General features: G+C 72.1%; 50 protein-coding genes, 1 tRNA gene and 1 pseudogene (2 of these 52 only partly in view). 12 read left to right on the top strand and 40 right to left on the bottom strand.

Annotated features, from left to right (window positions below; all coding sequences use genetic code 11):
• Together ACZ3YL_RS19190 and ACZ3YL_RS19185 are read right to left on the bottom strand one after the other, a co-directional pair.
• On the bottom strand, window positions 1-621 hold the 5' portion of the coding sequence (locus tag ACZ3YL_RS19190; protein ID WP_465658626.1) for a hypothetical protein. It extends 201 nt beyond the left edge of the window; only the first 621 of its 822 coding nucleotides appear in the window; its start codon is at window positions 619-621; the stop codon falls past the left edge of the window.
• Between the two features lie 132 nt (window positions 622-753).
• A pseudogene (locus ACZ3YL_RS19185) lies at window positions 754-1,176 on the bottom strand (NUDIX hydrolase).
• A gap of 198 nt (window positions 1,177-1,374) precedes the next feature.
• Here ACZ3YL_RS19185 and ACZ3YL_RS19180 point away from each other — a divergent pair.
• The 3 genes from ACZ3YL_RS19180 (at window position 1,375) to ACZ3YL_RS19170 (ending at window position 3,764) form a co-directional block, all read left to right on the top strand.
• Complete coding sequence (locus ACZ3YL_RS19180) at window positions 1,375-2,604, top strand: helix-turn-helix domain-containing protein (protein ID WP_465658624.1); 1,230 nt, start codon at window positions 1,375-1,377, stop codon at window positions 2,602-2,604.
• A gap of 150 nt (window positions 2,605-2,754) precedes the next feature.
• Window positions 2,755-3,180 carry an ATP-binding protein gene (locus ACZ3YL_RS19175; RefSeq protein WP_465658622.1) on the top strand — a complete coding sequence of 142 codons (426 nt, stop codon included), beginning with the start codon at window positions 2,755-2,757 and terminating at the stop codon, window positions 3,178-3,180.
• A 14-nt stretch (window positions 3,181-3,194) separates the two neighbouring features.
• On the top strand, window positions 3,195-3,764 hold the full coding sequence (locus tag ACZ3YL_RS19170; protein ID WP_465658620.1) for a hypothetical protein: 570 nt from the start codon (window positions 3,195-3,197) through the stop codon (window positions 3,762-3,764).
• Window positions 3,765-3,905: 141 nt separating this feature from the next.
• Here the strand turns inward: ACZ3YL_RS19170 and meaB are convergent, their stop codons facing one another.
• Both meaB and ACZ3YL_RS19160 read right to left on the bottom strand, forming a co-directional pair.
• On the bottom strand, window positions 3,906-4,862 hold the full coding sequence (gene meaB, locus ACZ3YL_RS19165) for a methylmalonyl Co-A mutase-associated GTPase MeaB (RefSeq protein WP_465658619.1): 957 nt from the start codon (window positions 4,860-4,862) through the stop codon (window positions 3,906-3,908).
• Between the two features lie 97 nt (window positions 4,863-4,959).
• The gene (locus ACZ3YL_RS19160) at window positions 4,960-6,168 is read right to left on the bottom strand and encodes an acetyl-CoA C-acetyltransferase (protein ID WP_465658617.1); all 1,209 of its coding nucleotides are present in this window, start codon (window positions 6,166-6,168) and stop codon (window positions 4,960-4,962) included.
• Between the two features lie 254 nt (window positions 6,169-6,422).
• On the opposite strand from ACZ3YL_RS19160, the gene mce reads away from it, so the two are divergent.
• The 3 genes from mce to ACZ3YL_RS19145 all read left to right on the top strand — a co-directional run bounded on the left by mce (window position 6,423) and on the right by ACZ3YL_RS19145 (window position 13,315).
• Window positions 6,423-6,866, top strand: coding sequence for a methylmalonyl-CoA epimerase (mce, locus tag ACZ3YL_RS19155; RefSeq protein ID WP_188303893.1), 444 nt, complete (start codon window positions 6,423-6,425; stop codon window positions 6,864-6,866).
• A gap of 575 nt (window positions 6,867-7,441) precedes the next feature.
• Window positions 7,442-12,268 carry a hypothetical protein gene (locus tag ACZ3YL_RS19150; protein ID WP_465658615.1) on the top strand — a complete coding sequence of 1,609 codons (4,827 nt, stop codon included), beginning with the start codon at window positions 7,442-7,444 and terminating at the stop codon, window positions 12,266-12,268.
• Between the two features lie 117 nt (window positions 12,269-12,385).
• On the top strand, window positions 12,386-13,315 hold the full coding sequence (locus ACZ3YL_RS19145; RefSeq protein WP_188306039.1) for a coiled-coil domain-containing protein: 930 nt from the start codon (window positions 12,386-12,388) through the stop codon (window positions 13,313-13,315).
• A 90-nt stretch (window positions 13,316-13,405) separates the two neighbouring features.
• On the opposite strand, the gene ACZ3YL_RS19140 is transcribed toward ACZ3YL_RS19145, so the two are convergent.
• Together ACZ3YL_RS19140 and ACZ3YL_RS19135 are read right to left on the bottom strand one after the other, a co-directional pair.
• Window positions 13,406-13,717, bottom strand: coding sequence for a hypothetical protein (locus ACZ3YL_RS19140; protein WP_188306038.1), 312 nt, complete (start codon window positions 13,715-13,717; stop codon window positions 13,406-13,408).
• A complete protein-coding gene (locus ACZ3YL_RS19135) occupies window positions 13,714-14,511 on the bottom strand; it encodes an alpha/beta fold hydrolase (protein WP_188306037.1) in 798 nt (265 codons plus the stop codon). The genes ACZ3YL_RS19140 and ACZ3YL_RS19135 overlap by 4 nt, the downstream gene beginning before the upstream one ends.
• A 183-nt stretch (window positions 14,512-14,694) precedes the next feature.
• On the opposite strand from ACZ3YL_RS19135, the gene ACZ3YL_RS19130 reads away from it, so the two are divergent.
• Window positions 14,695-15,699: an ABC transporter ATP-binding protein gene (locus tag ACZ3YL_RS19130; RefSeq protein ID WP_188306036.1), complete on the top strand. Its 1,005-nt coding sequence runs from the start codon at window positions 14,695-14,697 to the stop codon at window positions 15,697-15,699.
• 1 nt (window position 15,700) lies between these two features.
• Complete coding sequence (locus ACZ3YL_RS19125) at window positions 15,701-16,468, top strand: ABC transporter permease (RefSeq protein ID WP_188306035.1); 768 nt, start codon at window positions 15,701-15,703, stop codon at window positions 16,466-16,468.
• Window positions 16,469-16,481: 13 nt separating this feature from the next.
• Here the strand turns inward: ACZ3YL_RS19125 and ACZ3YL_RS19120 are convergent, their stop codons facing one another.
• Window positions 16,482-16,805 carry an ATP/GTP-binding protein gene (locus tag ACZ3YL_RS19120; protein WP_188306034.1) on the bottom strand — a complete coding sequence of 108 codons (324 nt, stop codon included), beginning with the start codon at window positions 16,803-16,805 and terminating at the stop codon, window positions 16,482-16,484.
• A 262-nt stretch (window positions 16,806-17,067) separates the two neighbouring features.
• On the opposite strand from ACZ3YL_RS19120, the gene ACZ3YL_RS19115 reads away from it, so the two are divergent.
• The gene (locus tag ACZ3YL_RS19115) at window positions 17,068-18,378 is read left to right on the top strand and encodes an LLM class flavin-dependent oxidoreductase (RefSeq protein WP_465658612.1); all 1,311 of its coding nucleotides are present in this window, start codon (window positions 17,068-17,070) and stop codon (window positions 18,376-18,378) included.
• Window positions 18,379-18,454: 76 nt separating this feature from the next.
• Here the strand turns inward: ACZ3YL_RS19115 and ACZ3YL_RS19110 are convergent, their stop codons facing one another.
• The gene (locus ACZ3YL_RS19110) at window positions 18,455-18,847 is read right to left on the bottom strand and encodes an SCO5389 family protein (RefSeq protein WP_188306032.1); all 393 of its coding nucleotides are present in this window, start codon (window positions 18,845-18,847) and stop codon (window positions 18,455-18,457) included.
• A 482-nt stretch (window positions 18,848-19,329) separates the two neighbouring features.
• Here ACZ3YL_RS19110 and nucS point away from each other — a divergent pair, with 482 nt between their 5' ends.
• Window positions 19,330-19,989: an endonuclease NucS gene (gene nucS, locus ACZ3YL_RS19105; RefSeq protein ID WP_188306031.1), complete on the top strand. Its 660-nt coding sequence runs from the start codon at window positions 19,330-19,332 to the stop codon at window positions 19,987-19,989.
• A 10-nt stretch (window positions 19,990-19,999) separates the two neighbouring features.
• Here nucS and ACZ3YL_RS19100 read toward each other — a convergent pair whose 3' ends face one another.
• The 5 genes from ACZ3YL_RS19100 to ACZ3YL_RS19080 all read right to left on the bottom strand — a co-directional run bounded on the left by ACZ3YL_RS19100 (window position 20,000) and on the right by ACZ3YL_RS19080 (window position 26,255).
• Window positions 20,000-22,273, bottom strand: a complete 2,274-nt coding sequence (locus ACZ3YL_RS19100) for an ATP-binding protein (protein WP_465658609.1) — start codon at window positions 22,271-22,273, stop codon at window positions 20,000-20,002.
• Window positions 22,274-22,554: 281 nt separating this feature from the next.
• Window positions 22,555-22,872: an STAS domain-containing protein gene (locus tag ACZ3YL_RS19095; RefSeq protein ID WP_188302965.1), complete on the bottom strand. Its 318-nt coding sequence runs from the start codon at window positions 22,870-22,872 to the stop codon at window positions 22,555-22,557.
• A gap of 408 nt (window positions 22,873-23,280) precedes the next feature.
• Window positions 23,281-24,150 (bottom strand): 3-hydroxyacyl-CoA dehydrogenase family protein, encoded by an 870-nt coding sequence (locus tag ACZ3YL_RS19090; RefSeq protein ID WP_465658607.1) that lies wholly within the window; start codon window positions 24,148-24,150, stop codon window positions 23,281-23,283.
• Between the two features lie 255 nt (window positions 24,151-24,405).
• On the bottom strand, window positions 24,406-25,056 hold the full coding sequence (locus ACZ3YL_RS19085) for a response regulator (protein ID WP_188302967.1): 651 nt from the start codon (window positions 25,054-25,056) through the stop codon (window positions 24,406-24,408).
• Window positions 25,053-26,255, bottom strand: coding sequence for a sensor histidine kinase (locus tag ACZ3YL_RS19080; RefSeq protein ID WP_188302968.1), 1,203 nt, complete (start codon window positions 26,253-26,255; stop codon window positions 25,053-25,055). The genes ACZ3YL_RS19085 and ACZ3YL_RS19080 overlap by 4 nt, the downstream gene beginning before the upstream one ends.
• A gap of 211 nt (window positions 26,256-26,466) precedes the next feature.
• Between ACZ3YL_RS19080 and ACZ3YL_RS19075 the strand changes: the two genes are divergently transcribed.
• A complete protein-coding gene (locus tag ACZ3YL_RS19075; protein ID WP_465658605.1) occupies window positions 26,467-27,069 on the top strand; it encodes a hypothetical protein in 603 nt (200 codons plus the stop codon).
• On the opposite strand, the gene ACZ3YL_RS19070 is transcribed toward ACZ3YL_RS19075, so the two are convergent.
• The 26 genes from ACZ3YL_RS19070 to ACZ3YL_RS18945 all read right to left on the bottom strand — a co-directional run bounded on the left by ACZ3YL_RS19070 (window position 27,066) and on the right by ACZ3YL_RS18945 (window position 55,181).
• Entirely contained in the window at window positions 27,066-27,638 is a 573-nt protein-coding gene (locus ACZ3YL_RS19070) for a cob(I)yrinic acid a,c-diamide adenosyltransferase (RefSeq protein ID WP_465658603.1), read from the bottom strand. The genes ACZ3YL_RS19075 and ACZ3YL_RS19070 overlap by 4 nt on opposite strands.
• Window positions 27,639-27,803: 165 nt before the next feature.
• Window positions 27,804-28,304, bottom strand: a complete 501-nt coding sequence (locus ACZ3YL_RS19065) for a DUF2550 domain-containing protein (RefSeq protein WP_188302971.1) — start codon at window positions 28,302-28,304, stop codon at window positions 27,804-27,806.
• A 149-nt stretch (window positions 28,305-28,453) separates the two neighbouring features.
• Entirely contained in the window at window positions 28,454-28,837 is a 384-nt protein-coding gene (locus ACZ3YL_RS19060) for a F0F1 ATP synthase subunit epsilon (RefSeq protein WP_030282045.1), read from the bottom strand.
• 184 nt (window positions 28,838-29,021) lie between these two features.
• Window positions 29,022-30,467 (bottom strand): F0F1 ATP synthase subunit beta, encoded by a 1,446-nt coding sequence (gene atpD / locus ACZ3YL_RS19055; RefSeq protein ID WP_188302972.1) that lies wholly within the window; start codon window positions 30,465-30,467, stop codon window positions 29,022-29,024.
• A gap of 2 nt (window positions 30,468-30,469) precedes the next feature.
• Window positions 30,470-31,384, bottom strand: a complete 915-nt coding sequence (locus ACZ3YL_RS19050; RefSeq protein WP_465658600.1) for a F0F1 ATP synthase subunit gamma — start codon at window positions 31,382-31,384, stop codon at window positions 30,470-30,472.
• 32 nt (window positions 31,385-31,416) lie between these two features.
• Window positions 31,417-32,991 (bottom strand): F0F1 ATP synthase subunit alpha, encoded by a 1,575-nt coding sequence (gene atpA, locus ACZ3YL_RS19045; protein WP_188302974.1) that lies wholly within the window; start codon window positions 32,989-32,991, stop codon window positions 31,417-31,419.
• A 155-nt stretch (window positions 32,992-33,146) separates the two neighbouring features.
• Entirely contained in the window at window positions 33,147-33,962 is an 816-nt protein-coding gene (locus tag ACZ3YL_RS19040) for a F0F1 ATP synthase subunit delta (protein ID WP_188302975.1), read from the bottom strand.
• Entirely contained in the window at window positions 33,959-34,516 is a 558-nt protein-coding gene (locus ACZ3YL_RS19035) for a F0F1 ATP synthase subunit B (RefSeq protein ID WP_188302976.1), read from the bottom strand. The genes ACZ3YL_RS19040 and ACZ3YL_RS19035 overlap by 4 nt, the downstream gene beginning before the upstream one ends.
• 40 nt (window positions 34,517-34,556) lie before the next feature.
• On the bottom strand, window positions 34,557-34,793 hold the full coding sequence (gene atpE, locus ACZ3YL_RS19030; RefSeq protein ID WP_097236234.1) for an ATP synthase F0 subunit C: 237 nt from the start codon (window positions 34,791-34,793) through the stop codon (window positions 34,557-34,559).
• A 93-nt stretch (window positions 34,794-34,886) separates the two neighbouring features.
• Window positions 34,887-35,699 (bottom strand): F0F1 ATP synthase subunit A, encoded by an 813-nt coding sequence (gene atpB / locus ACZ3YL_RS19025; protein ID WP_317620911.1) that lies wholly within the window; start codon window positions 35,697-35,699, stop codon window positions 34,887-34,889.
• A gap of 285 nt (window positions 35,700-35,984) precedes the next feature.
• Complete coding sequence (locus ACZ3YL_RS19020; protein WP_188302978.1) at window positions 35,985-36,428, bottom strand: hypothetical protein; 444 nt, start codon at window positions 36,426-36,428, stop codon at window positions 35,985-35,987.
• 296 nt (window positions 36,429-36,724) lie between these two features.
• Window positions 36,725-38,005, bottom strand: a complete 1,281-nt coding sequence (locus tag ACZ3YL_RS19015; protein WP_188302979.1) for an MraY family glycosyltransferase — start codon at window positions 38,003-38,005, stop codon at window positions 36,725-36,727.
• Window positions 38,006-38,186: 181 nt separating this feature from the next.
• On the bottom strand, window positions 38,187-39,461 hold the full coding sequence (locus ACZ3YL_RS19010; RefSeq protein WP_465658595.1) for a serine hydroxymethyltransferase: 1,275 nt from the start codon (window positions 39,459-39,461) through the stop codon (window positions 38,187-38,189).
• 86 nt (window positions 39,462-39,547) lie between these two features.
• A complete protein-coding gene (locus ACZ3YL_RS19005) occupies window positions 39,548-40,225 on the bottom strand; it encodes an arsenate reductase/protein-tyrosine-phosphatase family protein (protein ID WP_411292880.1) in 678 nt (225 codons plus the stop codon).
• On the bottom strand, window positions 40,222-40,869 hold the full coding sequence (locus ACZ3YL_RS19000; RefSeq protein WP_188302981.1) for an L-threonylcarbamoyladenylate synthase: 648 nt from the start codon (window positions 40,867-40,869) through the stop codon (window positions 40,222-40,224). The genes ACZ3YL_RS19005 and ACZ3YL_RS19000 overlap by 4 nt, the downstream gene beginning before the upstream one ends.
• A gap of 239 nt (window positions 40,870-41,108) precedes the next feature.
• Window positions 41,109-41,975, bottom strand: coding sequence for a peptide chain release factor N(5)-glutamine methyltransferase (gene prmC, locus ACZ3YL_RS18995; protein WP_188302982.1), 867 nt, complete (start codon window positions 41,973-41,975; stop codon window positions 41,109-41,111).
• 63 nt (window positions 41,976-42,038) lie between these two features.
• The gene (gene prfA / locus ACZ3YL_RS18990) at window positions 42,039-43,115 is read right to left on the bottom strand and encodes a peptide chain release factor 1 (RefSeq protein WP_188302983.1); all 1,077 of its coding nucleotides are present in this window, start codon (window positions 43,113-43,115) and stop codon (window positions 42,039-42,041) included.
• A gap of 149 nt (window positions 43,116-43,264) precedes the next feature.
• Entirely contained in the window at window positions 43,265-43,486 is a 222-nt protein-coding gene (gene rpmE / locus ACZ3YL_RS18985) for a 50S ribosomal protein L31 (protein WP_030235761.1), read from the bottom strand.
• Window positions 43,487-43,693: 207 nt separating this feature from the next.
• Complete coding sequence (locus ACZ3YL_RS18980; RefSeq protein WP_465658592.1) at window positions 43,694-44,818, bottom strand: LCP family protein; 1,125 nt, start codon at window positions 44,816-44,818, stop codon at window positions 43,694-43,696.
• A 140-nt stretch (window positions 44,819-44,958) separates the two neighbouring features.
• Window positions 44,959-47,097 (bottom strand): transcription termination factor Rho, encoded by a 2,139-nt coding sequence (rho, locus tag ACZ3YL_RS18975; RefSeq protein WP_465658590.1) that lies wholly within the window; start codon window positions 47,095-47,097, stop codon window positions 44,959-44,961.
• A gap of 591 nt (window positions 47,098-47,688) precedes the next feature.
• Window positions 47,689-48,627 carry a homoserine kinase gene (thrB, locus tag ACZ3YL_RS18970; RefSeq protein ID WP_188307932.1) on the bottom strand — a complete coding sequence of 313 codons (939 nt, stop codon included), beginning with the start codon at window positions 48,625-48,627 and terminating at the stop codon, window positions 47,689-47,691.
• A gap of 368 nt (window positions 48,628-48,995) precedes the next feature.
• On the bottom strand, window positions 48,996-50,093 hold the full coding sequence (gene thrC / locus ACZ3YL_RS18965) for a threonine synthase (protein ID WP_465658588.1): 1,098 nt from the start codon (window positions 50,091-50,093) through the stop codon (window positions 48,996-48,998).
• A 10-nt stretch (window positions 50,094-50,103) separates the two neighbouring features.
• Window positions 50,104-51,396, bottom strand: coding sequence for a homoserine dehydrogenase (locus tag ACZ3YL_RS18960; protein WP_188307934.1), 1,293 nt, complete (start codon window positions 51,394-51,396; stop codon window positions 50,104-50,106).
• Window positions 51,397-51,533: 137 nt separating this feature from the next.
• Window positions 51,534-52,925: a diaminopimelate decarboxylase gene (lysA, locus tag ACZ3YL_RS18955; protein WP_188307935.1), complete on the bottom strand. Its 1,392-nt coding sequence runs from the start codon at window positions 52,923-52,925 to the stop codon at window positions 51,534-51,536.
• A gap of 89 nt (window positions 52,926-53,014) precedes the next feature.
• On the bottom strand, window positions 53,015-54,676 hold the full coding sequence (argS, locus tag ACZ3YL_RS18950) for an arginine--tRNA ligase (RefSeq protein WP_188307936.1): 1,662 nt from the start codon (window positions 54,674-54,676) through the stop codon (window positions 53,015-53,017).
• Between the two features lie 85 nt (window positions 54,677-54,761).
• The gene (locus ACZ3YL_RS18945; protein WP_317621339.1) at window positions 54,762-55,181 is read right to left on the bottom strand and encodes a response regulator; all 420 of its coding nucleotides are present in this window, start codon (window positions 55,179-55,181) and stop codon (window positions 54,762-54,764) included.
• A gap of 189 nt (window positions 55,182-55,370) precedes the next feature.
• Here ACZ3YL_RS18945 and ACZ3YL_RS18940 point away from each other — a divergent pair.
• Window positions 55,371-55,442 (top strand) — tRNA-Arg (locus ACZ3YL_RS18940).
• A 104-nt stretch (window positions 55,443-55,546) separates the two neighbouring features.
• On the opposite strand, the gene ACZ3YL_RS18935 is transcribed toward ACZ3YL_RS18940, so the two are convergent.
• Window positions 55,547-56,228, bottom strand: partial view of a trypsin-like serine peptidase gene (locus ACZ3YL_RS18935; RefSeq protein WP_465658581.1) — the 3' portion only. The gene runs 329 nt beyond the window's last position; 682 of the gene's 1,011 nt are visible here — the last part of the coding sequence; its start codon lies beyond the right edge, outside the window; it ends in the stop codon at window positions 55,547-55,549.

Below are 56,228 nucleotides of genomic sequence, written 5' to 3'. Positions count from 1 at the left end.
TGGCGGGAGCTTGCGTTGCAGGCGGTCGCGGAGGATCGCCACCGGGGAGTGCATCGGCTGCGGCAGTCCGGGAAGCAGTGCGTGGGCCAACTCGGCTTCGCCGCTGCCCTGTTCCAGCCATCGGGCGACGAGGGGAGCCAGCGTCCGCGCCTCGGCCTCGCCGAGGCGCAGCCGCGGCTCGGGCCGGATCACCCGGAACAGCGTGGCCACCGCGGTACGGGTCCGTTCATCCGGGAGGGTGGGTTCTTCCCCCGGGTCCTTTACGGGAGGGGTGACAGCGCGGCCGGTGCCCCGCCCACCGGCCGCCGGGCGGGGGACAGCCGGTGTCAGTTGCGGGGTGTCGAAGACATGGGCCTCGGAACGGACGGTGCCGTCGGCCATCCGGACGGTGTCGACCCGGTAGTACCCGGCGTCCTTCAGCTCCTTGAGCGCCCGCCGGACGGCCCCGCGCCCCTGCGGGCTGCTGTCCGCCATCTGCCGACCGTCCTCGCGCCACCCGTTCGGGCGGGAGAGCAGATCGGCGAGCAGGCCTCGGGCGGTGTAGCTGAGCCGACGGTCCTGCAACAGGCCGTTGGGAAGGACGGTGAACGAGCGCGCACGGGCGCTACGATGAATCTGCATGGGGAGTGTGAGCTCCTGTGCCGGACCCCGGAGCGTTGGCGCGCTGCCGGGGTCAACTATGTTCTGTTGACCATGCGGAAAGTAGCACACCAACTACGCGCAGTGCCAAGCTTTCCCGAAATCCGCAGCTGGTCACAGCAGCTGTCGGCCGTCGTGGGTCCGGATGCTCGGTGCCATGTCGTCCCGAAGCGCGTCCAGGACGCGTACCGCATAGACCTCGGCCATGCGGTCCGAGACCTCGGCCGGTGTGAGCCAGTCGACTTCGACCGACTCGTCCGAGAGTCACACTGCCCCGCTCTCCGGTCGACAGCGGAAGACGAGAGCGACGATCCCTCGGCTCACGTTCTTGTACACGCCGGTCAGCCGATCCACACCGACCTTGATCCCGGTCTCCTCGTAGACCTCGCAACGCACGCCGTCCTCGACAGCCTCGCCAACCTCCAGCACGCCACCCGGAGGTTCCCAAGTCCCGTTGTCAGCTCGGCGAATCGCCAGCACCCGGCCGTCCTCGCGTACCACCACCCCCGCGACGGACACCGAGTGGAGCGGCAGCATCTTTCCTCCTCCGGCATCCTCGGCTCCATCCAGTACTTCACGGATGCCCCCGAGCTTATGGTCGACTCCACATCCAAGCACTGGTTGCGAGCCCCGGCGGCAGTCGGCCTGTGACGCGACCGACCCCAACGCGGTAGCTTCCTAGTGGCACCGCAGCCCATGGAGCGGGCGGGCGGGCGTGACCGCAGGAGGACTGCCGTGCTGGAGGAGCGCGAGTCGATCGGCAAGCGAGTGCGGCGAGCTCGGCTTCGACTGGGCATGCCCCAGGCCGACTTGGCCGTTGCCATCGGCAGGACCCAGGGCTGGGTGTCGAAGGTCGAGAAGGGGGCGATCGAACTCGACCGGGCCAACATCATCAACCAGCTTGCGGCAGCACTCCACTGCCACCCCAACGACCTCATAGAGCGTCCGTTCGTCGCAGGCAAGGCCTCGGAGAACCAATGGCAGGTGTCAGCGGCGGCCATCGTGCGAGAGCTTCGCCGATATGACCTCACTCCGGTCTTCGACGGCACGCCCCGGCCGTCGGTCGAGCTGTGGCACGAAACCGAGCGCCTGCACCGGCTCCGAGACGCGGCAGCCAACGTGGCCATCCTGACGGCGCTTCCGGACATGCTCCGCGAGTCGCGGGCCTTGGCCGAGGTATCCACCGGCCACGAACGCGAAGAAGCGTTCGCGATCTATGCGATCGAGTGCAAGTTCGCTCACACGGCTGCCCATGTACTCGGGCATCCCGAGCTGGTCGCCATGGCCTGTGAGCGGGCCGCCTGGTCCGCCCGACTGTCCGGCGACCCGGTGATGGAGGCCGTCGCGGACTGGATGCGCGTGTGGGACATGTGGGCCACCGCCGACTGGGACGACGCACTGGCCTTGTCCGACAAAGCACTTCGGCTTGTCGAGGACCAGTACCGAGTCAGCGACCCACTGGCTGTGCGGGCTTGGGGAACATTCCACTTGCGCGCAGCCGTGTCGGCTGCGCGCGCCGGCTACCGACTTGAGGCCGAGGACCGCATCCAGCAGGCGCACACCGCAGCTGAGTTGATGGTCAGACGGACCGGGCCGATCTTCGACCGGCACTCGCTGACCTTCTCCAAGGGCAACGTTCAGATCCACGCCGTGTCCGTCCAGCTGGAGATGGGCGATCACGCCCGGGCGCTAATTCTCAACGAGCGTGCCGACCCGGCGAAGGTTGCCGCACTTCCAGGCTCCAGGCAGGGCCACCACCACATGGATCTGGCCCGCGCCTGGCTGTGGGACGGCAATCGAAGCAAGGCACTCCAGGCTCTGGAAACGGCGGAGAGGATCGCCCCACAGCTCGTCCGCAACCATCCGATCGCCCGCGCCACACTGCGGAAGATCGTCTATGCCGAGCGCTCAGCCACTCGGGAGAAGCTTCGTCGCATGTCGGACCGCTTCCACCTGGACGGATAGGGCAGTATTCCGCCGATTCATATTCAGCTGTAGTCAAGCACTTACTGTCTGTATTTGCGAACGGACGGCCCACCGCCATCAAGGGCGCACAGGGCCCTGAGCCTCCGTGGACACCTCGCCTACGACACTGCTGCCTTGGGGTACTTCGCCATGCCCGAAACCTGCCGCCGCCCCCGTATGTTCGCCGCCCGGCTCGACTCCTGCGTCGAATCCACGCCTCTGGCCCGGCACTTGCTCCGCGCCTACCTCGCCGCCCTCCCCTCCGGCGAGCGCTACCGCGACATCGCCGAACTCCTCCTCGGCGAGCTCTTCGCCAACGCCGTCCAGCACACCGATGCCCCCACCGACCGCCTCGTCGAAGTCCGCTTCGCCCTCGTCTCCCACCACCTCCGCATCGAAGTCCACGACACCGGCACCGGGCGCCCCACCCTCCGCACCCCCACCCCCGCTGACGAACACGGGCGCGGCCTCTTCCTCGTCAACGAGCTCGCCGCGCGCTGGGGCTGCTGCCCCCGGGCCGGCGGCATCGGCAAGTTCGTCTGGGCGCTGGTCGCCCCCGCCCTCGCCACCGCCTGAAAGCACCCACGCCGATGCTCCCTCCCCTCCCGACCCTCGCCCGCCACGCCCTCGACCGGGGACTGACCCCCGCCGAGGCGTATGCCGTCCTCGCCCACCGCTCCGGCCAGCCCCTGCCCGCCGCGCGCGCCGTCTGCCTCGCCCTCTCCATCCCGCTCGCCGAGGCCACCATCCGCCTCGACGACTGCCACGACACCCTCCTTGCCGACCCCCGCCCGGGTTCCGAAGCCGACGTCGGCGAACTCCTCGAAGCCCTGGGCGTCTTCGACGTCCCGAAGGCCCTCACCGCCACGGACCTCGCCGTCGTCGACCTCTTCCTCACCGCCATCGACGCCATGGGCGGCATCCGCCCCGGCCACCACCACGGCCTCACCCGCTGGTTCACCACCGGCAACCTCACCACCGCCTACCTCTCCCTCGCCGCCGCCCGCCCCCTCCCCACCACCGGCAACCCCGCCCAGTACTGGACCACTCTCGTGACCGCCGGCGAACTCCTCACCACCCAACCCAGCCTCGACCCCCGCATCAAACCCGCCCTCACCCACTGCCGCACCCAGGCCACCCGAACCACCGCCACCCCCTGAACACAGGAGATCGGCCCAGCCGACTTCCTACGCAGCGGGGCCGGACAATCCCGTCGCCGCTTCGGCATTTGCCGAAGCGGCGACGGGGGCGGCAGAGCTCTGGGTGGGGTGGGGCTGTGGCGACCGCCCCTTCGTGCGGGTTCAGGCCGTGGTCAGGCCGGCGACGAGTTCGTCGGCCGCGCCGTACGGGTCCAGGTCCCCGGTGGCCACCCGCTCGGCCAGGCCGGCCAGGTGGCGGTCGCCGGAGAGGTCGCCGATCCGGGCGCGGAGTTCGGCCAGGGCGATGGCCTCGATCTCCTGGGCGGCCCGGCGGCGGCGGCGGGCCGCCAGTTCGCCGGTCTCCTCCAGCCAGGCGCGGTGCTTCTCCAGCGCCTCGACCACCTCGTCGACGCCCTCGCCGCGCGCCGCGACGGTCTTGACGATCGGCGGGCGCCAGTCCCCCGGCTCGCGGGCCTCGCCGAGGCCCAGCATGTGGTTGAGCTCCCGGGCGGTGGCGTCGGCGCCGTCCCGGTCGGCCTTGTTGACCACGAAGACGTCGCCGATCTCCAGGATGCCCGCCTTGGCGGCCTGGATGCCGTCGCCCATCCCGGGGGCCAGCAGCACCACGGCGGTGTCGGCCTGGGCGGCGACCTCGACCTCGGACTGGCCCACGCCGACGGTCTCGACCAGGATCACCTCGCAGCCGGCCGCGTCCAGCACCCGCAGCGCCTGCGGGGCCGCCCAGGAGAGCCCGCCGAGGTGCCCGCGGGTGGCCATCGAGCGGATGAACACCTCGGGGTCGGTCGCGTGGTCCTGCATCCGGACCCGGTCGCCCAGCAGCGCCCCGCCGGAGAACGGCGAGGACGGGTCGACGGCGAGCACCCCGACCCGCTTGCCGAGCCGCCGGTAGGCGGAGACCAGCGCCGAGGTGGAGGTCGACTTGCCGACCCCGGGCGAGCCGGTCAGGCCCACCGTGTACGCCTGCCCGGTGTACGGCGCGAGCGCGGCCATCGCCTCCCGCAGCTGCGGGGCGGCGTTCTCGACCAGCGTGATCAGCCGGGCGACCGCCCGCGGCCGGCCCTCCCGCGCCTGCTCGACCAGCGTGGCGACATCGATCATCAGGATCTCCTTGCACAGATGCCGGCGGTTGTCGGCAGATGCCGAAGGGGCCGCGGACCACTTGTGGCGGTCCGCAGCCCCGAGGGTTCAGAGCAGATCAGGCCTTGGGGCCCTGCTCACCGGGAACGCGCACGATCAGCGCGTCGCCCTGGCCGCCGCCACCGCACAGCGCGGCCGCGCCGACCCCGCCGCCGCGGCGCTGCAGCTCCAGCGCCAGGGTCAGCACCACGCGGGCGCCGGACATGCCGATCGGGTGGCCGAGCGCGATCGCGCCGCCGTTGACGTTGACGATGTCGGCGGAGACCCCGAGGTCCTTCATCGACTGGTGGGCGACGGCCGCGAAGGCCTCGTTGATCTCGATCAGGTCGAGGTCGGCGACCTCCAGGCCCTCCTTGCCCAGCGCGTGCTTGATCGCGTTGGACGGCTGCGACTGCAGCGAGTTGTCCGGGCCGGCCACGTTGCCGTGGGCGCCGATCTCGGCGATCCAGGTCAGGCCCAGCTCCTCGGCCTTGGCCTTGCTCATCACGACGACCGCGGCGGCGCCGTCGGAGATCTGCGAGGAGGTGCCGGCGGTGATCGTGCCGTCCTTGGTGAAGGCCGGGCGCAGCCTGGCCAGGCCCTCGACGGTGGTGTCGGCGCGGATGCCCTCGTCCTGGCTGAACAGCACCGGCTCGCCCTTGCGCTGCGGGATGGCGACCGGGACGATCTCGGCCTCGAAGACGCCGTCGGCCTGCGCCTTGGCGGCCCGCTGGTGGGAGGCGGCGGCGATCTCGTCCTGCACCTCGCGGGAGATGCCCAGGCGGGTGTTGTGCTTCTCGGTGGACTCGCCCATCGGGATGTTCTCGTAGGCGTCGGTCAGGCCGTCGTACGCCATCGCGTCGAGCACCTCGACCGCGCCGTACTTGTAGCCCTCGCGGGACTTCGGCAGCAGGTGCGGGGCGTTGGTCATGGACTCCTGGCCGCCGGCCACCACGATGTCGAACTCGCCGGCCCGGATCAGCTGGTCGGCCAGGGCGATGGCGTCCAGGCCGGAGAGGCAGACCTTGTTGATGGTCAGCGCCGGGACGTTCATCGGGATGCCGGCCTTGATGGCCGCCTGGCGGGCCGGGATCTGGCCGGCGCCGGCCTGCAGCACCTGGCCCATGATCACGTACTGGACCTGCTCACCCGTGATGCCGGCCCGCTCCAGCGCGCCCTTGATCGCGAATCCGCCGAGGTCGGCACCGGAGAAGCCCTTGAGAGAGCCGAGCAGGCGACCCATCGGGGTCCGCGCACCGGCAACGATCACAGAGGTGGTGTTGGTCATGGGACGGGCCCCTTCGCACGTCGTGGCCAGGTGAGGATGCGCTCAGGGTACTGACCCGTTTTCCGCCCGTCACCGGAGCGACGGTGTGATCGAGCGCACTGGCACCATCCAGTCAACACCGTGTCAACACGGTCCGGGTGAACGTCCGGGTGAAGGCCGGGGTGTGAGCAGGCTCGCACCTCCGGCACTGGCGCCGGCTCCGGACCGTACGCTGCACTGGGTGCCACTTTCCGTCCACCGCCCTGGAGGTCGCCATGCTGACCCGAATCGACCACATCGGCATCGCCTGCCGGGACCTCGACAAGACCGTCGAGTTCTACCGCGCCACCTACGGCTTCGAGGTGTTCCACAGCGAGGTCAACGAGGAGCAGGGCGTCCGCGAGGCGATGCTCCGGATCAACGGGACGGACGACGGCGGCGCCTCGTACCTCCAGCTGCTGGAGCCCACCCGCCCGGACTCCACCGTCGCCAAGTGGCTGGAGAAGAACGGCGAGGGCGTGCACCACATCGCCTTCGGCACCGCCGACGTGGACGGCGACGCCGAGGCGATCCGCGGCAAGGGCGTACGGGTCCTGTACGACGAGCCCCGGATCGGCTCGATGGGCTCCCGGATCACCTTCCTGCACCCGAAGGACTGCGGCGGCGTGCTGACCGAGCTGGTCACCTCGGCCCAGCCGGGCGGGCCCGAAGAACACTGAAACCGGCCCCGGTGCCGCCCGCCCCCCGGGCGGCCCACCGTGCCGCACCCGCCCCGCTGGCGCTCGGCAGCCGCCTCACGGAGCCGGGCACCTCCTGAATTCGCCTCGCTACGCGCGGCCGTCACCCCTAGCGACCCGTCAGTAACGTGGTCCGGCGGCCGGAAAACCCCGACGTGGCCATTCCCCCGTGGTGCGCTCCCACTACAATGCCCAGGTGCGCGAAGACTCCGGGGGACGGAGACGACGGGCACGGCCGATGACAGGCCTGTCCGCCCTCCGGTGGTCGGCCCGTCGCAGGGGAGTCCAGTACGCGGGCACGGCTGAACAGTCGCAAGACGGATCTGTCACCATTCTCCACAGGCAAGAGTTCGCCCAGGAGTCCACCCGGACGGGGGAACGCGGCACGCCCGCGCTCCCACGACCAGGGCTCCGACGACCGCAGTGGACGGCCCCGGCTTGGTCTGGGGATGTCCGGTGGCTGCGGATGCAAGGACCAGTCGGACCGGCACCCGGAACACGGGGGCCACGGACCGGCCGGGTCGAGGACGCGACCAGGAGATGGATGGGACCGCGGAGTGCGGGGCAACGACCGCTACGAGGTTGACGATCACCTCTCCCAGTTCGAGGCCGAGATGGGTCGGACTCGGAAGGAGCGGGACAAGGCAGTCGAGCATGCCGAGGACCTCGCCTACCAGGTGGAGGTGCTCCGGGCCAAGCTGCACGAGTCCCGGCGCATGCTTGCCCAGCCGCGCGCCTTCGACGCCGTCTCCGGCCAGGCCGAGCAGCTGCTCCGCACCGCCGAGATGCAGGCTCAGCAGCTGCGCGCCGACGCCGAACGCCAGCTGCGCGACTCCCAGGCCGCCACCCAGCGGATCATGGCCGAGGCCGCCGAGCGCACCGCCCGGCTGGAGGCCGAGCTCGCCGCCCGCCGCCGTCAGCTGGAGGACGAGCTCGCCGAGCTGCGCCGCGCCGCCGAGCAGCACGTCAACGGCTGGGCCGAGCAGACCCGGGCCGGCTCCGAGCAGGAGGCCCAGCGCCTGCTGCAGGACGCCCGCGCCGAGTCCGAGCGGATGGTCGCCGCGGCCCGCGCCGAGGCCGCCGCCCTGTCCGACCACGCCCGCGCCCAGACCGCCGCCGACGTGGACGCCGCCCGCGGCGAGGCCCACGCCGCCGCCGAGGCCGCCCTGCAGAAGGCCCAGAGCGACGCCGAGCGACTGCTGCGCGCCGCCTCCGAGCACGCCCAGCAGGCCGGTGCCCAGGCCGCCGCCGACGTGGACGCCGCCCGCGGCCAGGCCCAGCTGGAACTGGCCGCCGCCCATGCCGCCGCCGAGCAGCAGCTGGCCGCCGCGCAGGCCGAGATCGGCCGGCTCAAGGAGCAGGCCGCCGCCGAGCAGGCCCGCGCCGAGCAGCAGCTCGGCGCCGCGAAGACCGAGATAGAGCGGCTGCGCGCCGAGGCGATCGGCGAGGCCGAGCGCACCCGCCGGGAGGCCTCCGAGCTGCGCGCCCAGGCCGAGCAGGCCGCCGAGCAGCTCCAGGCCGACGCCGAGGCCGCCGCCGAGCGCAAGGTCGCCGACGGCGAGGCCGCCACCGAGCAGCGTTCGCAGACCGCCCGGGCCGAGATCGCCCGCCTGGTCGCCCAGGCCACCAAGGAGTCCGAGGCGATCCGCGCCGAGGCCGAGGCCGTCCGGGCCGAGGCGGCCACCAGGCAGGCCGAGGCGGACGCCGCCAAGGCCGCCGCCGCCGAGGAGGGCGAGCGGCTGCGGGCCACCGCCGAGTCGGTCGCCGCCCAGCTGAAGGCCGAGGCCGCGGCCGCGATCGCCGAGCTGCGCGCCCAGGCCGACCGGGACGTGGCGGAGCTGCGGGCCCAGGCCGCGGCCGACGCCCAGCGGCTGCGCGGCGAGGCCGAGGAGGCGGGCCGGGCGGCCGGCGCCAAGGACGCCACCGTCCACCTCGCCAAGGCCGCCAAGACCGCCGAGGAGGTGCTCGGCCGGGCCAACCAGGACGCCGAGGCCGCCCGCGGCGAGGCCTCCGCCGAGGCCGAGCGGATCCGGGCCGAGGCGCACGCGGAGGCCCAGCGGCTGCGCGAGCAGGCCCAGGCCGCCGTGGAGCAGGCCCAGAACGCCGCCCTGGACGACGCCGCCGCGATCCGCGAGCGGATCGAGCAGATGCAGGACGAGGCGGCCCGGCTGCGCGCCGAGGCCGAGGAGCTGCGCGCCCAGGCCGCCGCCGAGGCCGACCGGGCCCGGAGCGACGCCCGCCGCCAGGCCGTCCTGCAGATCGAGGAGTCGGCGAAGAACGCCGAGGAGCTGCTCACCAGGGCCAAGGCCGACGCGGACGAGCTGCGCGCGGGTGCCGCCGGGGAGATCGAGCGGCTGCGCGAGCAGGCCCAGGAGCAGGCCGCCGAAACCCAGGGCCGGGCCGAGCAGACCCTGGCCCGGGCCCGCGCCGAGGCCGGGAAGATCACCTCCGCGGCCGAGCAGCAGGGCCAGGACGCCCTGGCCGCCGCCAAGGCCGCGGCCGCCGAGAACCGCACCGCCGCCGAGCGGGAGACCGCCGAACTCCGGCGCACCGCCGCCGAGTTCGATCAGCGGGTGCGCTCCGAGGCGAACGCCGCCGCGGAGGCCGTGACGGCCGAGGCCCAGGCCGAGGCGAACGCCGTCCGGGACGCCGCGGTCGCCGACGCCGAGCGGGTGCGCACCGAGGCCGACACCGAGGCCGCCCGGACCAGGGCCGAGGCCGAGGCCGCCGCGAACGCGCTCGGCGAGGAGAGCCGGCGCGCGCACGAGGAGGCCGCCGCCGAGCTGCACCGCGAGCGCGAGGAGACCGCCGAGCAGCTGGCCGGCGCCCGGACCGCCCGCGAGCAGGCCGAGCAGGGCGCCGCCGAGCTGACCGAGCGCACCGCGCGGGAGACCGCCGAGGTCCGCGAGGCCGCCGAGGCCTACGCCGAGCGTGTCCGGACCGAGGCCGAGCGGACGGCCGCCGACCTCACCGAGCGCACCGCCGCCGAGACCACCGAGCTGCGCACCGACGCCGAGGCCTACGCCGACCGCGTCCGGACCGAGGCCGAGCGGACGGCCGCCGACCTCACCGAGCGCACCGCCGCGGAGACCACCGAGCTGCGCGAGAGCGCCGACCGGTACGCCGCCGAGCAGCGCGCCGAGGCCGAGCAGGCCGCCGCCGAACTGCGCGCCCTCACCCAGCAGGAGACCGCCCAGCACCGCGAGAGCGCCGAGGCGTACGCCGACCGCGTCCGCACCGAGGCCGAGCAGCACAGCACGGAGCTGCGCGCCGAGGCCGAGCAGTACGCCGTCGACCGCCGCACGGAGGCCGACGAGCTGCTGGAGCAGGCCGGCACCGCCGCCGAGCAGCGCCGGGCGGAGGCCGCCCAGGACGCCAAGGCCACCCGGGAGAAGGCCGCCGCCGAGCTGGCGCTGGCCAACGAGCAGGCCGAGACGGTCCGGGCCGAGGCCGGCCGGGAGCTGTCCGAGGCCCGGGCCACCGCCGAGGACATCCGCGCCGAGGCCGCCGCCGAGCTGGCACAGGCGCGCGCCGACGGCGAGGACCTGGTGGCCGCCGCCCGCGCCGAGGGCGCCGCGCTGGTCGCCACCGCCGAGGAGGAGGCCGCCGAGGTCCGCCAGTCGGTGGCCGGCCTGCACGAGGCCGCCGCCGATCAGATCGCCGCGCTGCGGGCCACCGCCGAGCAGGAGGCCGCGGACACCCGTGCCCTGGCCGAGCAGGACGCCGCCGAGGCGCGCGCCCTGGCCGAGCGGGAGACCACCGAGCAGCGCGAGCTCACCGACCGGGAGACCGCCGAGCAGCGCGAGGCCGCCGACCGGTACGCCGCCGAGGTGCGCGAGCTCGCCGACCGGGAGACCGCTGAGCAGCGCGCCCTGGCCGAGTACGAGACCGCCGAGCAGCGCGAACTCGCCGACCGCGAGACCGCCGACCTGCGGGCCCGCACCGAGGCCGAGACCGCCGCCCTGCGCGAGCACACCGAGCTGGAGCTCACCGCCGAGCGCGAGGCCGCCGAGGCCGACCTCGGCCGCCGCCGGGCCGAGGCCCAGGCCTACGACGAGCAGCTGCGGGCCGACGCCGAGGCCGAGCTGCGGGCCGCCCAGGAGGCCGCCGAGCAGCTGCGCGCGGACGCCGCGGCGCAGGCCGCCCGTACGGTGGCCGAGGCCGACGCCCAGGGCCTGCGGACGGTCGCCGACGCCGAGGAGCTGGCCGCCAACCTGCGCGCCGAGGCCGAGGAGTACGCCCTCGCCACCCGCTCCCTGGCCGACGAGTACGACGCCGCCGCCCACGCCCGCGCGGACGCCTACGACGCGGAGACCCGGGAGGCCGCCGAGCAGTTCGACAAGGCCACCCGCGAGCGGGCCACGGCCGTCCTGGAGAAGGCCTTCGCGGACGCCGAGTCGCTCGGCGAGGACGCCCAGACCACCGCGCTGGCCACCACCGCCGCCGCCGAGGAGCAGGCGGACGCGATGGTCGCGGCCGCCCGCAAGGAGGCCGACCGGCTGGTCGCGGCCGGCGAGGCGGCCGGTCAGGCCGAGGTCGAGAAGGGCCGCGCCGACGCCGACGCGCTGCTCGCCGAGGCCCGCCGGGACGCCACCGCGATCCGCGAGCGCGCCGAGGAGCTGCGCGAGCGCACCGACGCCGAGGTGGAGGCGCTGCACGAGCGGGCCCGCAAGGAGAACGCGGCGGCCATGAAGTCGGCCGGCGAGCGGGTGGACGCGCTGGTGACGGCCGCCCAGGAGCAGCTGACCGAGGCCGAGGAGCAGGCGGTGGCCACCGTGGCCGAGGCCGAGGAGCGCGCCGCCGCCCTGGTCGCGGCCGCCGAGGAGCGGGCCGCCGAGCTCACCTCGGAGGCCTCCGCGGAGGCCAGCAAGGTCCGGCTGTCCGCCGTCCGCAAGGCCGAGGGCCTGCTCAAGGAGGCGGAGACCAAGCTCGCCAACTCCACCGACCGGGCCGAGTCGCTGATCGAGAAGTCCGAGGCCAAGCTGCGTTCGGCCGAGGCGGAGGCCGAGGAGCGGCTCGACAGCGCGGCCACCGAGGCGGAGAAGCGGCTGCGCGACGCCGACCGCACCGCGGACGAGCAGGTCGAGCTGGCGAAGGCGGAGGCCGAGCGGCTGGTCGCCGAGGCGAAGGCCGAGGCCAAGCGGGTCACCGACGAGGGCCGGCGGGAGCTGGACGAGCTGGTGCGCCGCCGCAAGGACATCAACACCGAGATCTCCAGGGTCCAGGACGTGCTCTCGGCGCTGGAGGCGTTCGAGGCACCGTCACCGGTCGCCCAGGCCAACGGGGGAAGCAACACCAAGAAGGACGGGGGCGCCAAGGCCGGTGCCGGAGTGGGCTCCCCCCGGTCGGGTGGCAATCGCTCCAAGAACGCACCACCCGATTGAGCGGACATTGGCGGTCATTGTCCGTGAGACAACGGCATTTCGCCGTCGACACTCCGGTACCGTGTCAGGATTCCCTCAACCACCCCAGCGGTTTGACGACAGGAAGCCCAGAGTCCCATGAGCGACAGTCACTCCCCTCACGGCTTCGACCTGGTGCGCCGTGGGTACGAGCGCGCCCAGGTCGACGAGCGGATCACCAAGCTGGTGGCCGACCGTGACAGCGCATTGACCCGGATCAGTGCGCTGGAGAAGCGCATCGAGGAACTCCACCTGGAGACCCAGACCGCCCAGGCGGCGGTCGCCGAGCAGGAGCCCTCCTACGCCGGTCTCGGCGCCCGGGTCGAGAAGATCCTGCGGCTCGCCGAGGAGGAGGCCAAGGACCTGCGCGACGAGGCGCACCGCGCCTCCGAGCAGCACCGCGAGCTGGCCGAGGCCGCCGCCCAGCAGGTCCGCACCGAGGCGGAGAACTACGCCAAGGACCGCAAGGCCAAGGCGGAGGACGAGGGGCTGCGGATCGTCGACAAGGCGAAGAGCGACTCCGCCCAGCTGCGCGCCGAGGCCAACAAGGACGCCCAGAACAAGCGCGAGGAGGCGGACGCCCTCTTCGAGGAGACCCGCACCAAGGCCGCCCAGGCCGCGCTGGAGTTCGAGACGAACCTGGCCAAGCGCCGCGAGCAGTCCGAGCGCGACCTGGCCGCCCGTCAGGCCAAGGCCGAGAAGCGCCTCGCCGAGATCGAGCACCGGGCGGAGCAGCTGCGTCTGGAGGCCGAGAAGCTGCGCACCGACGCCGAGCGCCGGGCCCGCCAGACCGTCGAGACGGCCCAGCGCCAGTCCGAGGACATCGTGGCGGACGCCAACGCCAAGGCGGACCGCATCCGCAGCGAATCCGAGCGCGAGCTGGCGGCGCTGACCAACCGCCGCGACAGCATCAACGCCCAGCTGACCAACGTCCGCGAGATGCTGGCGACGCTGACCGGCGCGGCCGTGGCCGCCGCCTCGCTGCCGAACGACGACACCATGGGCGTGCCCGCCCAGCAGTCGCGCTGACGCAGCCGCCGACGTAGTCGCCGCACAGGCCCTCACCCGTCAGGGTGAGGGCCTGTCGCGCGTCACGGTGTCACTGTCTCGGGCACTCTTTCATCGGGGGTAGGCCCCGTCGGGCCGCTGGTGCCCGCTGCTGAGCTGGTTCCCCTCGTCGTCCGAGACGGTGCCGAACCAGGAGGTGCACCAGACCGACACCGAGTCGGGCCAGTACTGCACCTCGAACGGGTGCCCGGATCCGTAGTCGCCGTACGAGGTGACGATGAAGGTCTCGCCGGGGCGCATCCAGTAGTCCTCGCCGAGCGGCTCCAGGGTCAGCTCCACCAGTCCCTCGCCGCGGTTGGTCACCGGCATCCGGCCGGTGACCTCCAGTGCGGAGAAGTCCCAGCCCACCTCGTCCGGGCTCATCCGGCGGCCACCCGGAGGAGCAGTCGGCGGGCCGCGGCGTCGAACGCCCCCGGGGACTCCATGGCGCTGAGGTGGCCCACGCCGGGGACGACGGTCAGCTCGGCGTCCGGGCGGGTCCGGGCCATCAGCTCGGCCTCCTCCGGCGCCACCAGGGCGTCCAGGGCGCTCGCCAGGACCGAGACCGGCACCCGGAGCCCGGCCAGGACGTCCAGGGAGTCCGGGCGGGCCGCCATGGCCCGCTGGGCCCAGGCGACGGCGGCCGGCGACGCGGCGGCCACCATCGTCCGCACCCGCTCCACCAGGTGCTGCGAGTCGGGCCCGAGCTGCCTGGCCGCCACCCGCTCGTCCTCCAGCAGCCGGACGCTGTTGCGGGCGGTGACGGCGGCGGCGATCCGCTCCCGGTCGGCCCGGACGGCGTCGGTGTCGGCGGTGGCGCGGGTGTTGGCCAGCAGCAGGCCGGACAGCCGGTCCGGGTGCCGGCGGGCGAAGGCGAGCGCCACGTAGCCGCCCATGGAGAGCCCGCCGACCACCGCGCGGTCGATCCCGGCCGCGTCCAGCAGCAGCGCCAGGTCGTCGGCGACGAGGTCCAGCGAGGGTTCGTCGGTGCCCAGCGCGGTGCCGCCGAATCCCCGCTGGTCGGGAGCGAGCACCCGGACCTCGTCCCCGGTGAGTCCGGGCAGCGCGTCCAGCTGGGCGGACCACATCGAGGAGTTCAACGGGAAGGCGTGCAGCAGCACGAGGGGTGTTCCGGTACCGCTCTCCCGAACCGAAACCGCCGAGGGGAGCCCACTCATGCGCCCACCTCGCTACGCTCGGCAGGGGCCTTCGCCAACGCGCACCTCACCATGATTCGCTCGCTCTGCTCGCTCATGCCGCCCACCGTATTCCGGTGCGCCCGGTGAGCCCACTCAGCGGGCCCACTCGACGGGCCACGCCATCCGCTTTGTCCTAGCCTGACAGAGAGTAAGGGAGCGCGAATGATCGAGTTGCACGACCTGACAAAACGTTACGGCAAGACGCTCGCGGTGGACCGGCTGAGCTTCTCGGTCCCCCAGGGGGTGGTCACCGGCTTCCTCGGGCCCAACGGCGCCGGCAAGTCCACCACCATGCGCATGATCCTCGACCTGGACCGGCCCACCAGCGGCCGGGTCACCATCGACGGCAGACGCTACGGGCAGCTCAGCGAGCCGCTCAAGTACATCGGCGCCCTGCTGGAGGCCAAGGCCGTCCACCCCGGCCGCACCGCCCGCGACCACCTGCTCTGGCTCGCCCAGTGCAACCGGATCCCCGAGCGCCGGGTCGACGAGGTGCTCGCCCTGGTCGGCCTCACCCCGGTCGCCCGCAAGCGCGCCCGGGGCTTCTCGCTCGGCATGGGCCAGCGCCTGGGCATCGCCTCCGCACTGCTCGGCGACCCGGAGATCGTCATGTTCGACGAGCCGGTCAACGGTCTGGACCCGGAGGGCATCCTCTGGATCCGCAACCTGATGAAGCGGCTCGCCGGCGAGGGCCGGACGGTCTTCGTCTCCTCCCACCTGATGAGCGAGATGGCCGTCACCGCCGACCACCTGGTGGTCATCGGCAAGGGCCGGCTGCTCGCCGACCTGTCGATGCCGGAGTTCATCCGGCGCAACTCCCGCTCCGCCGTACGGATGCGCAGCCCCCACCCCGAGCGTCTGCTCGACGTCCTGGCCGGGGCCGGACTGCGGCACGAACCGGGCCCGGACGGCTCCTACGAGGTGGTCGACGGCGACATCGCCCAGCTCGGCGAACTGGTCGCCGAGCACGGCCTGGTGCTGCACGAACTCAGCCCGCAGCAGGCCTCGTTGGAGGAGGCGTTCATGCAGATGACGGCGGACTCGGTGGAGTACCACGCGGGCGACGGCCCGGGCCGGGACGCGGCCGGCGCACCCGGCGACTGGGGCGCGGGCTGGAAGGCGGACGCCGCCCGGCCGACCGCGGCGGCACGGCAGGAGGAGAACTGAGATGACGTCCTTCCCGGCGATCCTTCGCTCCGAGTGGACGAAGATCCGCAGCGTCCGCTCCACCGTCTGGACGCTCGCGCTCGCCTTCGTGGTCACCGTCGGCATCGGCGCGCTGCTGTCCCTGCTCACCAACAACAACTTCACCGAGTTCAGACGCCATGAGCAGGCCCCGTTCGACGCCACCGGCACGGCCTTCTCCGGCATCATGCTCGGCGAGCTGGCCATCATCGTCTTCGGCGTGCTGGCGATCGGCAACGAGTACAGCAGCGGCATGATCCGGGTCACCCTGGCCGCCGTCCCCCAGCGCGGCACCCTGCTGGCCGGCAAGGCGCTGGTGCTCGGCGGGCTGGCCCTCGCGGTCTCGCTGGTGACCGCCTTCATCACCTTCTTCGTCGGCCAGGCGCTGCTCGGCTCGCACTCCACCACCCTGAGCGAACCGAACGTGCTGCGCGCGGTGCTCGGCGCCGCGCTGTACCTGACGATGCTCTGCCTGTTCTCGGCGGGCGTCACCACGATGCTGCACAACCAGACGCTCGCGCTCGGCGTGCTGGTGCCGTTCTTCTTCCTGCTCTCGCCGATCCTCTCGGCGGTGCCGAAGGTCAAGACGCTGGCCCACTACTTCCCCGACTACGCGGGCTCCCGGATGCTCCTGGTGTACGAGCAGAACGGCCAGCCGTACGGGCCGTGGGCGGGTTTCACGATCTGCCTGGCCTGGACCCTGGCAGCGCTGCTCGGCGGCGCGCTGGTGCTCAAGAACCGCGACGCGTAACGGAGTTCAGGATTCAGTAGCGCGGAGCGCCGCGGCCTCGCAGGACGTTGGAGGCCCGGCGCTCCCGCGCTCCCCAGCACGCGCGGTGCCAGTGCCGCCGGTCGTCCACACCGCCGCCGTGCATCGGCCAGGCCACCACATGGCCCATCCTGGGCGGGATCTCCTGGTCGCAGCCCGGGCAGCGGTAGAACCGTCCCGAGGTGCCGGCGACCGTCTGCACCACCCAGTCGTCGCCCTGGTAGTTCTCGGTGCGGCGCAGCGAGCCGCCGAGCGGGGCGGCCGCCGGTTCGGCGCTCTCGCGGGGGGCGTCGGTCTTGATCCGGTTGCGGCGGGGCACGGCGGACTGCCTCTCTTCCGGGGCTCGAAGTCGTTCCAGCCTAGGGCCTGTCCTCGGGCCTTGGCCGGATCGGGCCCCGCCGCCCGCCGGGCCTCCCGTGGCCTCTATCACGGTCCCGGCCGACCCTCCGGGGTTTTTGCCGAGATCCACCCGATCATCGGGGAAATTCGGGGTTCCGCGTGCCATTGGCACATGACATCGGATACCCACGAGTGGACAGGCGGGGCCCGCAGACCCTGCGTGCACCCGAGGAGGCCCCAGGATGACCAAGACCAGCCCCCGCGCCGAGACCCGCCGGCCCGTCGGCGTGCGCCCGCCCGCCCCCGGCCCGACGCTGACCTCCGTACCGCCGCCGACCGCCGTCGCGGGTGAACCGCTGACCGCCGCGCAGCGCACCGGCGCACTGCCGCCGGACACCGCACCGGTCCGGGTCGGCGCCTTCCTGCTGTCCGCCCAGTTCCCCGGGCAGAGCCACGGCGAGGCACTGGAGCGCACCGTCCGGGCCACCGTCGAGGCCGAACGCGCGGGCCTGGACAGCGTCTGGCTGGCCGAGCACCACTTCGTCCCGTACGGGGTCTGCCCCGACGCCGCGACCCTCGCCGCACTGCTGCTCGGGCGCACCCGCCGGATCGACATCGGCACCGCGGTCAGCGTGCTCTCCACCGGCCACCCGGTGGCGCTCGGCGAGCAGGCCGCGCTGCTGCACCTCACCTCCGGCGGGCGCTTCACGCTCGGGGTGGGCCGCGGCGGGCCGTGGATCGACCTGGAGGTGTTCGGCGCCGGCCTGGACGCCTTCGAGAACGGCTTCCCCGAGCGGCTGGACCTGCTGCTGCGCTGGCTGCGCGGCTCCCGGGTGGGCGCGGACGGGCCCCAGTTCGCCTTCCCCGAGGTGGCGGTGGTGCCGCAGGCCACCGAAGCGCCGCGCCGCCCCGGCCTGGGCAGCTGGCTCGGCCTGGACGAGCCGAGCGCCCCGGTGCGCTTCCCCCGCCAGCGCCAGGACGTCGACGGCCTGGCCGGGGAACTCACCGCCGCTGGACGGCCGGTGGCCGGCCCGCCGGTGGTGGTCGCCTGCACCTCCCCGGGCGGGGTGAAGCTGGCCGCCGAGCGCGGACTGCCGATGCTGCTGGGCATGCACTCCGGCGACGACGACAAGCTGCGGATGCTGGAGCTCTACCGCACCGCCTGGCTGGCCGCCGGGCGCGGCGAGGAGCAGCTGCGCCGGGTGACCCGCCAGCACGTCGCGGCCGGCGTGGCCCAGGTGGACGACCGCGCCTCGGCCGCCCGCGCCACCCTGCTGAACGCGATGCCCGGCTGGTTCGAGTACGGGCTGGGCGCCCACCGCACGGTGGACGGCCGCGAGCGCAAGATGCGCGACCCGCACCAGTACACCGAACTGCTCTGCGACCTGCATGCGGTGGGCACCCCGCAACAGTGCGCCGACCGCCTGCTGGCCACCGCCGAGCGCACCGGGATCCGCCGGTTCGCCCTGCTCGCGGAGGGCAGCGGCGACCACGAGGCGACCCTGCACAACATCGCCCGGCTCGGCTCCGAGGTGCTGCCGCAGCTGAGTTGACCGTACGGACCGCCGGGCGGCCGGACCGCCGCCCCTCCCCCCGCACCGGGGGACGGGGCGGCCGGCACCGGCCGGGTCAGCAGTCCCGCAGTTCCTCGGACTGGTTGAGCAGCTGCTCCCGGACGGAGGTGAAGCGGCCGTACCGCGCCTCGTTGGCGTCCGACGGCAGGAACACCGCCACCCGGTGACAGTTCTGGAACGCCAGCCGGACCCCGAAGTGGCGCTGCAGGGCGCCCCGGATGGCGTCGCTGGCCAGGGCGCGCAGCAGCTGGCCGCGGGCCTGCTCGCTGGGCGGCGGCACCTGGTTGTCGGCGAAGTCGGTGCCGTCGACCTTCGCCTGGGCGACCAGCGAGCTGATCAGGTCCCAGGCGTACGGCAGCGAGACGCGGACGCAGTCGACGAATTCCCGCTCGTCGACCTCGCCCCGCTCAGCCTTTTCCAGCAGGGCCGGTGAGACGTCGAGCGACATGGATTCTCCTCTCGCGGTCCACCCGCGGCGGCGCCCGGGTGGTCATGCGTAGTCCAAGCTCACAGTGAGGGTGGGCGGTCTCGCAGGTGGTGTCCGGAACACCGTGGGACGGGGGTTTCCGGCACCTGGAGCGAAGGCGGCGGCGCCACGGGACGTGACGTCCTGAACACCGACCGCGTCAGAACAGCGTGGCAGTCAACGACGGAGCGGGCTGGTCATTCCTACGGATTGCTTCGGAAATACGCCGCGGTACACCAGATTGGCCTGATCCTGCCGGATCGTTCACCTGAAGTCTCCATCCCCGTTGACAGCGACCCCGCATCCGTGGCGTCACACACCGTAGCGACCCGAGGGGGCGTACGCCAGAGCGCGGTGAGCGGCGGCGGGAGCACCGAACCTCCATGTTCGCGGGGTTCGCGCTTTCTTCACCCGGTCGTCTCGGAATCGCATCAACTGGCCCCGGTGGGCTAGCGTGGTCGACCGTGCGTCTCGTAATTGCCCGCTGCTCAGTCGACTATGCCGGTCGGCTCTCCGCCCATCTGCCCTCCGCCACCAGGCTCATCCTGGTCAAGGCCGACGGCAGCGTCAGCATCCACGCCGACGACCGCGCCTACAAGCCGCTCAACTGGATGTCCCCGCCGTGCGCCCTCAAGGAGGCCGACGGGGTCTGGACGGTGGTCAACAAGGCCGGCGAGAAGCTCATCATCACGCTGGAGGAGGTGCTGCACGACTCCTCCCACGAGCTGGGGGTGGACCCGGGCCTGATCAAGGACGGCGTCGAGGCGCACCTCCAGGAGCTGCTCGCCGACCGGATGGAGGTGCTCGGGAGCGGCTGGTCGCTGATCCGCCGTGAGTACCCGACCGCCATCGGCCCGGTCGACATCCTCTGCCGCGACGCCGACGGTGCCACGGTCGCCGTCGAGATCAAGCGCCGCGGTGAGATCGACGGTGTCGAACAGCTCACCCGCTACCTCGAACTCCTCAACCGGGACCCGCTGTTGGCCCCGGTCAAGGGCGTCTTCGCCGCGCAGGAGATCAAGCCCCAGGCCCGCGTGCTGGCCACCGACCGGGGCATCGGCTGCGTGGTGCTGGACTACGACGAGCTGCGCGGCATCGACGACGACAAGCTCAAGCTGTTCTGACCGGTCAGCTCTACGCCGAGGTGGTCGCGGTGGCCGTCGTGGTCGGGCTGGGCGGCGGCGTGGACGGTGCCGACGACGCGCTCGGGCTGGTCGTCGGGGCCGACGGGCTGTGGCTCGGCACCGACGGCTGCGGGGACTGCGGCGCCGGCGGCTGAGACTGCTGCGGCGGCTGCGGCTGGCCCGGCGCGGGCTGCTGCGGCTGCCCCTGCGGGACGCCCGACTGGGTGGCCCCCGGCGAAGCGCTCGGCCGCCTCGTCGGCGAGGCGCTCGGCGAGTGCGACGCACTGCCGCTCGCCGAGGGCTCCGGGCTGGTCCCCGCCCCCGCCGGAGCGCCCGGCTCGGTGCCGCCGCTCCCGGCGGTGCCCGGACCGCTGTCGGCGGACGGCAGCGGCACCGGCGCGTTGCCGGTGTCACCGACCTGGTCCATCCGCCCGTGCGGGTCGTTCCCCTTGGGCTCGTCGGGCCCGGTGACGCTCATCGCCACCGCCGTACCGAGCACTCCGAAGGTGAGCAGGGCCGCGGAGGCCACCACCACCCGGCGCCGCTTCCCGGCGCGGGCCTTGAGTCCGGCCGGCACCCGGGCGGCGATCTTGCGGATCACCGGCCCGCGGCCCGGCGCCGCCGCGGCGGGGGCGGCGCCCAGCTGCCGGCCGTCGGCGCGCAGCAGGTCGAGCATCCGGCGCGCGGCGGCGACCCCGCGCTGTTCTCCGGCGGCGGCCCGCAGCGTGAGCGCGCTCTCCAGTTCGGCGATCGCCCGGGACGGCTGCCGGAGGCAGATCGCGTACACGCCCGCCTCGTGGTGGAACCAGGCCTGGTCGACCGTCGAGCCGGTGTGCCGGGCCGCCTCCAGTCCGAGCTGCAGCACCCGCTCCCAGGCGCCCCAGCGCAGCGCCAGTGCCAGCGCGGGCGCGGCCGCCCGGGCCAGCCGGACCACCGCGTCGTGCCGTCCGGCGGTCCGGTCCGCGAGCAGCACGCCGACCAGGACCTCGGCCTCGGCGGCGATCTGCTCCAGCGACACCGAGCTGTGCCCGACCCACCAGGCGAAGTGCTGGGCGGCGCCGTCGACGCAGCCACGGGCCGGCCAGTGCGGGGCGAGCAGGTCGAGCGCCCCGGCGGTGAGCCGGTGGTGCCCGCCGATGGACACCGCGAGCCCGGCGTCGGCGAGTTCGGCCAGCGCGCTCTCGCCCTGGCCGACGTCGATCAGGGCGGGCAGGTGCGGCGCGGTGGGGCACTCGCCGCCGAGCGCGACGGCCAGCCTCAGCACGGCCTTCGCGGGCTCGCTGAGCCCCTCGGCGAGCCGGACGGCGGGCGAGGCGGTCTCGGCGACCGAGGGCAGCGGTACGGTGCGCCGCAGCGCGTTCTCCCGGATCGCCGGGTCGGGGTCGTGGACGGGCTCCTCGACCGCGCCGAAGACGTCCCGCCGGTCCTCCTCGGCGGCGACCAGCGCGTCCACCGAGACGTCCCGCTGGCGCAGCAGCGCGGCGGCCTGGACGAAGCGCAGCGGCAGGCCCTCGGACTCGAACCAGAGGTCGACGGCCCAGGCCTTCTCGGCGACGTCCAGCGGACGCCCGGCCAGCCGGCCGGTGAGCGCGAGGCAGGCGGCCCGCGACAGCCCGGGGACGAGGTGGTCCTGCAGCCGGGATCCGGCCGGCAGCTGCGGGCCGCCCGGGGCGACCGAGATCAGGAAGGCGCAGCCGGGGGCGGCGGCGAGCAGTTCCTCCAGCTCGGCGCCGGTCGGCTCGGCCTCGTCGATCACGACGACCGCGCCGACCCCGGCGAGGTGGGCGGCCAGCTGGCCGGGGTCGGGCCGGTAGCCGGGGGCGTGGTGGGTGGCCGCGAAGAGGTCCTGGAGCAGGTCGGCGGCGGTGCGGCGGTGTCCGCAGAGCTGGACGACACCGCCGGGGGCGAGGTCGGCGGCGGCTTCGGCGACGGCTGACAGCAGGGTGCTGCGGCCCGAGCCGGCCTGGCCGACCAGGCGTATCGAGCGGCCTTCGGCGAGCAGGCCGAGCAGTTCGGCGATGTCGGCCTCGCGGTCGAGCAGCGGAAGGTCGGTGGGTCCGGCGCCGAGGGCGAGCGGGCCGACCGCCCGGCCGACGCCGCCGACCGGGCCGCGGGCGGGCTCGCTGCGTTCGATCCGGCGCGGGCGGGGCCGCCACTCCTCCGGACAGGGTCGGGCCTCGGAGCCGTCCGGGGCGCCGACGCCGACCAGCAGGCCGCCGGAGACCAGTTCGCCGCCGCGGGTGCGGACGGCCTCCTGCCGGAACTCCCCGGTTGGCTGTGCCACGTTCTGCTCCGCATCGTGTTCGGCCGCCGGCGCCCCGCGCCGGCCGGCACACGTCTCGGTCGCGGCCGCGGGCGGGCTGTGGGCACCCGGCCCCGGGCGGCCGTCATCTGACGGGCAGACTCTTGCACATCCGGGCCCGGCCGTGCAGCGCGGTCCGGGTGCGGGGAAGGTGAAGGCCTGACGGGCCGTCCTCGACCTGCCGGGCGTCCCGGCGGGCCGGAGTGCTGCGCCTGCCGCGCGCCGCCGTACGCGCCCCCTTGCGGGGCGCACCCCGCTGGGGTCTAGAGGACCTGCACCTCGGGGATGCCGCCGTCGACGGCGAGGATGCGGTGCAGCTTGGTGGCCACCAGCAGTCGCTGGAGCTGGGCCGGGACGGAGCGCAGCACGAGCCGGCGGCCGATCCGGCCGGCCCGCCGGTGGGTGCCCATGATCACGCCGAGGCCGGTGGCGTCCCAGAACTCCAGCCGGCCGAGGTCGAGCACGAGGTCGCCGCGGCCGCCGTCCACGGCCTGGTGCAGCCGGGACCGCGCGTCGGCGGCGGTGCGCACGTCGAGGCGGCCTTCGATGGCCAGCGCCGTGTGGTCGCCGGTGATGCGCATGCTCTCCTCCTTCGCCTGGGTGGCCTGGCCGGTCTGTCTTCTGGGGGTCGGCCGGCCCTGGCCGTGACGGGCCGGGAGGCGGGGTGGCCGCTGGATCGGGGTGGGACTGCCCGGGCGGGACGCCGGTGGCGGCTCGGTCCGCGCCCGGCCCCGGTCGGAATGCCGGGTTCCCTCATCTGACGGTGGAGCAGCGCCGCAGGTTCTGGTTTTCGCCCTGATCTGAAGCAACTTCACTCGTCCGAGGGAATATACGCAGGAACTCTCCACACCTACGCTCGATTACCGCCCAAATCACCCGTCTGCGGCGCCCGGCGTGAGGAAACTCACCCGCCCCGGAACAGCGGGCCGTACGATGCCCCGATCGCACGGCCCACCAGGCAGTTCAGGCCCGGGAGAGGCTCCGCCGGCTCACTTGCCCTCGTACGGGTAGAAGCCGCGGCCGCTCTTGCGGCCGAGGTCGCCGGCGGTGACCATGCGGGCCATGATCTCCGGGGCGGCGAACTTCTCGTCCTGGGTCTCGGTGTAGATGTTGCGGGCGGCGTGCAGCAGGATGTCCACGCCGGTCAGGTCGGCGGTCTGCAGCGGGCCCATGGCGTGGCCGAAGCCGAGGCGGCAGGCGGTGTCGATGTCCTCGGCGGTGGCGACGCCCGACTCGTAGAGCTTGGCGGCCTCGATGACCAGCGCGGTGATCAGGCGGGTGGTGATGAAGCCGGCCACGTCGCGGTTGACCACCACGACCTCCTTGCCGACGCCCTCGGCGTAGGCGCGGGCGTCGGCCATCGCCTCGTCACTGGTCTTGTAGCCGCGGACCAGTTCGACCAGCTTCATCATCGGGACCGGCGAGAAGAAGTGGACTCCGACGACCGACTCCGGGCGCTGGGTGACGGCGGCGATCCGGGTGATCGGGATGGCGGAGGTGTTGGAGGCCAGCACGGCGCCGTCCTTGGCGAGCTTGTCCAGCTCGCGGAACACGCTCTCCTTGACGTCCAGGTTCTCGAACACGGCCTCGACCACGATGTCGGCCTCGGCGACGGCGCCCAGGTCGGTGGTGGTGGTGATCCGGCCCAGCGCGGCCTCGGCGTCCTCGGCGCTGAGCTTGCCCTTGGAGACGAACTTCTCGTACGAGGCGCGGATGCCCGCGAGGCCGCGCTGCAGCGCCTCCTCGGTCACGTCCCGCAGCACCACCGGGTGGCCGGCCTGGGCGGACACCTGGGCGATGCCGGCGCCCATCAGGCCGGCACCGATCACGGCGATCTGCTTGCTGGACGCATTGCTCATGGCTGGGTCTCCCGATGCCGTCGCCGCCCCGCGGGCGGGCCCTGAAGGCGGCTCAGGGCAGGGATCACCGCCGTTGAGCCGCACCGCTCAATTCTCCCGCCTCGCTGGAGCTCGGCGGTCGCTCGCGCGAAGCGCGCAGTCCAATGCGTCCACTCGCTCCGCTCGCTCACGCGGACTTTAGTGCCCGAACCCGCTGCGCAATAGCAATCGGGAGTGTGATCTGCAACCGACCTGGTCAGCTGATCAGGATGCTCGTCAGATGGTCAGACCGAGATCCTGGGCCAGGATCGCCGCCTGCACCCGGCTGCGCAACCGCAACTTCGCCAGGATCCGGCTGACATGGGTCTTGGTGGTCGCCTCCGCCATCTCCAGCCGGGCCGCGATCTCCCCGTTGGACATCCCGGCCCCGAGACAGGCCAGCACCTCCCCCTCGCGCCCGGTCAGCCCCGCCACCGCCGCCCGGGCCTCCGGTCCGACCCGCCGCTCCGGGCGGGCGAAGGCCCCGATCAGCCGCCTGGTCACGGAGGGCGCCAGCATGCCGTCGCCGCGCGCCACCGTACGGATGCCCTCGACCAGGGTGTCCGCCTCCAGGTCCTTGAGCAGGAAGCCGGCCGCGCCCGCCCGCAGCGCGCCGTAGACGTACTCGTCCAGGTCGAAGGTGGTCAGCACGAGCACCTGGGCGGCCCCGGAGTCGACCACCTGCCGGGTCGCCGAGACGCCGTCCAGCCGGGGCATCTGCACGTCCATCAGCACCACGTCGGGCCGCAGTTCCAGCGCCAGCCGGACGGCCTCCTCGCCGTCGGCGGCCTGCCCGACCACCTCGATCCCGGGCTCGGCACGCAGGATCATCACCAGCGCCGCCCGTACCGCCGCCTGGTCCTCGGCCACCAGCACCCGGATCGTCATACCCGTCCCTCGCTCTCCTGCGCGCGCGGCAGCACCGCGCGCACCCTCCAGTACCCGTCCCGCGGCCCGGCCTCGAAGCTGCCGCCGAGCAGCCCGGTCCGCTCCGCCATGCCCACCAGCCCGGCCCGGGCGCCGGGCAGCCCGCGGCCCGCCTCGCCGCGGTACGGGCTGTCGACGGCGATCCGCAGCTGCTCGGGGCCGAACTCCAGCCGCAGCGTGACCAGTCCGGGCCCGGCATGCTTGAGCACGTTGGTCAGCGACTCCTGCACGATCCGGTACGCGGCCAGCCCGACCGGCACCGGGACGTCACCGCGCGCGCCCAGCTCGGTCAGCTCGAACTCCAGCCCCACGTCCTGCCCGGCCGCCCGGGCCTTGGCCAACAGGGCGTCCACCGCGGCCAGGTCGGGCGCCGCGTACGACTCGTCGACCTCTCCCCCGCCGCTGTCCCGGAGCAGTCCGATCATGCGACGCATTTCGGCCAATCCCTGGACGCTGTTCTCCCGGATCACCGCCAGCACCTCCACCAGCGGATCGTCCGCGGCCAACCGCCGTCGCCGGGCCACCGACTGGGCCCCGGTCGCGTGGATCGCGATCGCCGACAGGTGGTTGGCCACCACGTCGTGCAACTCCCGCGCCATCCGCGCCCGTTCGGCACCGACCGCCTCGCGCCGGTCCATCTCCGAGAGCAGCGCGGTCTGTTCGGCCCGCAGCCGCTCGGTCTCCGCCTCCTGCCGGTGCTTGCGCACCACGTCGCCGGTCCACACCGGCGCCAGGAACACCAGCGCGCTGACCACCACGATCAGCAGCCCGGCCGCCGTGCCGGCCACCCACCACGCCAGGGCGGAGAGCACCAGCACCGTCGAACCGCCGCTCAGGTGCAGCACCCGCGACATCCGGTGGGTGCCGTAGAGCACCGCCGCGTACAGCAGGTCGGTGTACATGATCGTCGTCGCCAGCAGGCTGCCGGCGAACACGTTCCCCGCGAAGGCCAGCCCGCCGAGCGACACCGCCAGCACCGGCCGGGTGCGCCGGACCAGCTCCAGCCCCGCCATCGTCAGCAGCGGCAGCGCCACCGCCCACGGCGGCACCCGGTCCGCCCGGTCGTACACCTTGAAGGTGATCAGCACCGCGCCGCCGAGCAGCCCGCACAGGGCGATCAGCCGGTCCAGTCGGCGCGGGGGGAGAGACGGTACGAGCACGCCCCCATCTCACCATCCCCGGCGGCCCGCCCGACTCCGGTCCGCGGAGGAGCCCGCTACATCGAAAGGTGCAGCCCCGGACGGCACCGCGCGACGACGACACCCCACCGCGCCCACGCGAGGCTGGACGAGGGCCTGTCTCCTGCGTCCTCACCGGGTCCGGGAGAACCCGAGGGACAGGCGCACACCGTCGCAACGACCGGAGCAGAACGTGATCGTCACCCTCATCGTCGCAGCCGAGATCTCCTGGTGGATCGTGCTCGGCCTCGCCCTCTCCACCCGCTACCTGCTGCGGTGGCGCCGCACCAGCACCGTGCTGCTGGTCGGCCTGCCGGCGGTGGACCTCGCCCTCTACGCGCTCACCGTGCTCGACCTGCGCGGCGGCGCCGAGGCGAGCTGGACGCACGCCCTGGCCGCGAGCTACGCCGGCTTCTCGGTCGGCTACGGCCCCTCGCTGGTCGCCTGGGCCGACCGGCACTTCCTGTACCGCTTCGCCGACGGCCCCAAGCCGCCGCCCTCGCCGAAGTACGGCCCGGAGCGGACGGCGTACGAGTGGCAGATCGCCAAGCGGACGGTCGTCTCGGCGGTGATCACCCTGGCCCTGATCACCCTGCTCGTCCCGCTGTCCGCGGGCTCCGCCCACTTCGGCACCTTCGCCCAGTGGTACTGGAAGCTGGGCATCGCGCCCGTCGTCAACGTGATCGTGGCGGGCTGCTACTCGGTCTGGCCCAAGGAGCCCCCGGCCGACACGCAGGTCGAGGACGGCCGCGCGGTCGAACACGCGGGGCCGAAGTCCTGGGGAACGGGCGTCTAGCGGTTCTCCCCCGGCACCCAGAGCACGTCACCGCGCTCCTTGTTGGCCACCCGGGCCAGGATGAACAGCAGGTCGGACAGCCGGTTGAGGTACTTCGCGGTCAGCGGGTTGACGGAGTCCCCGTACGCGGCGATCGCCGCCCAGGTCGAGCGCTCGGCCCGCCGCACCACCGTGCAGGCCAGGTGCAGGTGGGCCGCGCCGGGCGTGCCGCCGGGCAGGATGAAGCTGCGCAGCTTCTCCACCTGCTCCAGGTAGTGGTCGCAGTCCCCCTCCAGCCGGTCGATGTAGGACTGCAGCACCCGCAGCGGCGGGTACTTCGGGTCCTCGACCACGGGCGTGGACAGGTCGGCGCCGACGTCGAACAGGTCGTTCTGGACGCGGGTCAGCACGGCCGCCACGTCCTCGGACAGCGCGCCGACCGCGAGGGCCACCCCGATCGCCGCGTTGGCCTCGTTGGCGTCGGCGTACGCCATCAGCCGCGGGTCGGTCTTGGTGGTCCGGCTCATGTCGCCGAGCGCGGTGCTGCCGTCGTCCCCGGTACGGGTGTAGATGCGCGTCAGATTGACCATGCCGCCACCCTAGCCGCCCGGGTTAGGCGGCGTTAACCCCAGGCGACGTCGACCCTCCCCCAGCCTCCGGCCGGGGGGACCCCCATCCCGAGGGTCTCGCCGCTACGCGACGTTGACCTCCCCCAGCCTCCGGCCGGGGGGACCCCCATCCCGAGGGTCTCGCCGCTACGCGACGTTGACCCTCTGCCCGGGCGGGGCCGCCTCCAGCCAGGCCAGGAAGCCGGTGAGCGCGTCCTCGCTCATCGCCAGCTCCAGCGGTGCCCCGTTGTGCAGGCAGCGCAGCACCACCGAGCCGGAGAGCAGCGCCAGCTCCTCCTGGCCCTCCGGGTAGCGCCGGCCGAGCACCTCGATCTCCCGGCGCGGCAGCACCCGGCGCGGACGCGGGGCGTACGAGAAGACCCGGAACCACTCGATCGAGTCGCCGCTGTACCGGCCGATACCAAAAACCCACCCCTTGCCGTCGGTCGGGGGGACCGGGGCTGAGGTGGGTTTGCCGTTCTCGTCGAGGTCGGGCTGCGTCGAGGCGTCGGCGGGCATTTTGAGCCGGTAGCTGCAGTCGAACGTGCCGCCGACCCGCTGGATCAGGCGGCGGCGTACGGCGAAGGCCATCAGGCCGATCACTCCCAGCGCCACGACCGCCGCACACACCACAAGCGCGAGGACCATGCTCACCTACCTCCTCGCTACCCGCGTTCCCCGTTGCGGTCGTCCCGGACGACCGCGCTGACCTACCAACTACGACGACAGTCCCGGGGTCACGCTCGCGCGTCCCCGGGACCGTCGGTCGACCCCGCCAAGCCGGGGGTCCGGCACACTCAGGCGTGGGCCTTGAGGCCGCGCGCCGCGAACAGTCGGACCTCGGCGCGACGCTCGGCGTGCGCGTCCAGGTCGGACTTGGCCTGCTCCAGTGCGCGCTCGGCACGCGCGACATCGATCTCGTCCGCCAGCTCGGCGATCTCCGCGAGCAGAGACAGCTTGTTGTCGGCGAAGGAGATGAAGCCGCCGTGCACCGCGGCGATGACGGTGCCGCCGTCCACCGTGCGGATGGTGACCGGACCGGTCTCCAGCACGCTCAGCACCGGGGTGTGGCCCGGCATGATGCCGGTGTCACCGGAGGCCGTACGGGCGACGACGATGGTGGCCGCACCGGACCACACCTTGCGGTCGGCTGCGACCAGCTCGACGTGCAGCTCAGCCAACGTGGGCTCCTAGGCTCATGCAACCCCCGATTACTCGGGAGTTTCGGTAAGAATAACGGCCCCGCGCCTCCGGCATGAAACCGGCGGCACGGATTTGACCGGAATCACAGCCGATGTGCCGTGAGGGGTGGTCCCCAGGCTCGGGGGCCACCCCTCACGGTCACTCAGCTGCTACCGGCCGCGATTACTTCTTCGCCAGCTCGGCGGCGTTCTTCTCGAGGTCCTCGATGCCACCGCACATGAAGAAGGCCTGCTCCGGGACGGAGTCGTACTTGCCGTCGGCGATCGAGTTGAAGGCCTCGATGGTCTCCGACAGCGGCACGGTCGAGCCCTCGACACCGGTGAACTGCTTCGCCACGTAGGTGTTCTGCGAGAGGAAGCGCTCGATGCGACGGGCGCGGTGCACCGTGATCTTGTCCTCTTCGGACAGCTCGTCCATACCGAGGATGGCGATGATGTCCTGGAGGTCCTTGTACTTCTGCAGGATCCCCTTGATACGGATGGCCGTCTCGTAGTGGTTCTGCGCGATGTACCGCGGGTCGAGGATGCGGGACGTGGAGTCCAGCGGGTCGACGGCCGGGTAGATGCCCTTCTCCGAGATCGGGCGCGACAGAACGGTCGTCGCGTCCAGGTGGGCGAAGGTGGTGGCCGGGGCCGGGTCGGTCAGGTCGTCCGCGGGGACGTAGATCGCCTGCATCGAGGTGATCGAGTGACCGCGGGTCGAGGTGATGCGCTCCTGGAGGAGGCCCATCTCGTCGGCCAGGTTCGGCTGGTAGCCCACCGCGGAGGGCATGCGGCCGAGCAGGGTCGACACCTCGGAACCGGCCTGGGTGAACCGGAAGATGTTGTCGATGAAGAGGAGCACGTCCTGCTTCTCGACGTCACGGAAGTACTCCGCCATGGTCAGCGCGGAGAGCGCGACGCGCAGACGGGTGCCCGGCGGCTCGTCCATCTGGCCGAAGACCAGCGCGGTCTTGTCCAGAACGCCCGAGTCGACCATCTCGTCGATGAGGTCGTTGCCCTCACGGGTGCGCTCGCCGACGCCGGCGAACACCGACACACCACCGAAGTTCTCGGCGACGCGGTAGATCATCTCCTGGATCAGAACGGTCTTGCCGACACCGGCACCACCGAACAGACCGATCTTGCCACCCGTGACGTACGGGGTGAGCAGGTCGATGACCTTGATGCCGGTCTCGAACATCTCGGTCTTGGACTCGAGGTCCTTGAACTCCGGGGCCTTGCGGTGGATCGGCCACCGGACCTCGACCTGGGAGTCGAACTCCGCCTGGTCGACGTTCAGCACGTCGCCGAGGGCGTTGAAGACCTTGCCCTTGGTGATCTGGCCGACCGGCACGGAGATGGCCGAGCCGGTGTCGGTGACCTGCGCGCCACGAACCAGGCCGTCGGTCGGCTGCATCGAGATGCCGCGGACCAGGCCGTCGCCGAGGTGCTGGGCGACCTCGAGGGTGAGGGTCTTCTTGCCCGTGCCGTCGGGGTTGTTCACCTCGACGTGCAGGGCGTTGTACATCTCCGGGATCGCGTCGACGGGGAACTCCACGTCGACGACCGGGCCGATGACCCGCGCGACGCGGCCCGTCGCCGTGGTCGGCTCAACAGTGGCAGTCATAGTCATTCGCTCCCGCGGCTCGCGTCAGCGAGCGCGTTGGCGCCACCGACGATCTCGCTGATTTCCTGGGTGATCTCGGCCTGACGGGCCGAGTTGGCAAGCCGCGTGAGCGACTTGATGAGCTCGCCGGCGTTGTCCGTCGCGCTCTTCATCGCGCGGCGGCGGGCGGCGTGCTCGGAAGCAGCCGACTGCAGCAGCGCGTTGTAGATCCGGCTCTCGACGTACCGCGGCAGCAGCGCGTCGAGCACGCCCTCCGCCGACGGTTCGAAGTCGTACAGCGGGAAGATCTCCGACTTGGCCGACGTCTGGTCGCTGAGCTGGACCTCGTCCAGCTTCAGCGGCAGCAGCCGCGCCGCGACCGCGTCCTGCGTCAGCATGGACACGAACTCGGTCGAGACCACGTGGAGTTCGTCCACGCCGCCGGTCTCGGCCGTGAAGGCCTCGATCAGCTCGGCCGCCACCGTCTTCGCGTCACCGTAGGTCGGCTTGTCCGAGAAGCCCGTCCACGAGTTCCCCACCGACAGGTTGCGGAAGGTGTAGTACGACAGACCCTTCCGACCGACGATGTAGGTCACGACGTCCTTGCCCTCGCCGCGCAGGCGCTCGGAGAGCGTCAGCGAGGCCTTGATGGCGTTGGACGAGTAACCGCCGGCCAGTCCGCGGTCCGCCGTGATCAGCAGGACGGCCACGCGCTCGGCGTTCGGGTTCTCGGTGGTGAGCGGGTGCTTGGCGTTGGACCGGAGGGCCACCGCCGTCACCGCCCGGGTGAGCTCATCGGCGTACGGAGCGGAGGCGGCCACCGCGCGCTGCGCCTTGCCGATGCGCGCCGCGGAGATCATCTCCATCGCCTTGGTGATCTTCTTCGTCGCGGTGACAGAGCGGATCCGGCGCTTGTAGACCCGAAGCTGTGCTCCCATGGGTCGTTACGTCCTTTCCCTCGCTACCGGACTCAGGCCTGCTCGGAGAGCAGCTTGCCGTCGGCGGTCTGGTACCCCTGCTTGAAGGCCTCGATCGCGCCGGTCAGGGCGTCGACGGTGCCGTCGGCCAGCAGACCGGTCTCGACGATGCCGGCCAGCAGGTCCTTGTGCTGCAGGCGGACGTGGTCCAGGAACTCGCGCTCGAAGCGGCGGATCTCCGCGACCGGGACGTCGTCCAGCTTGCCGGTGGTGCCGGCCCAGATGGAGACGACCTGCTCCTCGACCGGGAACGGCTGGTACTGGCCCTGCTTCAGCAGCTCGACCATGCGCGCACCGCGCTCCAGCTGGGCCTTGGAGGCCGCGTCCAGGTCGGAGCCGAAGCCGGCGAAGGCCTCCAGCTCACGGTACTGGGCGAGGTCCAGGCGCAGACGGCCGGCGACCGAGCGCATGGCCTTGATCTGGGCGGAGCCACCGACGCGGGAGACCGAGATACCGACGTTCACGGCCGGGCGGATGCCGGCGTTGAACAGGTCGGACTCCAGGAAGCACTGGCCGTCGGTGATGGAGATGACGTTGGTCGGGATGTACGCCGAGACGTCGTTGGCCTTGGTCTCGATGATCGGCAGACCGGTCATCGAGCCGCCGCCGAGGGCGTCGTTCAGCTTGGCGCAACGCTCCAGCAGGCGCGAGTGCAGGTAGAAGACGTCGCCCGGGTAGGCCTCGCGGCCCGGCGGGCGGCGCAGCAGCAGGGAGACGGAGCGGTAGGCCTCGGCCTGCTTCGACAGGTCGTCGAAGATGATCAGGACGTGCTTGCCGTCGTACATCCACTCCTGGCCGATGGCCGAACCGGTGTACGGGGCGAGGTACTTGAAGCCGGCCGGGTCGGACGCGGGAGCGGCCACGATGGTGGTGTACTCCAGCGCGCCGGCCTCCTCCAGGGCGCCGCGGACGGACGCGATGGTGGAGCCCTTCTGGCCCACGGCGACGTAGATGCAGCGGACCTGCTTCTCCGGGTCGCCCGAGCGCCAGTTGTCGCGCTGGTTGATGATCGTGTCGACGGCCACCGCGGTCTTGCCGGTCTGGCGGTCACCGATGATCAGCTGGCGCTGGCCGCGGCCGATCGGGGTCATCGCGTCGATGGCCTTGATGCCGGTCTGCAGCGGCTGCTTGACCGACTTGCGGGCCATGACGCCGGGGGCCTGCAGCTCAAGGGCGCGACGGCCGCTGGAGGCGATCTCGCCGAGGCCGTCGATCGGGTTGCCCAGCGGGTCCACGACGCGGCCGAGGTAGCCGTCGCCGACCGGAACCGAGAGGACCTCGCCGGTGCGGCGCACGGTCTGGCCCTCTTCGATGCCGCCGAACTCACCGAGGACGACGACACCGATCTCGCGGGTGTCGAGGTTCAGCGCGAGGCCGAGCGTGCCGTCCTCGAACTTCAGCAGCTCGTTCGCCATGACCGAGGGCAGGCCCTCGACATGCGCGATGCCGTCCGCTGCGTCAGTGACCGTACCGACCTCTTCCACAGAAGCGGCGTCCGGCTGGTACGACTGGACAAAGTCGGCCAGCGCGTCCCGGATCTCCTCCGGACGGATCGTAAGCTCCGCCATCAGGCTTCCCTGCTCTCCTAGTTTGCGATCCTCGGCCCGCCATTGAGGGCCGCAAGTACTCGACTCTCGGCCGGGTCGTATGAACCGGCCGTACGTTTTGCCGACTCCTTGGGGAGCCGGTTTCCCGACCGAGGGTCGGATGTGCTGCTGGTTGCTCAGCCTTCGAGCGACTGGCGAGCGCCTTCGAGGCGGCTCGACACGGTGCCGTTGATGATCTCGTCGCCGATCTGCACCCGGACGCCGCCGACGACCTCGGGGTCGACGTCGATGTTCAGGTGGACCTGGCGGCCGTACATCCGGCCCAGAGCACCGGACAGGCGCTCCTTCTGGGTGTCCGACAGCGGCACCGCGCTGGTGACCAGGGCCACCATGCGGCCGCGGCGCGCGGCGGCGAGCTTCGAGTAGGACTCGAGGCCCTGCTCCAGGCTACGGCCACGCGGAACGTTGACCAGGGCGGTGACCAGCCGGACGGTGCCGGCGTTGGCGCGGCCGCCGAGCAGCTTGTTGATCAGCGCGGCCTTGGCGACGGAGCCGGCCTTCGGCTCGGTCAGCGCGGCGCGCAGCTCGTGCGAGCCGCTCACCACCCGGCCGAAGCGGAACAGCTCGTCCTCGACGTCGTCCAGGACGCCGGCCTTGTCCGCGGCGATGACCTCGGCGTACGCGGCCAGCTCCTCGGTCGCGTCCACCAGGTCGCGCGAGCCCGACCAGCGGGAGCGGACCAGGCCGGAGACCAGGTCCACGGCCTCGCCGGAGACCTGCCCGGTCAGCAGCGAGGTGACCAGCTGGGCCTTGTCCTGGCCCGACCGGGACGGGTCGGTCAGAACTCGGCGCAGCGACACCTCACGGTCCAGGACGACCGTGACGGCGGCGAGCTCCTCGGCGAGCTTGGCCGCGTCCACCGAGGTGGAGTCGGTCAGGCTGTCGAGGTTCTGCCGGCCGGCGGCGAGCGCCTCGCGGCTGGCGCCGATCACTTGGCCGCGCCCTGAGCAACGGCGGCCTTGGCCTCCAGCTCATCCAGGAAGCGGTCGATCACGCCGCTCTGCCGAGCGGAGTCCTCCAGGGACTCGCCCACGATGCGGGACGCCAGCTGGGTGGCCAGCGAACCCACGTCCTGGCGCAGGGCGGCAGTCGCCTGCTTCTTGTCGGCCTCGATCTGGGCGTGACCGGCGGCGACGATGGCCTCGCGCTGACGCTGGCCCTCCTCGCGCATCTCGGTGAGCTGGGCGGCACCCTGCTCGCGAGCCTGCTCGACGATGCGGGCGGCCTCGTGGCGCGCCTCAGCGAGCTCGGCACGGTACTGCTCAAGCACGGCCTGAGCCTCGGCCTGAGCGGCCTCGGCGCGCTCCATGCCGCCTTCGATGGCGTCCCGGCGCTCCGACAGCACCTTCTCGATGCTGGGGAGGAGCTTCTTGCCGAGCAGACCGAAGACGATGAAGAAGCAGAGCAGGCCGATGATGACCTCGGGCCACGCGGGGAGAAGAGGGTTCATCTTCTCCTCGGCCGCGAAGGCGACCACGGGGTTCATATCTGAACCTTTCGTCTGGGGGACTACCGGTGCGCCGGAATTACTTGCCGGTACCGAACACGAACGGCATGACGATGCCGATGAGCGCGAGCGCCTCGGTCAGCGCGAAGCCGATGAACATGTTGGAACGGATGAGACCGGCGGCCTCGGGCTGGCGGGCCATGGCCTGGACACCGTTACCGAAGATCAGACCGACGCCGATGCCGGGGCCGATGGCGGCAAGGCCGTAACCGACGGAAGCGATGGAACCGACGACGCCCTCAGCGATCATGGTCATTGCAGTTGTGTCCTTTGCAGGGGGTGGTGAACCGGTGGTGATTGGCCACCGGGCGATCCGGATGGTGGTTCAGGAGAGGCCAGGGCCTCAGGCTCAGTGCGCCTCTTCCAGGGCACCGGCGATGTAGCTGCTGGCCAGCATCACGAAGATGTAGGCCTGCAGGAACTGGACCAGCAGCTCGAAGGCGGTCAGGCCGACGGCGACGATGAACGAGGCCGAGCCGTAGAGCGCGCCCAGGGAAGGGCTGAGCAGGTACCAGGAGGCGATGGAGAACATCACGATCAGCAGGTGGCCGGCGAACATGTTCGCGAAGGCTCGGACCGCGAGCGTGAAGGGGCGCACGAAGATGTTCGAGAAGAACTCGATCGGCACCAGGATGAACATGACCCAGCCGGGGATGCCCGACGGCCAGCAGAGGTTCTTCAGACCGCCGACGAAGCCGTGCTTCTTGAAGGTCAGCGTCATGTAGGTGATCCACACGACCGCCGCGAGGCCGGCCGGGAACGCGATCGCCGCCGTCACGGGGAACTGTGCGAACGGGATGATCGACATGATGTTCAGCAGCCACACGAAGAAGAACATCGAGACCAGCATCGGGACGTACTTCTCGCCCTTTTTGCCGATCGTCTCCAGCACGATGGAGCGCTTGACGAAGTCGTAGCCGATCTCACCGACCAGCTGCAGCTTGCCCGGCACCAGGCGCGGCTTGGCGAAGGCGGCCCAGAAGAAGACGACCACCAACACTGCGACGATCATCGACAGCAGCATCGGCTTGTTGAAGTAGAAGCTGCCGACGGTGAAGATCGGCTTGAAGTCGAATTCGTTCAGACCCGGGGCCGGGAAGCCGCAGCCAGCGTCCCCGAAGTGGCAACTGCCTGAGGCGAGGGACGTGAGTTCAGCACTCACCACGGACTCCTTCGTCGTGACGCATGGATACGGCAACCTCGGTGTGTCGGCGTGGCCTGCGGCCACGGAACGGCACTGGAACTTGATGGGTTTCTCGCCGACCCCGCGCGACGGCTCGCTGCGCGACTGCGGGATCATCGAAGACTGCGCGGGTCCGGGGGGCGATCGATCCGCTGTGCGGACAGACCAGGCCTCTTCCCGTACTCCGTTGTTGCGACGGACGATAGCAGGCCGTCAGTGCGGCATAAACACCGCCCCCCTCGTTGGGGGGACAGCCAGGCCTCGTCACTGTTGACGTCCCGAGTCGGAGGGCTTGTCGCCCTTCTTTTCCGAGGCGTCGGTGTCGACGTAGAAGGTCTTGGCCTTGAGTGCGCCGCGCACCTGGAAGCCCGTCCAGATCAGGGCGCAGCCCAGCAGGGTGAAGGCGAAGGCCTGCCGGTTGAACAGTTCGGTGTTCTTGAAGATCGCGAGCACGATGCCGACCAGCAGGATCTGCGTGGTGTACACCAACAGCCCCGCGGCCATCATCATCTGAGGGTTCGACCTGGTCAGCCGGTCGAGCGCGATCTGGCCGAAGGTGAAGAAGGCCATCACCAGCAGTGCGCCGAAGAAGGCGCCGAGCAGGCCCTTCCCACCGGCAACAGCGAACGAGATCGCCATGGCGATGATCCCGGCGACCGCAGTGGGAATCGCGGCGCCTCGGAGGATCCGGGCGTCGTTGGACGGCATGTCGGCAGCTCCGGCGGCATGTCGAGGTGGCGGGGGACGGGCACAGATGGTGGCGGGGTGGCACCGGACCGAGTGGCCGCCGCCGGGCCGCCCGCGAGGCGGGCCCGTCGAGGGAGACCGACCAGGGACGGAAGTCCTCCACCTGTCAGGTCTTTCGGCGTGTTCTCGGTACTCGTGAACGGTATCACAAACTATTTGATGAGAGCTTTACCATGAATGTGTGGCACCTGTCACACCGACGGAGCAACGGTTCCGCCGAACGAGTGAGCCCACTTGGCGGGTCGTCAACTTCCCTGTCACCGACGGCCGGTGGCCTTGCCGTGGCCGGAGGCCGCGGACGAGTCCCGGTCGGCTTCACCGAGAAGTTGCTTGTCCTTCGCCGAGAGTTCGGCCATCGGCGCGGCGGACGACCGCCGCCGGTACCGCGGCGGGACGAAGGACTGCACCGCCCGGGGCGCCCGCGGCCGGAACCGCGGGGTCAGCAGCACCACCAGGCCGACCAGGCAGAGCCCGGCGAGGGTCAGCACCACCGTGCGGCCGGTGTTGGTCACCGAGAAGGCGACCGTGCCGAAGGCGATCAGCGCCGCCCAGAAGTACATGATCAGCACGGCCCGGCTGTGCGAGTGCCCGACCTGGAGCAGCCGATGGTGCAGGTGGCGCTTGTCGGCGGCGAACGGGGACTGGCCGGCCCAGGTGCGGCGCACCACCGCGAGCAGCAGGTCGGCCAGCGGCAGCGCGATGACCGTCAGCGGCAGCAGCAGCGGGATGTAGATCGGCACCAGGGTGTGCACGGTGGCGGTCTGCGAACCGGTCTCACTGTTGATCAGGTCCGGGTCCACCCGGCCGGTGATCGAGATCGCGGCGACGGCCAGCATCAGGCCCAGCATCATCGAGCCGGAGTCGCCCATGAAGATCCGCGCGGGGTGCATGTTGTGCGCCAGGAAGCCGATGCACATGCCGATCAGCAGCACGCTGAACAGCACGGCGGGGGCCGCGTCGGTGATCGCGTAGCCGTACCAGAGCCGGTAGCTGTACAGGAAGAACGCCATCGCGGCGATGCAGACCATGCCGCCCGCCAGGCCGTCCAGGCCGTCGATGAAGTTCACCGCGTTGACCATGACGACGACCAGGGTGACCGAGATGACCATGCCCTGGGTCGGGCTCACCGCGACCGGGCCGACACCGGGCACCGGGAGGGTGATCACCGTGACGCCCTGCCAGACCATCACACCGGCGGCGATCATCTGCCCGCCGAGCTTCACCAGGGCGTCCACGCCCCACTTGTCGTCCAGCACCCCGAGCAGGAACATGATCCCGGCGCCGGACAGCAGCGCGCGGATGTCACTGCCCCCGTTGAACACCTTGCTCAGGTTGTCCAGCTGCGAGGCGACCAGGATGCCCGCGCACAGCCCGCCGAACATCGCGATGCCGCCGAGCCGCGGAGTGGGCTCGCGGTGCACGTCGCGGGCGCGGACCGGAGGCATCGCACCGGCCGCGATGGCGAACTTCCGGACCGGGCCGGTCAGCAGGTAGGTGACGGCGGCGGTGCAGAACAGCACCAGCAGATACTCACGCACCACTGGCCTCCTGCATCACTGTCGAACGGGGAGGTACCGAAGGTACTCCCCTGCCGTCCCGGGGTTCGAGGTGCGTCGCCACGGCACACACCTTATTGAGTCGGACGCCCGGGACGTGCATCGCGGTTCGTCCTCCCGCGTAGGAGATCCGGATACCTGTGGACGCCCGCCCCTCCCGGGCTCACCCGGCGAAGGCCGCCGCCAGCCCCCGGACCCGCTCCGCGACCGGCGCGGACGCCTCCCCGGCGAGCAGCCGGGCGATCAGTCCGGCGATCTCGGCCAGCTCCGCCTCGCCCATCCCCTGGCTGGTCACGGTGCCCGTGCCCAGCCTGATCCCGGAGGCGTCCGCGGCCGGCGCCGGGTCGAACGGCAGCGCGCACTTGCCGAGCAGCAACCCGGCCGCCGCGCAGCGCCGTTCGGCCTCCGCGCCGGTCACCCCGAGCGGACTGACGTCGGCGGTCACCAGGTGGGTGTCGGTGCCGCCCGTCACAGGGCGCACACCGGCCTCTGCGAGCCCCCTGGCGAGCGCCTGCGCCCCGGACACCGTCCGCTGCGCGTACGCCCGGTAGGCGGGCGTCCCGGCCTCCGCCAGCGCCACCGCCTTGCCGGCCACCTCGTTCATCGCCGCGCCGCCCTGGCTGAACGGGAACACCGCCCGGTCGATCCGCTCGGCCAGCTCCGCAGTGGACAGCAGCAGGCCCCCGCGCGGGCCGCGCAGCAGCTTGTGGGTGGCCGCCACCGTGACGTCCGCGTACGGCACCGGGGAGGGCGCCACCCCGGCCGCGACCAGGCCGGTGGTCTGCGCGACGGAGGCGATCAGATAGGCGTCCACCTCGTCGGCGATCTCCCGGAAGGCCGCCCAGTCCGGGTGCCGGGGGTGGGAGATCGAACCCGCCACGATGGCCTTCGGACGGTGCTCCCGGGCCAGCTCGCGCACCTGGTCGAGGTCGATCAGGCCGTCGGCCTCGCGCACGCCGTAGCCGGTGAAGTCGAACCAGCGGCCGGAGAAGTTGGCCCGCGAGCCGCAGGTGAGGTGGCCGCCGTGCTCCAGCGACATCGCCAGCACCCCGTCACCGGGCCGCAGCAGCGCCGCGTACGCCGCGAGCATCGCCGAAGTCGCCGATCGGGGCTGGACGTTGGCGTGCGGGGCGGCGAACAGCCCGCGCGCCCGGTCGATCGCCAGCAGCTCCGCGGCGTCCGCCAGCGCGCAGCCGGTGTGGTGCCGCCGGCCCGGGTAGCCCTCCGCGTACTTGTCGATCAGCGGGCCGGTCAGCGCCGCCAGGACGGCGGGGGTGGTGAGGTTCTCCCCCGCCAGCAGCTGGATCGTCTCGGCGCGCCGCTCGGCCTCGGCGGCCAGCAGGTCGGCGATCTGCGGATCAGCCCGGTGCAGCGCCTCGGACACCCACGGGCGCCCCCTCGTCGCGGTCGAGGCGGTCACGGCATCGGTGACGGTCATGGCAGGCTCCCGGGCGCTGCAGGGACGGTCCACCCAGGGTATGACCGGGTCGCACGCTCAGCACGGCGACGCGGGGCCGTTCGGGCCTAGCGCGGCGCCGGGACGCCGGTGAGCGCCGTCACCACCGGGTCGACCGCGTGGAATATCTCCTCGCCGCAGTTGCGGAACATGCCGATAGGCGCCCCGTACGGGTCGTCCACCTCGTCGGACTCCGGGGTGGCGGCCAGCAGCCAGCCGCGCAGCGCGGCGGCGGCCCGGACCAGCGCGCGGGCGCGCTCGGTGACGTCGGCGCCGCGGCGCGGGTCGGGCAGGGTGCCCGGGTCGATCGTCCGCACCAGCCGGGTGAACTCCTTCAGCGTGAAGGTGCGCAGGCCCGCCTCGTGGCCCATCGAGATCACCTGGGCGCGGTGGTCCAGGGTCGCGGTGAGCACCAGGTCGGCCTCGACCACGTGCTCGTCCAGCAGCTCCCGGCCGGTGAAGCCGCCGCTGTCGGCGCCGTACTCGTCGAGCACGGTCACGGCGTGGTCCTCCATCGGCGCGCCCACGTGGCCCCAGGTGCCGGCGCTCTCCACCAGGATCCGCCCGGCCACCCGGGGGCTGAGCCGGGTGTCCAGCTCACGCCGGGTGAGCCGCTCGGCTATCGGCGAGCGGCAGATGTTCCCGGTGCAGACGAACAGGATCCGGAAGTGGTCCAGCGGCCTGGGGCCCACGGCCAGGTACGGCGCTATGCCGGGCCCGTCATGGAGCGAGGCGATGGGTGTCAACTTCCGGCCTCCAGGTCGGGGACGACCTCCCTCAGCTGCTCGATGCTGATCGCGCCGGCCCGCAGCAGGACCGGGACCTTGCCGGTGACGTCGACGATGGACGAGGCGGTGGCGTGGTCGGCGTTCCCGCCGTCCAGGTAGACCGAGATCGCGTCGCCGAGCTGGGCCTGCGCCTCGTCGCAGGTCGCCGGGGACGGACCACCGGTCTTGTTGGCGCTGGAGACGGCCAGCGGGCCGGTGGCGTTCAGCAGCTCGATGGCGACCGGGTGCAGCGGCATCCGGACCGCGACGGTGCCACGGGTCTCTCCGAGGTCCCAGCGCAGCGAGGGCTGGTGCTTGGCGACCAGGGTGAGACCGCCCGGCCAGAAGGCGTCGACCAGCTCCCAGGCCTGCTCGGAGAAGTCGGTGACCAGGCCGTGCAGGGTGGTCGGCGAGCCGACCAGGACGGGCGAGGGCATGGTGCGGCCACGGCCCTTGGCGGCCAGCAGGTCACCGACGGCCTCCGGGGAGAAGGCATCCGCGCCGACCCCGTAGAGGGTGTCGGTGGGCAGCACGACGAGTTCGCCGCGGCGGATGGCCGAGGCGGCCTCGCGCAGGCCGGTGGCGCGGTCCCCGGCGTCGGCACAGTCGTAGCGGCGGCTCATCGGTGCGGTCCCCTTCCGAAATGGCACATGACGTTCACGGCGCGGCTTTACGGGCGGTCGTGCTGTGCTCGATGTTCACGACCCGACCCTTCGGGCGGTCGTGCTGTGCTCGATCTTCACGACCCGACCCTTCGGGCGGTCGTGCTGTGCTCGACCTTCACGACCCGACCCTCCGGGCGGTCGTACTGTGCTCGATGTTCACGACCCGACCCTCCGGGCGGTCGTGCTGTGCTCGATCTTCACGACCCGACCCTCCGGGCGGTCGTGAAGCGCGGCCGGTTGTTCAGGTCGCGGTGGTCGGCGGTGTCCGTCCAGCCGCGTTCCTCGTTGAAGATCCACGGCACCTGGCCGCCCTGCTGGTCGGCGTGCTCGATCACCACCGCGCCGCCCGGGCGCAGCAGCCGGGCGGCGACCCGCTCGATGCCGCGGATGGTGTCCAGGCCGTCCTCGCCGGAGAACAGGGACATCTGCGGGTCGTGGTCGCGGGCCTCCGGCGCGACGTACTCCCACTCGGTGAGCGGGATGTACGGCGGGTTGGAGATCACCAGGTCGAAGCGGCCGTCCCAGGAGCGGTCGTCCTCGAAGGCCTTGGTGGCGTCCCCGGCGTGCAGGGTGACCCTGGCGCGGTCCGGGCTGGCCTCGATGTTGCGCCGGGTGTACTCCAGTGCGCCCTCGTCGAGTTCGAAGGCGTGCACGGTGGAGCGCGGCAGTTCCTGGGCCAGGGCGAGCGCGATGGCGCCCGAGCCGGAGCACAGGTCGACCACCAGCGGCTCGGCGACGTCCATGTCGCGCACCGCGTCTATCGCCCACTCGACGACCGTCTCGGTCTCCGGCCGGGGCACGAAGACCCCGGGGCCGACCTCCAGTTCGAGGTAGCGGAAGAACGCCCGTCCGGTGATGTGCTGCAGCGGCTCGCGGGCCTCGCGGCGCGAGACCGCCTCCCAGTAGCGGGCGTCGAAGTCCGCGTCCTTCACCGTGTGCAGCTGGCTGCGCTTGACGTTGTGGACGTAGGCGGCGAGTTCCTCCGCGTCGAAGCGCGGCGACGGCACGCCGGCCGCGGCCAACCGCTGGGTGGCCTGGGCCACCTCGGCGAGCAGCAGGTTCATCCGTACGACCTCATGTTTCTGCGCTCCGGCTTCGGGCTTGCGTCGGGCTGGGGCGCGCCGGTCTCAGTTCTCTTGGGCCGCGGCGAGCTTGGCCGCCGCGTCCTTGTCGACGCAGGACTGGATCACCGCGTTCAGCTCGCCGTCCAGGACCTGGTCCAGGTTGTACGCCTTGAACCCCGTGCGGTGGTCCGAGATGCGGTTCTCCGGGTAGTTGTACGTCCGGATCCGCTCGGAGCGGTCCACCGTACGGACCTGGCTGCGACGCGCGTCCGAGGCCTCCCGCTCGGCCTCCTCCTGCGCGGCGGCCAGCAGCCGCGAACGCAGGATGCGCATCGCCTGCTCCTTGTTCTGCAGCTGGCTCTTCTCGTTCTGGCAGGACGCCACGATACCGGTCGGCAGGTGGGTGATCCGGACCGCCGAGTCGGTGGTGTTGACCGACTGGCCGCCGGGGCCGGAGGAGCGGTAGACGTCGATCCGCAGGTCGTTGGCGAGGATCTCGACCTCGACCTCCTCCGCCTCGGGGGTGACCAGCACGCCCGCCGCGGAGGTGTGGATGCGGCCCTGCGACTCGGTGGCGGGGACGCGCTGCACGCGGTGCACGCCGCCCTCGTACTTCAGCCGGGCCCAGACGCCCTGGCCGGGTTCGGCGTTGCCCTTGGTCTTCACGGCCACCGAGACGTCCTTGTAGCCGCCGAGGTCGGACTCGTTGGCGTCGATGAGCTCGGTCTTCCAGCCGATCCGCTCGGCGAAGCGCAGGTACATCCGGAGCAGGTCGCCGGCGAACAGCGCGGACTCCTCGCCGCCCTCGCCCGCCTTGATCTCCAGGATGACGTCCTTGTCGTCGTTCGGGTCGCGCGGGACGAGCAGCAGCCGCAGTTCCTCGGTCAGCTCGTCGCGGCGCGCCTCGGACTCCTTCACCTCGGAGAGGAACTCCGGCTCCTCGGCGGCGAGTTCGCGGGCGGCCTGGATGTCCTCGCCGGCCTGCCGCCACTGCCGGTAGGCCCGGGTGATCGGGGTCAGCTCGGCGTAGCGCTTGGCCAGCTTGCGGGCGTTGTTCTGGTCCGCGTGGACGGACGGGTCGGCCAGCCTCGTTTCGAGGGAGGCGTGCTCGACGAGGAGCTCTTCGACTGCCTCGAACATGGGGTGGCCTTCTTCCCGTGGGGGCTCGGAACGTGTGGGGATTTCGGAACGGTGGTGCTGCGGAACGCGCGCTGGGACGCGAACGGCGCCGGTTCGCGGCGCCCCCGACATCGAGTACGGGGGCACCGGGAACCGGCGCCGAGGGAGCGCTAGGCCTTCGCGCTGTGCTGCTTGCCGAAGCGGGCCTCGAAGCGGGCCACGCGGCCACCGGTGTCGAGGATCTTCTGCTTGCCGGTGTAGAACGGGTGGCACTGCGAGCAGACCTCGGCGCGGATCTCGCCACTGGTCTCGGTCGAGCGGGTGGTGAACTCGGCGCCGCAGGTGCAGGTCACGCGGGTGACCACGTACTCCGGGTGAACGTTGGACTTCAAGGGGTTCTCCTAGTTTTCGGGAGGGCACCGGGTCGGCGGCTGGGAGAGCCGCACGTGAACCGGGACCGACGGACCAGTCTGCCAGGACCGGCCGCATCTTCCCAAACCGGGACCCGTTCCGGGATATTCCGGGCAGCCGACGGACGAACGGCGGGCCGCCGACGGGCCGCCGACGGACGGCGGGCTGGCGCCGCCCGCAGGGCCCCGTCAGCGCCGCGCGGTGGCCGTCGCGGCGGACTTCGGGGCGGCCTTCGGAACAGCCGTCGGGGAGGCCGTGGGGGCCGCCTGGGCGGGGTTCTCGGGCTGGGCCGAGACGACGGTCTGCGGGACCGGCTGGTCGGCCCTGAGCGCCGCCCAGACGCTCCCGGCCTGCGGCTGCTGCTCGACCACCCGGTTGGGGTCGCTGGGGGCGGTCACCACCGGCAGGGTCACCATGGTCAGCTGGTCCGGTCCGATCCCCTTGAGTTCCTGCACCAGCCCCACCAGCGAGTTCACCGAGCCGAGCGCGGAGTCGGTGGTGATGCTCCTGGTCATGGTGTCGCCGATCGACCACAGCTTGACCGGGTCGGAGAACAGCCCGATCCCGCCGGCCTGCTGGAGCAGCGACTTGACCATCTGCTTCTGCAGCTCGATCCGGCCGAGGTCGCTGCCGTCGCCGACGCCGTGCCGGGTGCGCACGAAGGCCAGCGCCTGCTGACCGTCGAGGTGGTGCTGCCCGGCCGCCAGGTCGAGCCCGCTGTCCTTGTCGTGGATGGCCACCGTGGTGGTCACGGTGGCCCCGCCTATCGCGTCCACGACCCGGGCGAAGCCGGCGAAGTCGACCTGGAGGTAGTGGTCCATCCGCAGCCCGGTGAGCTGCTCGGTGGTCTTGACCGCGCAGGCCGCGCCGCCGGACTCGAAGGCGCTGTTGTACATCGCGCGCTTGACCGCCGGGACGGCCTTGCCGCCGCTGTCCGTGCACTGCGGGCGGTCGACCAGGGTGTCGCGCGGGATCGAGACGATCGAGGCCCGTGAGTGGTCCTGGCTGATGTGCACCACCATCGCGGTGTCGGAGCGGGCGGAGTCGCCGGTGTCCCCGCCGGCCAGGTCGCCGTTCTCGCCGACCCGGGAGTCGGAGCCCAGCACCAGGATGTTGAAGGAGCCGTCGGTGGCGGCCGGGGGCCGGGCGTCACCGAGGCGGGAGTCGATGTCGACGCTCTTGATGTTGCCGTCGAGCTTCAGGTACGCGTACGCACCCGCCCCGCCGCCGACGACGACGAACGCGGCGAACGCGCAGGCGGACCACCGCAGGACGCGGCGGCGGCGACTCGGGATCCTCTTGTGCTCGGCCATACGGTCCAGAGTAAATCGGACAAGAAGATCAAATAGTCCCAAGCTGTCCCAACTCTGGAACAAAGCGGCCACGAACGCACGGAACCCCGGACCGCTCGCGCGGTCCGGGGTTCCGTGCTTCGACAACCGTCCGGCTACGGTCAGTCGTTGGAGCCGGGGGTGGTCTTGGCGATCTGCATCAGGAACTCGGCGTTGCTCTTGGTCTGCTTCATCTTGTCCAGGAGCAGCTCGATCGCCTGCTGCGAGTCGAGCGCGTGCAGCACCCGGCGCAGCTTCCAGACGATGGCCAACTCCTCGCTGCCGAGCAGGATCTCCTCCTTGCGGGTGCTGGAGGCGTCCACGTCGACGGCCGGGAAGATGCGCTTGTCCGAGAGCTTCCGGTCGAGCTTGAGCTCCATGTTGCCGGTGCCCTTGAACTCCTCGAAGATCACCTCGTCCATGCGCGAGCCGGTCTCGACCAGCGCGGTGGCCAGGATGGTCAGCGAGCCGCCGTTCTCGATGTTGCGCGCGGCGCCGAAGAACTTCTTCGGCGGGTAGAGCGCGGTCGAGTCGACACCACCGGACAGGATGCGGCCGGAGGCCGGCGCCGCCAGGTTGTAGGCGCGGCCCAGGCGGGTGATCGAGTCCAGCAGGATGACCACGTCGTGGCCCAGCTCCACCAGGCGCTTGGCGCGCTCGATGGCCAGCTCGGCGACGGTGGTGTGGTCCTCGGCCGGGCGGTCGAAGGTGGAGGAGATGACCTCGCCCTTCACCGACCGCTGCATGTCGGTGACCTCTTCCGGACGCTCGTCGACCAGAACGACCATCAGGTGGCACTCGGGGTTGTTGTGGGTGATCGCGTTGGCGACCGCCTGCAGCACCATGGTCTTGCCGGTCTTCGGCGGCGCGACGATCAGACCGCGCTGGCCCTTGCCGATCGGCGACACCAGGTCGATGATCCGGGTGGTCAGCACGCCCGGGTCGGTCTCCAGGCGGAGCCGGTCCTGCGGGTACAGCGGGGTGAGCTTGTTGAACTCGGGGCGGCCGCGGCCGGTCTCCGGGTCCATGCCGTTGACGGAGTCCAGCCGCACCATGGCGTTGAACTTCTCGCGGCGCTCGCCGTCGCGGGGCTGGCGCACCGCACCGGTGATGGCGTCGCCCTTGCGCAGGCCGTTCTTGCGGACCTGGGCGAGCGAGACGTAGACGTCGTTCTGGCCCGGCAGGTAGCCGGAGGTGCGCACGAACGCGTAGTTGTCGAGGATGTCGAGGATGCCCGCGACCGGGATCAGGACGTCGTCCTCGCCGATCGGCGTCTCGACGGGACCGGCCTCGAAGCCCTCGCGGCCGCGACGGCCACGACGGTCGCGGTAGCGGCCCCGACGGCCACGACGGCCGTCGCCGAACTCGTCGTCGTCGTAGCCGCCCTGCTGGGCCTGCGGCTGCTGGGCCTGCTGGCCCTGGCCGCTCTCGCGGCGCTGCTGGCCTTCGCCCTGGGTCTGCTGCTGGCCCTGCTGGCCGCCCTGGCGGTCGGTCCGCTCGCGGCGGTTGCGGCGGTCGCGGCGCGACTCGCGGCCGTCGCCGTCCTGCCCGGCCTGGGCCTCGCCGGCGTCCTGACGCTCGGTGCGCTCCGGGCGGTCGGTGCGCTCCGGGCGGTCGGAGCGGTCGGTGCGCTCCGGGCGGTCGCGGCGGTCACGGCGGTCACGACGGGTCTCGCGACCCTCCTCGCGGCCCTCGAAGCCACGGGTCTCGGCCGCGCGCTCGGCCTGCTTGGGCTCGGCCACCGCGACGGTGGCGGCCTCGGCGGGGGCCTCGGTGGCAGCGGCCCCGGCCGGGGCGGTGGGGGCGCCGGCGGCCGAGGTGGCGCGGCGGCGGGTGCGCTCGGTACGGGCCGGCGCGGCGGTCTCGGCGGCGGCCTGGACCGGGATCTCGATCTGGGCCTGCGGCTCGGCGGCCGGGGCCGCGGCAGCGGCGGCGGCCTTGGTGCGGCGGGCCGGCTTCTCGGCCGGGGCCTCGGCGTCCGCCTTGGCGGCGGTGCGCTTGGCGGCCGGAGCGCCACCGGCGGCGAGCAGCGGGTCTCCGCCGCTCTTCTCCTTGATGGTCTCGATCAGCTGGCTCTTGCGCATGCGTCCGGTACCGGTGATGCCCAGGTCCGCGGCGAGCTTCTGCAGCTCGGCGAGGACCATGCCGTCCAGGCCGGCGGCGGCACTGCGGCGGCGGCGGGCCGGGGCAGCGGGGGCGGCGGCTGCGTCCGACGCTTCGGCGTCCGGGCGCGCGCCCATCAGATCGGTGGAGTCGCTCACTAAGGGTCCTTCCCTGGAGCGGACGTCGGCCTGTCTGGCTCGGCGACCGGTTGTGCTGTCCTGACCAACGCTCGACTGCGTCGGTCCGAGGCGGTGATCCCTCGAACGGCGGGAGCCTGTCGAGGGAGGGCTGCGAGGTGCGGTGCGTGAAGCACGGTGGTGCTGAGGTGGCGCGTGGGCGGGCCGTGTGTCGGCCTCCCCAGAGGGCGTTGCCCCCACGCTGCCTGCGAATCCCGGGCCCCCGTCGCGTGACGGTGGCCCGCGCTCCGCCCGTCCTGTGCCTCGAGGTGGGAGGCCGCGGGTGGGAGTCAGGTGCCGTCACGGCTTCGGGATGCGGCCGCATGTCGCGCAGGCAGGCTGCGTACGCGCTGCGGTGGGCTCCCGGAGAATCGTCGCCCCGGACATCGTGGCGGTTCCACGGCAGTGGAACGCTGGGATCGGGACGCGGCGCACCGAGCCCCGGAGGGCACCTGGTGCAGCAATGAGGTTAACACTACCGACCCCCTCAGACATTCCCCGACCTCGGGCTTGCCAATCGTGTCCGGACGGCCCGGCTCGGCGCCGGGCCGTCCTGCCTGCTCAGCGGGCAGTTCAGACGTCCAGCGGGAGCACGGTGGCCCCGGTGCGGTCGACGCCGAGCCGGTGCGCGGCGAACGCCGGGTCGCCGCCGTGGCCGTGGTGTCCGGCAAAGGAGAGCACCTTGTCGACGCCCGCCTCGTCGGTGAGCGCCAGCACGGTCGGACCGGCGCCGGAGATGACCGCGGGGACACCCTCCGCGCGCAGCACGCCGACCAGCGCGGCGCTGTCCGGCATGGCGGAGGCGCGGTAGTCCTGGTGCAGCCGGTCCTCGGTGGCGGCGAGGAGCAGTTCGGGCCGCCGGGTCAACGCCTCCACCATCAGCGCGGAGCGGCCCGCGTTGACGGCGGCGTCGGCCAGCGGGACGGTCTTCGGCAGCAGGCCGCGGGCGGTCTCGGTGAGCACCTCGCCGGCCGGGACGAACACGACCGGGACGACCTGCTCGGAGGGCTCCAGGGCGACCGCCCTGGCCGCCTCCTCGTCGGTCCAGGCGATGGTGAAGTTGCCGCGCAGGCAGGCCGCGACGTTGTCCGGGTGGCCCTCCAGCTCGGAGGCGAGGGCCAGCAGCGCGTCGTCGTCCAGCGCGGACGGGCCGCCGATGGTGACGGCCCGGGCCGCCACGATGCCGGCGCAGATGGCGGCCGAGGAGGATCCCAGGCCGCGGCCGTGCGGTATCCGGTTGGCGCAGACCACTTCGAGGCCGCGCGGCTGGCCGCCGAGCCGGTCGAAGGCGGCCCGCATCGAGCGGACCAGCAGGTGGCGCTCGTCCCGGGGCAGCGTCTCGGCGCCCTCACCGGCGATGTCGACGGCAAGACCGGAGTCGGAGACCCGGACGACCACGTCGTCGTAGAGACTCAGCGCGAGCCCGAAGGCGTCGAAGCCCGGGCCGAGGTTGGCGCTGGTCGCGGGAACCCTGACCCGGACGGCGGCGGCACGGAACGCGGGACCGGCCATGCGGTGGACTCTCCTGGAGAAATCGGGCGGCGCGGAGCGCGTCGTCGGTGCGAGGGTGGGGGAAGGGCCGCGGACCACTCGGGTGTGGCGGTCACAGTCGTCGGCGCGGCCCGTACGTAGGACGGGCCCGGGGCATGTGCCACACGGCCGAACCCAGAGTATCGAAGAGAGGTTCCCCAGTGGTACACCCCGTGGGCCTTCGATCTGGTGTGTTGCCGGTTCTGGCCGGAATGCGCACCCCTCCCGGTCAGGGAGGGGGGTGGAATCGGATCGGAATGCGAAGCGGAATTGACACCAAAGTGTCACCGGAGAACTTTGACGGGCCGACCCCCGAAAGGGGCGGCCCGTCGAAGTGTCAGACCCCGTCGTCAGTCGAGCAGTCCGAGCCGCTGGGCCGCGGCCGCCGGGTCGACCGGGACGATCTGCGGCTGCGGCGCGCCGGCCACCGCCCAGTCCGGGTCCTTGAGTCCGTTGCCGGTCACCGTGCAGACGATCCGCTGGCCCGGGTCGACCAGGCCGGCCTCCGCCTTGGCCAGCAGGCCGGCCACCGAGGCGGCCGAGGCGGGCTCCACGAAGACGCCCTCCTGCGAGGCCAACAGCCGGTAGGCGGACAGGATCTGACGATCCGTCACCTTGTCGATGAGGCCGCCGGACTCGTCCCGCGCGGCGAGCGCGAAGTCCCAGGAGGCCGGGTTGCCGATCCGGATCGCGGTGGCGATGGTCTGCGGCTTGAGGACGGGCGCGCCGTCCACGATCGGGGCCGAGCCGGCCGCCTGGAAGCCCCACATCCGCGGGGTGCCCGCGGCCATCCCGTCGGTGGCGTACTCCCGGTAGCCCTTCCAGTAGGCGGTGATGTTGCCCGCGTTGCCGACCGGCAGGACGTGGATGTCCGGGGCGTCGCCGAGCATGTCGACGATCTCGAAGGCCGCCGTCTTCTGGCCCTCGATCCGCACCGGGTTCACCGAGTTGACCAGCGCCACCGGGTACTTCTCGGACAGTTCGCGGGCCAGCGTCAGACAGTCGTCGAAGTTGCCGTCGACCTGCAGGATCCGGGCGCCGTGCACCAGCGCCTGGCCCATCTTGCCCAGGGCGATCTTGCCCTGCGGGACGAGCACCGCGGAGACCATCCCGGCCCGCACCGCGTACGCGGCAGCGGAGGCCGAGGTGTTGCCGGTGGACGCGCAGATGACGGCCTGCGCGCCCTCCTCCTTGGCCTTGGAGATGGCCATCGTCATCCCGCGGTCCTTGAAGGAGCCGGTCGGGTTGGCGCCCTCGACCTTGAGGTAGACCTCGCAGCCGGTGCGCTCGGAGAGCACCTGGGCGGGTACCAGGGGCGTGCCGCCCTCCAGCAGGGTGACCACCGGGGTGGCCGCGGTGACCGGCAGGCGGTCCCGGTACTCCTCGATCAGGCCGCGCCACTGGTGGGTGTGCGCGCCTCGGACGACGTTCTCGGCAACGGCGTTCATGGCTGGTTCCTTATTCCCCTTCGACCCGCATGATGCTGGCCACGTCCCGCACGCTGTCCAGCGCGCGGAGCTTGTCGACCGTCGCCGACAGCGCGGCGTCGGTGGCACGGTGGGTGACCACGACGAGCGAGGCGTCGCCGTCGCGGCCCTGCTGGCGCACGGTGTCGATGGAGACGCCGTGCTCGGCGAAGACGGACGCGACCTGGGCGAGCACGCCCGCCCGGTCGTCCACGTCCAGGCTGACGTGGTAGCGGGTGACCACCTCGTCCATCGGCTTGGCGGGCAGCCGCGTGTACACGGAGTCACCGGGACCGGTGGACCCGGCCAGCTTGTTGCGGCAGACCGCGACCAGGTCGCCGAGCACCGCGGAGGCGGTCGGCGAGCCGCCCGCGCCGGGGCCGTAGAACATCAGCCGGCCGGCCGCCTCGGCCTCGACGAACACCGCGTTGTACGCCTCGCGGACGGACGCCAGCGGGTGCGAGAGCGGGATCATCGCCGGGTGGACGCGCGCGGTGACGGACTCGCCGTCGGCGGCGCGCTCGCAGATCGCGAGCAGCTTGACCACGGCGCCCATCTCCTTGGCGGAGGCGATGTCGGCGGCGGTCACCTCGGTGATGCCCTCGCGGTAGACGTCCGCCGCGGTGACCTTGGTGTGGAAGGCGATCCCGGCCAGGATCGCGGCCTTGGCGGCGGCGTCGAAGCCCTCGACGTCGGCCGTCGGGTCGGCCTCGGCGTAACCGAGCGCGGTGGCCTCCTCCAGCGCCTCCGAGTAGCCGGCGCCGGTGGTGTCCATCTTGTCGAGGATGAAGTTGGTGGTGCCGTTGACGATGCCCAGCACCCGGTTGACCTTGTCCCCGGCGAGGGACTCGCGCAGCGGGCGCAGCAGCGGGATCGCGCCCGCCACCGCGGCCTCGTAGTACAGGTCGACCCCGGCCGCGGCGGCGGCCGCGTGCAGTTCGGTGCCGTCCTGGGCGAGCAGCGCCTTGTTGGCGCTGACCACCGAGGCGCCCTGCCGGAAGGCGGACAGGATCAGCGATTTGGAGGGCTCGATCCCGCCCACCACCTCGACCACCACGTCGATGTCGCCCCGGCCCACCAGGGCCTCGGCGTCCGTGGTGATCAGGTGCTCGGGCACTCCGGGACGCACCCGGCCGGCCCGGCGGACCGCGATCCCGGCGAGCTCGACCGGGGCACCGATGCGAGCGGCGAGGTCGTCGGCCGTCGTCGTCATGATGCGCGCCACCTCGGAGCCCACCACACCACAACCCAGCAACGCCACCTTCAGCGGGCGCGTACGCATCATCCGACTCCGCTCTGCATTCTTCGTCTTCGGTATTTCCGGCGGTTATTCGGGGGCCGCCGGGAACTTCGGTCCGTACCAGTCTCGGGGACTTTCCGCACGGATCTACGGTCGTTCCATGATCTGAGACGAGAATTTCGTCATCCGATATCCAGGCGCAGGAGATCTTCCTCCGTCTCGCGCCGGACGATCACCCGGGCCGCACCGTCCTTGACGGCGAGCACGGGGGGCTTGAGGGCGTGGTTGTAGTTGCTCGCCATCGAGCGGCAGTAGGCGCCGGTGGCGGGCACCGCGATCAGGTCGCCCGGGGCCAGGTCGGCCGGCAGGAAGGCGTCCCGGACGACGATGTCACCGGACTCGCAGTGCTTGCCGACCACCCGGACCAGCATCGGCTCGGCGTCACTGGTGCGCGACACCAGGGCCACCGAGTACTCGGCGTCGTACAGCGCGGTGCGGATGTTGTCGGACATCCCGCCGTCCACGCTGACGTAGGTGCGCAGGCCCTCCAGCGGCTTCACCGTGCCGACCTCGTACAGGGTGAACGCGGTCGGGCCGACGATCGCCCGGCCCGGCTCCACGCTCAGCCGGGGGGTGCTCAGGCCCGCGGCGGCGCACTCCCGGCGGACGATCTCGGCCAGCGCGGCGGCGATCTCGGCCGGCTCGCGCGGGTCGTCCTCGCTGGTGTACGCGATGCCCAGGCCGCCGCCGAGGTCGATCTCGGGCAGTTCGACGCCGTGCTCGTCGCGGATCCCGGCCAGCAGGCCGACCACCCGGCGGGCGGCGACCTCGAAGCCCGCCATGTCGAAGATCTGCGAGCCGATGTGCGAGTGGATGCCGCGCAGCTCCAGGCTGTCGTGGCCGAGCACCCGGCGCACCGCCTCGGCGGCCGCTCCCCCGGTCAGCGACAGGCCGAACTTCTGGTCCTCGTGGGCGGTCGCGATGAACTCGTGGGTGTGCGCCTCGACGCCGACGGTGATCCGGATCAGCACCCGCTGGCGCACGCCCTGGCGGGCGGCGATCGCGGCCAGGCGCTCGATCTCCGCGTAGGAGTCGACCACGATGTGCCCGATCCCGGTCTTCACCGCGTGCTCGAGTTCGTCCACCGACTTGTTGTTGCCGTGCAGCGCGATCCGCTCCGGCGGCATCCCGGCGGCCAGCGCCACCGCCAGCTCGCCGACGCTGCACACGTCGAGGTTGAGGCCCTCCTCGTGCAGCCAGCGCACGATCGCCTTGGAGAGGAACGCCTTCCCGGCGTAGTAGACGTCCGCGTCGGTGCCGAAGGCGTCCCGCCAGGCGCGGGCCCGGGCGCGGAAGTCCTCCTCGTCCAGCACGTAGGCCGGGGTGCCGAACTCGGCCGCCAGCCGCTTGACGTCGATCCCGCCGACGGTGGCCACGCCCTCGGCGTCACGGGCGACGGTCCGTGACCAGACCTTGGGGTCGAGCGCGTTCAGGTCGGCCGGCGGGGCCTGGTAGTGGCCCTCGGGCAGGACGTCGCCGTGGCGGGGGCCTGCGGGGTGTGCGGAGCGACTCATGTCGACAAGTCCTTCGAGACCTATGGCGAGGGGCGGCGACGGTCCCCGTTGACCGTCAGCCGCCCCCGCTGTGCGCTTGGGGGTGGTGCTTACATCCGCTCGGGCGCCGTCACGCCCAGGAGCGTGAGGCCGTTGGCGACGACCGTGCGCGTCGCGTCGGCCAGCCAGAGGCGGGCGCGCGTGAGGTCCGTGACCTCCTCGTCGCCCCGGGGCAGGATGCGGCAGTTGTCGTAGAAGCGGTGGTACTTGGCCGCCAGCTCCTCCAGGTACACGGCGACCCGGTGCGGCTCGCGCAGCTCGCCGGCCGCGGCCAGCACGCGCGGGAACTCGCCGAGGTGGCCGAGCAGGTCGGACTCCCAGTCGGTGGCCAGCAGCTCCGGCTTGAAGTCCTCGGCCGCACCGCGCGTGATGCCGTGCTCGTCGGCGTTGCGCTGCACCGCGCACATCCGCGAGTGGGCGTACTGGACGTAGTAGACCCGGTTCTCGTTGGTCTGGCTGGTCAGGATGTTGATGTCCAGCGTGATCGTCGAGTCCGTGGAGGAACGCGCCAGGGTGTAGCGGGCGGCGTCGACGCCGATCCACTCGACCACGTCGTCGATCGTGATGATGTTGCCGGCCCGCTTGGACATGCGGACCTCTTCGCCGTCGCGAAGCATCTTCACGAACTGGCCGATCTTCACCTCGATGTTGCGGTTCATGTCGTCGCCCGCGCAGGCCGCGATGGCCTTGAGGCGGTTGACGTAGCCGTGGTGGTCGGCGCCCAGCATGTAGAGCGCGACCTCGGCGCCGCGGTCCCGCTTGGACAGGTAGTACGCGGCGTCGGCGGCGAAGTAGGTCTTGTCGCCGTCGGCCTTGACCAGGACGCGGTCCTTGTCGTCGCCGAAGTCGGTGGTGCGCAGGAAGACCGCGCCGTCCTGGTCGAAGACGTGGCCCTGCTCGCGCAGCCGGTCGATGGCCTTCTCGACGGCGCCGGAGTCGTGCAGCGTCTTCTCCGAGAACCACACGTCGAAGTGGGTGCCGAACTCGTCCATCGAGCGCTTGATCTCGGCCACCATGAGCTTGAGGCCCTCGGTGCGGAAGACCTCCAGCTGCTCGGCCTCGGGCAGGTCGAGCACGCCCGGGATCGCGTCGGTGAGGGTCTTGGCGATGTCGACGATGTACTCGCCGACGTAGCCGCCCTCGGGCACCTCGCGGCCGTTCGCGGCGGCCTGCAGGGAGGCGGCGAACTTGGTGATCTGCACACCGGCGTCGTTGAGGTAGTACTCGGTGGTGACGTCGGCGCCGGAGGCCCGCAGCACGCGCGCCAGCGAGTCGCCGACGGCGGCCCAGCGGACGCCGCCGATGTGGATCGGGCCGGTCGGGTTGGCGGAGACGAACTCCAGGTTGATCTTCAGGCCCTTGAGGGCCTCGTTGCGGCCGTAGGCCTCGCCCGCCTCGACGATGGTGCGGGCGAGCGCACCGGCGGTGGCGGTGTCCAGGGTGATGTTCAGGAAGCCCGGACCGGCGATGTCGACCTTGGCGACGCCGGTGATCCCTCGCAGGCGTCCGGCCAGGACCTCGGCAATGGCTCGCGGCGGCTTGCCGGCCGCCTTGGCGAGCTGGAGGGCCACGTTCGTCGCGTAGTCGCCGTGGTCCCGGTTCTTGGGCCGCTCGACCGTCACGTGCTCGGGCACGGCGACGGACAGCTCGCCCGCCTCGACGGCGGAGCTCACTGCGGCCTGGATTGCCTGGGAAAGGTCTGCGGGGGTCACGACGCCAAGCGTAGGCGAGACGGGGTACCCGCCCGCCACTCGGTTTGCCGGTTGAGACGCCGCGGCACCGCTCCGCCGGGGGGTGTCAGCCGCGATCAGTCCGTTCTGTTCGCTCAGGGCGAAACGCTTCGGACCGTTCCCCGGCCCGCATCAACCGCCGGACCAGGGCCACCAGGTCGGCGGGGTCGAAGGGCTTGCCGAGGTAGCCGTCCACCCCGACCGCCTCCCCCAGGTCGAGGTCCGCCGGGGTGCAGGCGCTCACGATCGCGATCGGCAGCCCGCTGGTGTCCGGGGTCGCGCGCAGCCGGGCCGCCGTCCGCAGGCCGTCCAGCCGCGGCATCATCACGTCCAGCGTCACCACGTCGGGCTTCACCCGGCGGATCACCTCCAGGCACTCGGCGCCGTCGGCGGCGGTCACCACCTCGAAGCCCTCCAGCTCCAGGTTGACCCTGATCAGCTGGCGGATCACCTCGCTGTCGTCCACCACGAGGACCCGCCCGGACACTCCCGACACCTCACCGAGGGTATCGGCGACCCCAGCGCCCCGTCCGGCCTTTGGGCACTTCCGCCCACCGGACCGCCCGGCCCGCCCGGCCCGCCCCGACGATCTTTCCGGAAACCCGTGCACGGACGCCGCTGGAAGCCTGGTAGTGTTCATCCCGTCGGAACGCGCAAGTGACCGACAGGCCAAGAGGCCCCCGTAGCTCAGGGGATAGAGCACCGCCCTCCGGAGGCGGGTGCGTAGGTTCGAATCCTACCGGGGGCACTTCGCAGCAAGTGCAACTGAGGCCCAGATCAGTGGAGTTGAATCCACGGATCTGGGCCTTCGTCATGCCCGGGCACGGCTGCCCCCGGGCCGGTGCCGGCGGGTCAGGGGGCGCTGCCCTCGACCTGGGTGTACAGGGTGGCGATGGTGTGGTCGAAGTAGGCGCTGTACGAGGTGTCGTCGGAGTCGCCGCCCTGCTGGTAGCCGCCGATGGCGCCGACCACGTCACCGGTGGCGGTGTTGATCCACGGGCCGCCGCTGGTGCCGGCCGGGTAGGCCGGGCACTGGACGGCGCGCTGGTAACTGCTCTGCTGCCCGGTGGTGTTGGTGCACAGGCTGGGCGCCTCGGCGTCGGCCGGGTAGCCGTAGAGGCGGACGGTGGCGCCGAAGGGCTCGTCGGTGCCCAGCTTGTTGCCGCCGACCACGTCCTCGACCTTGCGGCCGTTGTTGGGGGCGGTCTCCAGGATCGCGAAGTCCTCGTCCACGTCACCGTTCTGGGACCAGCCGGCGGCGGTGTGCACCGCGGTCACCCGCCAGGTGCCGTACGGGGCGGAGCCGTCCCGGTAGCCGGGGGCGAAGGTCACGCCGTCGGCGCTGCTGAGGCAGTGGGCGGCGGTCAGCAGCAGGTTGCCGGTGGCGCTGTGCAGCACGCTGGCGGTGCAGAAGTGGTTGCCGGCCGCGACCGGACCGCTGAACAGGGCGCCGACGGTGGAGGTCTCCCGGTTGTCGGCGGGGGCGGAAGCGGTCGTCCCGAACGCCGCGCTGTGCACGTCGGGGGTGGCGGGG

This window comes from Kitasatospora sp. NPDC023176 (assembly GCF_055560495.1).
This window is presented reverse-complemented; position numbering and strand designations above follow the sequence as displayed.

What these genes read in the sequence shown, in the direction of transcription:
- ACZ3YL_RS19175 (WP_465658622.1), top strand. Translation starts at nt 2,755, where the DNA reads ATGCCCGAAACCTGCCGCCGCCCCCGTATGTTCGCCGCCCGGCTCGAC.
- ACZ3YL_RS19170 (WP_465658620.1), top strand. Translation starts at nt 3,195, where the DNA reads ATGCTCCCTCCCCTCCCGACCCTCGCCCGCCACGCCCTCGACCGGGGA.
- meaB (WP_465658619.1), bottom strand. Translation starts at nt 4,862, where the DNA reads ATGATCGATGTCGCCACGCTGGTCGAGCAGGCGCGGGAGGGCCGGCCG.
- ACZ3YL_RS19160 (WP_465658617.1), bottom strand. Translation starts at nt 6,168, where the DNA reads ATGACCAACACCACCTCTGTGATCGTTGCCGGTGCGCGGACCCCGATG.
- mce (WP_188303893.1), top strand. Translation starts at nt 6,423, where the DNA reads ATGCTGACCCGAATCGACCACATCGGCATCGCCTGCCGGGACCTCGAC.
- ACZ3YL_RS19145 (WP_188306039.1), top strand. Translation starts at nt 12,386, where the DNA reads ATGAGCGACAGTCACTCCCCTCACGGCTTCGACCTGGTGCGCCGTGGG.
- ACZ3YL_RS19140 (WP_188306038.1), bottom strand. Translation starts at nt 13,717, where the DNA reads ATGAGCCCGGACGAGGTGGGCTGGGACTTCTCCGCACTGGAGGTCACC.
- ACZ3YL_RS19135 (WP_188306037.1), bottom strand. Translation starts at nt 14,511, where the DNA reads ATGAGTGGGCTCCCCTCGGCGGTTTCGGTTCGGGAGAGCGGTACCGGA.
- ACZ3YL_RS19130 (WP_188306036.1), top strand. Translation starts at nt 14,695, where the DNA reads ATGATCGAGTTGCACGACCTGACAAAACGTTACGGCAAGACGCTCGCG.
- ACZ3YL_RS19125 (WP_188306035.1), top strand. Translation starts at nt 15,701, where the DNA reads ATGACGTCCTTCCCGGCGATCCTTCGCTCCGAGTGGACGAAGATCCGC.
- ACZ3YL_RS19115 (WP_465658612.1), top strand. Translation starts at nt 17,068, where the DNA reads ATGACCAAGACCAGCCCCCGCGCCGAGACCCGCCGGCCCGTCGGCGTG.
- ACZ3YL_RS19110 (WP_188306032.1), bottom strand. Translation starts at nt 18,847, where the DNA reads ATGTCGCTCGACGTCTCACCGGCCCTGCTGGAAAAGGCTGAGCGGGGC.
- ACZ3YL_RS19095 (WP_188302965.1), bottom strand. Translation starts at nt 22,872, where the DNA reads ATGCGCATCACCGGCGACCACACGGCGCTGGCCATCGAAGGCCGCCTC.
- ACZ3YL_RS19090 (WP_465658607.1), bottom strand. Translation starts at nt 24,150, where the DNA reads ATGAGCAATGCGTCCAGCAAGCAGATCGCCGTGATCGGTGCCGGCCTG.
- ACZ3YL_RS19085 (WP_188302967.1), bottom strand. Translation starts at nt 25,056, where the DNA reads ATGACGATCCGGGTGCTGGTGGCCGAGGACCAGGCGGCGGTACGGGCG.
- ACZ3YL_RS19070 (WP_465658603.1), bottom strand. Translation starts at nt 27,638, where the DNA reads ATGGTCAATCTGACGCGCATCTACACCCGTACCGGGGACGACGGCAGC.
- ACZ3YL_RS19065 (WP_188302971.1), bottom strand. Translation starts at nt 28,304, where the DNA reads ATGGTCCTCGCGCTTGTGGTGTGTGCGGCGGTCGTGGCGCTGGGAGTG.
- atpD (WP_188302972.1), bottom strand. Translation starts at nt 30,467, where the DNA reads ATGACTGCCACTGTTGAGCCGACCACGGCGACGGGCCGCGTCGCGCGG.
- ACZ3YL_RS19050 (WP_465658600.1), bottom strand. Translation starts at nt 31,384, where the DNA reads ATGGGAGCACAGCTTCGGGTCTACAAGCGCCGGATCCGCTCTGTCACC.
- atpA (WP_188302974.1), bottom strand. Translation starts at nt 32,991, where the DNA reads ATGGCGGAGCTTACGATCCGTCCGGAGGAGATCCGGGACGCGCTGGCC.
- ACZ3YL_RS19035 (WP_188302976.1), bottom strand. Translation starts at nt 34,516, where the DNA reads ATGAACCCCGTGGTCGCCTTCGCGGCCGAGGAGAAGATGAACCCTCTT.
- atpE (WP_097236234.1), bottom strand. Translation starts at nt 34,793, where the DNA reads ATGACCATGATCGCTGAGGGCGTCGTCGGTTCCATCGCTTCCGTCGGT.
- ACZ3YL_RS19020 (WP_188302978.1), bottom strand. Translation starts at nt 36,428, where the DNA reads ATGCCGTCCAACGACGCCCGGATCCTCCGAGGCGCCGCGATTCCCACT.
- ACZ3YL_RS19010 (WP_465658595.1), bottom strand. Translation starts at nt 39,461, where the DNA reads ATGACCGTCACCGATGCCGTGACCGCCTCGACCGCGACGAGGGGGCGC.
- ACZ3YL_RS19000 (WP_188302981.1), bottom strand. Translation starts at nt 40,869, where the DNA reads ATGAGCCGCCGCTACGACTGTGCCGACGCCGGGGACCGCGCCACCGGC.
- prmC (WP_188302982.1), bottom strand. Translation starts at nt 41,975, where the DNA reads ATGAACCTGCTGCTCGCCGAGGTGGCCCAGGCCACCCAGCGGTTGGCC.
- prfA (WP_188302983.1), bottom strand. Translation starts at nt 43,115, where the DNA reads ATGTTCGAGGCAGTCGAAGAGCTCCTCGTCGAGCACGCCTCCCTCGAA.
- ACZ3YL_RS18980 (WP_465658592.1), bottom strand. Translation starts at nt 44,818, where the DNA reads ATGGCCGAGCACAAGAGGATCCCGAGTCGCCGCCGCCGCGTCCTGCGG.
- thrB (WP_188307932.1), bottom strand. Translation starts at nt 48,627, where the DNA reads ATGGCCGGTCCCGCGTTCCGTGCCGCCGCCGTCCGGGTCAGGGTTCCC.
- thrC (WP_465658588.1), bottom strand. Translation starts at nt 50,093, where the DNA reads ATGAACGCCGTTGCCGAGAACGTCGTCCGAGGCGCGCACACCCACCAG.
- ACZ3YL_RS18960 (WP_188307934.1), bottom strand. Translation starts at nt 51,396, where the DNA reads ATGATGCGTACGCGCCCGCTGAAGGTGGCGTTGCTGGGTTGTGGTGTG.
- lysA (WP_188307935.1), bottom strand. Translation starts at nt 52,925, where the DNA reads ATGAGTCGCTCCGCACACCCCGCAGGCCCCCGCCACGGCGACGTCCTG.